Origin of the sequence: Microbacterium sp. SMR1 (assembly GCF_003289625.1) — a bacterium.
In the GTDB taxonomy this organism is placed as follows: Bacteria; Actinomycetota; Actinomycetes; order Actinomycetales; family Microbacteriaceae; genus Microbacterium; species Microbacterium plantarum.
The window spans coordinates 12,126-69,796 of sequence record NZ_QMBN01000005.1; the positions used below are offsets into that span (position 1 = coordinate 12,126).

41 protein-coding genes (1 of these 41 only partly in view) are annotated in these 57,671 nt (G+C 71.0%); 20 read left to right on the top strand and 21 right to left on the bottom strand.

The window, feature by feature from the left end; translation table 11 throughout:
• The 4 genes from DO944_RS15995 to mmsB all read left to right on the top strand — a co-directional run.
• Positions 1-250, top strand: a 250-nt coding sequence (locus DO944_RS15995) for a class II aldolase/adducin family protein (protein ID WP_258524771.1), incomplete at its 5' end; no start/stop codon positions are given.
• A gap of 63 nt (positions 251-313) precedes the next feature.
• Positions 314-1,441 carry a multiple monosaccharide ABC transporter substrate-binding protein gene (gene chvE, locus DO944_RS14940; protein ID WP_181574275.1) on the top strand — a complete coding sequence of 376 codons (1,128 nt, stop codon included), beginning with the start codon at positions 314-316 and terminating at the stop codon, positions 1,439-1,441.
• Between the two features lie 97 nt (positions 1,442-1,538).
• Positions 1,539-3,068: a multiple monosaccharide ABC transporter ATP-binding protein gene (mmsA, locus tag DO944_RS14945; RefSeq protein WP_112617952.1), complete on the top strand. Its 1,530-nt coding sequence runs from the start codon at positions 1,539-1,541 to the stop codon at positions 3,066-3,068.
• Between the two features lie 23 nt (positions 3,069-3,091).
• Positions 3,092-4,324 (top strand): multiple monosaccharide ABC transporter permease, encoded by a 1,233-nt coding sequence (gene mmsB / locus DO944_RS14950; RefSeq protein ID WP_094261340.1) that lies wholly within the window; start codon positions 3,092-3,094, stop codon positions 4,322-4,324.
• Between the two features lie 94 nt (positions 4,325-4,418).
• Here mmsB and DO944_RS14955 read toward each other — a convergent pair whose 3' ends face one another.
• The 13 genes from DO944_RS14955 to DO944_RS15015 all read right to left on the bottom strand — a co-directional run bounded on the left by DO944_RS14955 (position 4,419) and on the right by DO944_RS15015 (position 28,565).
• Entirely contained in the window at positions 4,419-5,360 is a 942-nt protein-coding gene (locus DO944_RS14955) for an NADP-dependent oxidoreductase (RefSeq protein ID WP_112617953.1), read from the bottom strand.
• Between the two features lie 20 nt (positions 5,361-5,380).
• The gene (hrpA, locus tag DO944_RS14960) at positions 5,381-9,334 is read right to left on the bottom strand and encodes an ATP-dependent RNA helicase HrpA (RefSeq protein WP_112617954.1); all 3,954 of its coding nucleotides are present in this window, start codon (positions 9,332-9,334) and stop codon (positions 5,381-5,383) included.
• 31 nt (positions 9,335-9,365) lie between these two features.
• Entirely contained in the window at positions 9,366-10,148 is a 783-nt protein-coding gene (locus tag DO944_RS14965) for a hypothetical protein (protein ID WP_258524794.1), read from the bottom strand.
• On the bottom strand, positions 10,145-11,626 hold the full coding sequence (locus DO944_RS14970) for a protein kinase (protein ID WP_112617955.1): 1,482 nt from the start codon (positions 11,624-11,626) through the stop codon (positions 10,145-10,147). The genes DO944_RS14965 and DO944_RS14970 overlap by 4 nt, the downstream gene beginning before the upstream one ends.
• Complete coding sequence (locus tag DO944_RS14975; RefSeq protein ID WP_112617956.1) at positions 11,619-12,473, bottom strand: PP2C family serine/threonine-protein phosphatase; 855 nt, start codon at positions 12,471-12,473, stop codon at positions 11,619-11,621. The genes DO944_RS14970 and DO944_RS14975 overlap by 8 nt, the downstream gene beginning before the upstream one ends.
• Entirely contained in the window at positions 12,473-13,783 is a 1,311-nt protein-coding gene (locus DO944_RS14980; protein WP_112617957.1) for an FHA domain-containing protein, read from the bottom strand. The genes DO944_RS14975 and DO944_RS14980 overlap by 1 nt, the downstream gene beginning before the upstream one ends.
• A gap of 51 nt (positions 13,784-13,834) precedes the next feature.
• Complete coding sequence (locus DO944_RS14985) at positions 13,835-16,339, bottom strand: transglutaminase domain-containing protein (protein WP_112617958.1); 2,505 nt, start codon at positions 16,337-16,339, stop codon at positions 13,835-13,837.
• On the bottom strand, positions 16,336-17,691 hold the full coding sequence (locus DO944_RS14990; RefSeq protein WP_112617959.1) for a DUF58 domain-containing protein: 1,356 nt from the start codon (positions 17,689-17,691) through the stop codon (positions 16,336-16,338). Before DO944_RS14990 ends, DO944_RS14985 begins: the two co-directional genes overlap by 4 nt.
• Positions 17,688-18,653 carry a MoxR family ATPase gene (locus DO944_RS14995; RefSeq protein WP_112617960.1) on the bottom strand — a complete coding sequence of 322 codons (966 nt, stop codon included), beginning with the start codon at positions 18,651-18,653 and terminating at the stop codon, positions 17,688-17,690. The genes DO944_RS14990 and DO944_RS14995 overlap by 4 nt, the downstream gene beginning before the upstream one ends.
• A gap of 31 nt (positions 18,654-18,684) precedes the next feature.
• On the bottom strand, positions 18,685-24,618 hold the full coding sequence (locus DO944_RS15000; protein ID WP_112617961.1) for an Ig-like domain-containing protein: 5,934 nt from the start codon (positions 24,616-24,618) through the stop codon (positions 18,685-18,687).
• Position 24,619: 1 nt separating this feature from the next.
• The gene (locus DO944_RS15005; RefSeq protein ID WP_112617962.1) at positions 24,620-25,771 is read right to left on the bottom strand and encodes a serine/threonine-protein kinase; all 1,152 of its coding nucleotides are present in this window, start codon (positions 25,769-25,771) and stop codon (positions 24,620-24,622) included.
• Positions 25,772-25,877: 106 nt separating this feature from the next.
• A complete protein-coding gene (locus DO944_RS15010; protein ID WP_112617963.1) occupies positions 25,878-26,936 on the bottom strand; it encodes an FHA domain-containing protein in 1,059 nt (352 codons plus the stop codon).
• A gap of 33 nt (positions 26,937-26,969) precedes the next feature.
• Positions 26,970-28,565: a dolichyl-phosphate-mannose--protein mannosyltransferase gene (locus tag DO944_RS15015; protein WP_112617964.1), complete on the bottom strand. Its 1,596-nt coding sequence runs from the start codon at positions 28,563-28,565 to the stop codon at positions 26,970-26,972.
• Between the two features lie 22 nt (positions 28,566-28,587).
• On the opposite strand from DO944_RS15015, the gene rsmI reads away from it, so the two are divergent.
• Positions 28,588-29,412, top strand: a complete 825-nt coding sequence (gene rsmI, locus DO944_RS15020; protein WP_112617965.1) for a 16S rRNA (cytidine(1402)-2'-O)-methyltransferase — start codon at positions 28,588-28,590, stop codon at positions 29,410-29,412.
• A 106-nt stretch (positions 29,413-29,518) separates the two neighbouring features.
• Here rsmI and DO944_RS15025 read toward each other — a convergent pair whose 3' ends face one another.
• The 5 genes from DO944_RS15025 to DO944_RS15045 all read right to left on the bottom strand — a co-directional run bounded on the left by DO944_RS15025 (position 29,519) and on the right by DO944_RS15045 (position 37,942).
• Positions 29,519-31,849, bottom strand: coding sequence for a glycosyl hydrolase 53 family protein (locus tag DO944_RS15025; RefSeq protein WP_112617966.1), 2,331 nt, complete (start codon positions 31,847-31,849; stop codon positions 29,519-29,521).
• Between the two features lie 107 nt (positions 31,850-31,956).
• Positions 31,957-32,850: a sugar ABC transporter permease gene (locus tag DO944_RS15030; RefSeq protein WP_112617967.1), complete on the bottom strand. Its 894-nt coding sequence runs from the start codon at positions 32,848-32,850 to the stop codon at positions 31,957-31,959.
• Positions 32,850-34,478 carry an ABC transporter permease subunit gene (locus DO944_RS15035; protein ID WP_112617968.1) on the bottom strand — a complete coding sequence of 543 codons (1,629 nt, stop codon included), beginning with the start codon at positions 34,476-34,478 and terminating at the stop codon, positions 32,850-32,852. Before DO944_RS15035 ends, DO944_RS15030 begins: the two co-directional genes overlap by 1 nt.
• A 61-nt stretch (positions 34,479-34,539) precedes the next feature.
• On the bottom strand, positions 34,540-35,775 hold the full coding sequence (locus DO944_RS15040) for an extracellular solute-binding protein (protein ID WP_112617969.1): 1,236 nt from the start codon (positions 35,773-35,775) through the stop codon (positions 34,540-34,542).
• A gap of 145 nt (positions 35,776-35,920) precedes the next feature.
• The gene (locus DO944_RS15045) at positions 35,921-37,942 is read right to left on the bottom strand and encodes a beta-galactosidase (protein WP_112617970.1); all 2,022 of its coding nucleotides are present in this window, start codon (positions 37,940-37,942) and stop codon (positions 35,921-35,923) included.
• Positions 37,943-38,142: 200 nt separating this feature from the next.
• Between DO944_RS15045 and DO944_RS15050 the strand changes: the two genes are divergently transcribed.
• From DO944_RS15050 to DO944_RS15060, 3 genes are read left to right on the top strand one after another with little or no spacing between them, the layout of a single operon-like run.
• Positions 38,143-39,159, top strand: a complete 1,017-nt coding sequence (locus DO944_RS15050; protein ID WP_112617971.1) for a LacI family DNA-binding transcriptional regulator — start codon at positions 38,143-38,145, stop codon at positions 39,157-39,159.
• A gap of 59 nt (positions 39,160-39,218) precedes the next feature.
• A complete protein-coding gene (gene metG / locus DO944_RS15055) occupies positions 39,219-40,787 on the top strand; it encodes a methionine--tRNA ligase (RefSeq protein WP_112617972.1) in 1,569 nt (522 codons plus the stop codon).
• Positions 40,788-40,789: 2 nt separating this feature from the next.
• Positions 40,790-41,728 carry a TatD family hydrolase gene (locus DO944_RS15060; RefSeq protein ID WP_112617973.1) on the top strand — a complete coding sequence of 313 codons (939 nt, stop codon included), beginning with the start codon at positions 40,790-40,792 and terminating at the stop codon, positions 41,726-41,728.
• A gap of 4 nt (positions 41,729-41,732) precedes the next feature.
• Here DO944_RS15060 and DO944_RS15065 read toward each other — a convergent pair whose 3' ends face one another.
• Positions 41,733-42,710, bottom strand: coding sequence for a LacI family DNA-binding transcriptional regulator (locus DO944_RS15065; protein WP_112617974.1), 978 nt, complete (start codon positions 42,708-42,710; stop codon positions 41,733-41,735).
• Positions 42,707-44,023 (bottom strand): glutamyl-tRNA reductase, encoded by a 1,317-nt coding sequence (locus DO944_RS15070; RefSeq protein ID WP_112617975.1) that lies wholly within the window; start codon positions 44,021-44,023, stop codon positions 42,707-42,709. The genes DO944_RS15065 and DO944_RS15070 overlap by 4 nt, the downstream gene beginning before the upstream one ends.
• A 164-nt stretch (positions 44,024-44,187) precedes the next feature.
• Between DO944_RS15070 and hemE the strand changes: the two genes are divergently transcribed.
• The 10 genes from hemE (at position 44,188) to DO944_RS15120 (ending at position 54,493) form a co-directional block, all read left to right on the top strand.
• A complete protein-coding gene (gene hemE, locus DO944_RS15075; protein WP_282502583.1) occupies positions 44,188-45,210 on the top strand; it encodes a uroporphyrinogen decarboxylase in 1,023 nt (340 codons plus the stop codon).
• Positions 45,207-46,613: an NAD(P)/FAD-dependent oxidoreductase gene (locus DO944_RS15080; RefSeq protein ID WP_112617976.1), complete on the top strand. Its 1,407-nt coding sequence runs from the start codon at positions 45,207-45,209 to the stop codon at positions 46,611-46,613. Before hemE ends, DO944_RS15080 begins: the two co-directional genes overlap by 4 nt.
• Complete coding sequence (gene hemQ / locus DO944_RS15085; protein ID WP_112617977.1) at positions 46,610-47,302, top strand: hydrogen peroxide-dependent heme synthase; 693 nt, start codon at positions 46,610-46,612, stop codon at positions 47,300-47,302. Before DO944_RS15080 ends, hemQ begins: the two co-directional genes overlap by 4 nt.
• Complete coding sequence (locus DO944_RS15090) at positions 47,302-48,516, top strand: ferrochelatase (RefSeq protein ID WP_112617978.1); 1,215 nt, start codon at positions 47,302-47,304, stop codon at positions 48,514-48,516. The genes hemQ and DO944_RS15090 overlap by 1 nt, the downstream gene beginning before the upstream one ends.
• Positions 48,513-49,493, top strand: coding sequence for a hydroxymethylbilane synthase (hemC, locus tag DO944_RS15095; RefSeq protein WP_258524797.1), 981 nt, complete (start codon positions 48,513-48,515; stop codon positions 49,491-49,493). Before DO944_RS15090 ends, hemC begins: the two co-directional genes overlap by 4 nt.
• A complete protein-coding gene (locus tag DO944_RS15100; protein ID WP_112617980.1) occupies positions 49,490-50,260 on the top strand; it encodes a uroporphyrinogen-III synthase in 771 nt (256 codons plus the stop codon). The genes hemC and DO944_RS15100 overlap by 4 nt, the downstream gene beginning before the upstream one ends.
• Positions 50,257-51,252, top strand: coding sequence for a porphobilinogen synthase (hemB, locus tag DO944_RS15105; RefSeq protein WP_112617981.1), 996 nt, complete (start codon positions 50,257-50,259; stop codon positions 51,250-51,252). Before DO944_RS15100 ends, hemB begins: the two co-directional genes overlap by 4 nt.
• Positions 51,249-52,568, top strand: a complete 1,320-nt coding sequence (hemL, locus tag DO944_RS15110; RefSeq protein ID WP_112617982.1) for a glutamate-1-semialdehyde 2,1-aminomutase — start codon at positions 51,249-51,251, stop codon at positions 52,566-52,568. The genes hemB and hemL overlap by 4 nt, the downstream gene beginning before the upstream one ends.
• Positions 52,569-52,626: 58 nt before the next feature.
• The gene (gene rsmA, locus DO944_RS15115) at positions 52,627-53,472 is read left to right on the top strand and encodes a 16S rRNA (adenine(1518)-N(6)/adenine(1519)-N(6))-dimethyltransferase RsmA (protein ID WP_112617983.1); all 846 of its coding nucleotides are present in this window, start codon (positions 52,627-52,629) and stop codon (positions 53,470-53,472) included.
• 100 nt (positions 53,473-53,572) lie between these two features.
• Positions 53,573-54,493 carry a phosphodiesterase gene (locus tag DO944_RS15120; RefSeq protein WP_112617984.1) on the top strand — a complete coding sequence of 307 codons (921 nt, stop codon included), beginning with the start codon at positions 53,573-53,575 and terminating at the stop codon, positions 54,491-54,493.
• Here the strand turns inward: DO944_RS15120 and DO944_RS15125 are convergent.
• Positions 54,438-55,961, bottom strand: coding sequence for a stealth family protein (locus DO944_RS15125; protein ID WP_258524798.1), 1,524 nt, complete (start codon positions 55,959-55,961; stop codon positions 54,438-54,440). The two genes, DO944_RS15120 and DO944_RS15125, sit on opposite strands and share 56 nt — an antisense overlap.
• A gap of 198 nt (positions 55,962-56,159) precedes the next feature.
• Here DO944_RS15125 and DO944_RS15130 point away from each other — a divergent pair, with 198 nt between their 5' ends.
• Positions 56,160-57,230, top strand: a complete 1,071-nt coding sequence (locus DO944_RS15130) for an aldo/keto reductase (protein WP_112617985.1) — start codon at positions 56,160-56,162, stop codon at positions 57,228-57,230.
• Positions 57,227-57,671 carry the start of a 4-(cytidine 5'-diphospho)-2-C-methyl-D-erythritol kinase gene (locus DO944_RS15135; RefSeq protein WP_112617986.1) on the top strand. It continues 497 nt past the right edge of the window, so the window shows 445 of its 942 coding nt (coding positions 1-445); its start codon is at positions 57,227-57,229; its stop codon lies beyond the right edge, outside the window. The genes DO944_RS15130 and DO944_RS15135 overlap by 4 nt, the downstream gene beginning before the upstream one ends.

Sequence of the window (57,671 nt, forward strand, 5' to 3'; positions counted from 1 at the left end):
TCGGGGGATCGTGGACACGCTTCGGGGGCATCGTTCCCGGGCGGTGTTGATGCAGAACCATGGGCCGTTCACGATCGGGTCGAGCGCGAAGGATGCGGTCAAGGCTGCGGTGATGGTGGAGGACGTGGCTCGCACGGTCCACATCGCCCGGCAGGCGGGGGAGTTGCTCCCGATTCCGCAGGACGCGATCGATGCGCTGTACGACCGGTATCAGAACGTTTACGGACAGACCACCGACGACCGCCGGTAGCCCCGCACCGGGGCGCGGTCACCATTTCCCGCAAGACAGTGAAGTCACTGGAAAGGACACACAGTGAACAAGAAGTTCCTGTACGCAGCAGCGACGCTCGCCGTCGGCGCCCTGGCGCTCTCGGCTTGCTCCAGCACCGGCGGCGGCGCCGGCGGCGGTGAGGGCGGCGGAGACGGCGGCCTCATCGGCGTCGCGATGCCCACCAAGAGCTCGGAGCGCTGGATCCAGGACGGCAACGCCGTCAAGAAGGCCCTGGAGGACCAGGGATACCAGGTCGACCTCCAGTACGCCGAGGACGACATCCCGACCCAGGTCTCGCAGATCGAGAACATGATCACCAAGGGTGCCGAGGCGCTCATCGTGGCCTCGATCGACGGCACGACGCTGACCGAGGCGCTGCAGAACGCCGCCGACGCCGAGATCCCCGTCATCGCCTACGACCGACTGATCAAGGGCACCGAGAACGTCGACTACTACGCGACGTTCGACAACGCGCTCGTCGGCCGTCAGCAGGCCTGGACGGTCCTGAACGGCCTCGGGCTGACCGACCTCGAGGGCAAGCCGCTCGACGGCGCGCCGGCCGGTCCCTTCAACATCGAGCTGTTCGCCGGCTCGCTCGACGACAACAACGCGTTCTTCTTCTGGGACGGCGCGATGGAGGTCCTCGAGCCGCTGATCGACGACGGCACCCTCGTGGTCAAGTCGGGTCAGACCGACATCGAGCAGGCCGCAACGCTGCGCTGGGACGGCGAGACCGCCCAGAGCCGCATGGAGGACATCCTGACGGCCAACTACTCCGACGGCACGCAGGTCGACGCCGTCCTCTCGCCCTACGACGGCATCTCGCGAGGCATCATCTCCGCGCTCGAGGGTGCGGGATACTCCACCGGCGCCGAGTGGCCGATCATCTCGGGCCAGGACGCCGAGGTCGACTCGGTCAAGGCGATCCTCGCCGGTGAGCAGTACGCCACGATCTTCAAGGACACCCGCGAGCTCGCCAAGGTCGCGGCCGACATGGCCGCCGCCGCCCTGAAGGGCGAGGAGCCCGAGGTCAACGACACCGAGACGTACGACAACGACGTCAAGGTCGTGCCCTCCTTCCTGCTGGCACCGGTTCCCGTCGTGAAGGACAACGTGGAGTCGTCGCTCGTCGACACCGGTTACTGGACCGCCGAAGAGCTCGGTCTCTGAGCCGCGGCATCCGCCCATCCTCGGAACGGCGGCGGGAGCGAACCGCTCCCGCCGCCGCACCCGAGAAATCATCCACCCCCACAAGGAAGTCGGAGACGTGAGCGAAACCATCCTCGAGATGCGCGGGATCACCAAGACCTTCCCCGGCGTCAAGGCGCTCTCGAATGTCAATCTCGCCGTCCAGCGCGGCGAAATCCATGCGATCTGCGGTGAGAACGGCGCGGGGAAGTCGACCCTCATGAAGGTGCTGTCCGGGGTCTACCCGCACGGCACCTACGACGGCGAGATCGTCTACGCGGGCGACACCGTCGAGTTCAAGAATCTGCGCGACAGCGAGGCGCGCGGGATCGTCATCATCCACCAGGAGCTGGCGCTCAGCCCGTACCTGTCGATCGCCGAGAACATCTTCCTGAACAACGAGCGGAAGGGCGCCGGCGGCCTCATCGACTGGAACAAGACCAATTTCGCCGCGGCCGAGCTGCTGCGTCGCGTCGGGCTCAAGGAGAACCCGACCACGAAGGTCAACCAGATCGGCGTCGGCAAGCAGCAGCTCGTCGAGATCGCCAAGGCCTTGTCGAAGGAGGTCAAGCTGCTGATCCTCGACGAGCCGACCGCCGCGCTCAACGACGAGGACTCCGACCACCTGCTCGACCTGATCCTGAGCCTGCGCGAGCAGGGCATCACGTCGATCATCATCAGCCACAAGCTGAACGAGATCAAGAAGGTCGCCGACACCGTCACGGTCATCCGCGACGGCAAGACGATCGAGACGATCTCGAAGAACGACGTCACTGAGGACCGCATCATCAAGGACATGGTGGGCCGCGACCTCGAGCACCGCTATCCCGATCACGAGCCGCAGATCGGCGATGAGCTGCTGCGGGTCGAGAACTGGACCGCGCACCACCCGCAGGACCCCACCCGCGTCGTCGTCGACGACGTTTCGGTGACGGTCCGTGCGGGCGAGATCGTCGGCATCGCCGGGCTCATGGGCGCCGGACGTACCGAGTTCGCGATGAGCCTGTTCGGCCACAGCTACGGCACCCGCATCTCGGGCAAGGTGTTCATGCGCGGCAAGGAGATCCGCACGCGCACCGTCTCGGAGGCCATCGCCAACGGGCTCGCGTACGCCACCGAGGATCGCAAGACCTACGGGCTGAACCTCATCGAGGACATCAAGCGCAACATCTCGATGGCGTCGCTGAAGAAGCTCGAGAAGGCGGGTCTGGTCGACGACAACGAGGAGTTCTCCGTCGCGAACCAGTACCGCAAGAGCATGAACATCAAGGCGCCGACCGTCCTCGCCAAGACCGGGAAGCTCTCGGGCGGCAACCAGCAGAAGGTCGTGCTGTCGAAGTGGATCTACTCCGACCCTGAGGTGCTCATCCTCGACGAGCCCACGCGCGGCATCGACGTGGGGGCGAAGTACGAGATCTACACGATCATCAACAAGCTCGCCGCAGCGGGGAAGGGGATCATCGTGATCTCGTCCGAGCTGCCCGAACTGCTCGGCATCTCCGACCGTGTGTACGCCCTCTCCGAGGGGCGCATCACCGGTGAGCTGCCCATCGCCGACGCGACTCCCGAGTCGGTCCTCAAACTCATGACCATGGAGAAGCCCCGCTGAGCGGGGCCGCAGGAGATCCTCGAATGTCTCAGAACACGATCGCTCCCGAAACCGCCGCCGGCGGCGGGATCAACCCGAACGAGAACCGCTTCACGCGGTGGCTCGGACACATCCTCGCCGACCTCGGCAAGAACGGCATCTTCATCGCGCTGATCGCGGTGGTCGCCCTGTTCGCCATCCTCACCAACGGCATCCTGCTGCGCCCGCAGAACCTGTCGAACCTGGTCGTCCAGAACGGCTACATCCTGGTGCTGGCGATCGGCATGGTGATGATCATCATCGCCGGCCACATCGACCTCTCCGTCGGCTCGGTCGCAGCCTTCATCGGCGCCGTGTCCGGTGTGTTCGCGGTCAAGATGGGGATGCCGTGGTGGCTCGCCATCGTCCTGTCGCTCCTGATCGGCGCCCTCGTGGGAGCCTGGCAGGGCTTCTGGGTGGCCTACGTCGGCATACCCGCGTTCATCGTGACGTTGGCGGGCATGCTCATCTTCCGCGGCCTCGCGCTCGTGGTGCTGGGCAACGCGAACATCGGCTCGTTCCCCACCGAGTACCGAGCGCTCGGCAACGGCTTCCTGGCGGGCATCTTCGGTGAATCCGATCCCGACCTGTTCACCCTCGTCATCGGTGCGCTCGGTATCGTCGCGCTGATCGTGCAGCAGTGGCGGACTCGCGCCGGACGCCAGAAGTACTCGCAGGACGTCGAGCCGCTCGTCTGGTTCGTCGCGAAGCTCGCGCTCATCGCGGTCGTCATCGGGTGGTTCACGTGGGCCCTCGCCTCGTACAAGGGCATCCCCGTCACCCTGATCGTGCTCGCGGTGCTGGTGCTGGTGTACGGCATCGTCATGAACCGCACCGTGTTCGGCCGTCATATCTACGCGATCGGCGGCAACCGCCACGCGGCCGAGCTCTCGGGCATCAAGACGCGCCGCGCGGACTTCTGGCTGTTCGTCAACATGGGCGTGCTCGCCGCTCTCGCCGGTCTCATCTTCACCGCCCGACTGAACCTCGCCGGGCCCAAGGCCGGTGACGGATTCGAGCTCGAGGCGATCTCCGCGGCCTTCATCGGCGGTGCGGCGGTGCAGGGTGGTGTCGGCACCATCGGCGGCGCGATCATCGGTGGTCTGATCATCGGTGTGCTGAACAACGGCATGTCGATCATGGGCATCGGCATCGAGTGGCAGCAGGCCGTGAAGGGTCTCGTGCTGCTGCTGGCCGTCGCCTTCGACGTCTACAACAAGCGGCGCTCGGGCAACTGACGACCCGCGCCTGAGCGAAGCGGCGCCCGCGCCGGCATCCTTCCGAGGATCGCCGGTGCGGGCGCCGCTTCGCTGTGGTCGGGGGAGCTGCCGGTCAGGGCAGGAGCGTGATCTTGCCCGGAGTGTGTGCGGCGACGAGACGGTGCGCCTCTGCGGCCTCGGCGAGGGGCAGTTCGGGTCCGAGCTCGACGCGGAAGGCGCCGGCGGCGAGCAGCGCCGCGGCCACCGGGATCGCCTCGGCCCGCCAGGCCACCTGCTGCTCGGTGAGCGGCTCGGGGCTTCCCCCGGAGAATGCGCGGATGCCGAGCCCCGCGGCATCTGCTCCGCGCACGATCGTCGCGATGCGGGAGCGGTCGGCGACCAGCTCGAGCGAGACGTCGAGCGCCTCGTCGGTGCCGGCGCAGTCGAGGGCCACGGTCACCCCCTGCGGGGCGGCCGCGCGGACACGGTCGGCGAGGCCGTCGCCGTACCCGACGGGCGTCGCGCCCAGATCGCGGACACGGTCTGAGCGGGCCTCGCTCGCCGTGGCGACGACAGCAGCTCCCCTCAGCCGGGCGAACTGGATCGCCGCCTGACCGACCGAGCCGCTGCCGCCGTGCAGCAGCAGGGTGTCGGCGGGTCCGACGTCGAGCGAGCGCAGCGACTGATACGCCGTCGCCACCGGGATGCCGAGAGCGGCGCCGACCGCGGGGGAGACCCCGGCGGGGAGCGGCGTCAGCTTGTCGGGCGTGACGACGATGTCGGTCGCATAGACACCGCTCGCCCCGAAGACCACGACCTCGTCCCCGACACGGAAGCCGTCGACATCCGCGCCGACCGCCGTGACAACGCCGGCGCCGTCATTACCGACGCGCCGCGGCTTCGAGATCGTGGCCGACGGCCGCAGGCCCGCCCGCAGCTTGTGGTCGATCGGGTTCACACCGGCCGCTGTCACGCGTACACCCACCTGACCCGGGCCCGGAGCGGGCACCTCGATGTCGCTGAGGGAGAGGACCTCGGGTCCGCCGAACTCGGAATACGTCACTGCGTGAGCCATGGGGCCACGCTACCGACTGATCAGCCCTTGCCGGCCAGCGTCTTCGTGATCCGCTGGAGAGACACGGGCTCGGCGGTGCCGAGACGCTGTGCGAAGAGGCTGACGCGGTACTCCTCCAGCAGCCAGCGTGCGTGTCGCAGGTTCGGCGGAGCGTCGTCCGATGGTGGGATCGTCCCGCCTGCTTCGGTGAACAGCGTCGCGGCGCGCTCGTACTCGGTGAGGCGCTGCCGGTCGCGTCCGGGGTTGTCGCTCAGGGACGACACCCGTTCGAGAGCGCCCTGGAGGTACCGCGGCAGGTGCGCGAGCCGGGACGTGCCGGTCCGTGACAGGAAGCCGGGGAACACCAGGCCGGCCAGTTGCTGCTTCACGTCGCCGAGAGCGGCGAGCAGGACCATCGAGTTCTCCTTGCGGATCGCCCGCTCGACGTCGCGCTGCAGGGTGAGGATCCGCGCGCTCAGCGAGACGGTCTGGAACAGCTCCTCGACCACGGCCGCCGAGAACGCGGCGCGGACCGCCTGGAACTGCGCCGGCGTGCGGACGGATGCCGCGGTGCGGTCGATGACAGCATCCGCGACGGCGACACGCGCATCCTCGATGAGAGCCTTCGCCGACGCGTACGGGGATGCCGCGAGCGCGAGCTTCTCGGGCGCAGTGAGGTGGTCGAGGACGTACGTGGCCGGAGAGGGGACGGAGAGCAGGACGAGTCGCCTGACGCCCGCGCGGGTCAGGCGATGGGCCCGCTCCGGGGTCGCCTCGATGCGCAGGGCGACGGATGCTCCCTCGTCGACGAGGGCGGGATACCCCCGCACGACGCCGCCGGCGACCCTGGTGTCGACGAGCTCGGGAAGATCGCCGAAGGTCCAGTCGGTCAGGCCGGTCTGCTCGACGATCCCGGTCCGCTGGTCGCCTTCCGGTCCGGCACCCGTCGGCGCGGCCGGTGACGCTGCGGCGGGCTGCGCGCCGGGACGCGGGGCGGCCTTCGCGAGGGAGCGGGCGACGGAGGCCCGGCTGCGGTTCGCGAGTCGCTGCTGCAGCTCGGCGAGGTCGCGCGACGAGCCGAGCGGGCGCCCGCGCTCGTCGACGGCGCGGAAAGACATCGACAGGTGCGCCGGCACGCGTTCGAGGTCGAAGTCCGATGACGTGACCGGCTGATTCGCGACCCGCTGGATGCGCGCAGCGAGCGCGTCGCGCAGCGTCAGGGCGGGCAGGCCGTTCCGCGACTCGGGCCCATCGCCGGCGAGTTCCTCGGCGAACCGGGAAGCCCAGTCCGCGGCGGGCACGACGTGCCGGCGGATCGCCTTGGGGAGAGCACGCAGGAGGCCCGCGATCAACTCGTCGCGCAGCCCCGGCACCTGCCAGTCGAACCCGTCCGGGCGGAGCGAGGCGAGCAGCGCGAGGGGGACGACCACGCTGACGCCGTCGTCGGGCGCGCCGGGTTCGAAACGGTACGCGAGCGACAGCACCTGATCGCCCTGGCGCCAGCGGGCGGGGAAGGCGCGCTCGTCGCTTCCCGCGGCATCTCCGGCGAGGTCGCTCTCGGTCATGTCGAGCAGACGCGGCGTGCGAGCGGCGGCGTCACGCCACCATGCTTCGAACGATCGGACATCGAATACGTCGCGCGGGATGCGGGCGTCGTAGAACGCGAACACCGCTTCGTCGCCCACGAGGATGTCGCGACGCCGTTCGCGTTCCTCGATCTTCTCCAGGCGTCGCCGCAGCTCGAGGTTGCGGCGCTCGAACGCCGTCAGGCGCTTGTCGAGGTGCGCGGAGTTCCAGTCGCCCTCGACGAGCGCGTGCCGGAGGAACAGCTCGCGGGCGAGCTCACGGTCGCGCCCGGCCAGCTGCACTCGCCGGCGCGGCACGATCTCGACCCCGAAGAGGGTGACCTTCTCGGCGGCGACGGCGGCTCCGGCATCCTTCGACCAGTGCGGATCGCTCATCGAGCGGTGCGCCAGATCTCCGGCGAGTTCTTCGGCCCAGGCGGGGTCGATCGCCGCCACAGTACGGGCGTACAGGCGCGAGGTCTCGACGAGCTCAGCGGCCATCACGGCGTCCGGTGACGCCTTGCGCAGACCCGAGCCGGGGAAGATCGCGAACTTCGCGCCGCGGGCGCCGCGGTACTCGGCACGGGGGCGCTGAGGCTTGCCGCCGCCGCTTCGACCGGCCGCGGTCCGCGTGGCCGAGGTGCTCCGGGTGTCGAGGATGCCGATCTGCGAGAGGAGACCGGCCAGGATCGCACGGTGCACATGGTCGGGCTGCGCGGCGCCCGTCGTCGCGATGGGCTCGTCGCGTCCGCGCTTCCCGCGGTCGCGGTCTCCGCGGGCGAGCGCGCTCAGCTGGCGGTGGACGTCGAACCATTCCCGCACGCGGACGTAGTTCAGGTGTTCTGCACGGCAGGTGCGGCGGAACGCGCTGGAACCGAGCTCGCGCTGCTGGTCCTGCAGGTGGTTCCACAGGTTGAGCAGCGTCAGGAAGTCGCTCGTCGGATCGGTGAACCGGGCATGCAGCCGGTCGGCTTCCTCGCGCCGCTCTTCGGGGCGCTCCCGCACGTCCTGAATCGACATGCCCGCCACGATCGCGAGGACGTCGCGCGTCACGCCGAGGGCGCGTGCCTCGACGAGCATGCGCGCGAAACGCGGATCGATCGGAAGACGCGAGATCTCGCGGCCGGTGTCCGTCAGGCGCCAGGCGCCCTTCTCGTCGCGGCGCACCGCCCGCAGCTCCACGAGCAGATCGAAGGCCGCCTTCACACCGCGGGAGTCGGGCGGGGTCAGGAACGGGAAGTCGGCGATGTCGCCGAACCCGAGCGCGAGCATCTGCAGCACCACCGACGCGAGCGATGTCCGCAGGATCTCCGGCTCGGTGAACTCGGGCCGCGAGATGAAATCGTCCTCGGCGTAGAGGCGGATCGCGATACCCGCCGAGGTTCGGCCGGCACGCCCGGCGCGCTGCTGCGCGGAGGCCTGCGACACGGCCTCGATCGGCAGCCGCTGGATCTTCGACCGGTTGCTGTAGCGCGAGATGCGCGCCGTTCCGGCGTCGACGACGTAGCGGATGCCGGGGACGGTGAGGCTCGTCTCGGCGACATTGGTCGCGAGGATGACCCGGCGCCGGACTCCGGCGACCCGCGAGGGCTCGAAGACGCGGTGCTGTTCCGCGGCGGAGAGCCGCCCGTACAGGGGGAGCACCTCGGTGGGGCGTGCGTCTTTCGCGTACGCGGAGCGCACGGCGTCCATCGCGTCGCGGATCTCCGCCTCGCCGGGGAGGAAGACCAGCACATCGCCGTCGGGCTCGCGGTCGAGTTCCCGCAGGGCCGCGATGAGCCCGTCGACATCGTCTGCGGTCGTCTCGTCCTCGCCGTTGTCGTCGTGCGGCCGGTACCGCACTTCGACGGGGTAGGTGCGACCCGAGACCTCGATGATCGGCGCGGGGGCGCCCTGGGCGTCGGCGAAATGCGCGGCGAAGCTCTCCGGATCGATCGTCGCCGAGGTGACGATGACCTTCAGGTCGGGGCGTCGGGGGAGGATGCGGCGCAGATAGCCGAGGAGGAAGTCGATGTTGAGCGAACGCTCGTGCGCTTCGTCGATGATGATCGTGTCGTACCGGCGCAGCATCCGGTCGCGGTGGATCTCGTTGAGCAGGATGCCGTCGGTGACCAGTGCCACCTGCGTGTCGGCGGAGACCTGGTCGGTGAACCGGACCTTGTAGCCGACGGCGCCGCCGAGGGGCACCTCCATCTCGGCGGCGATGCGCTCGGCCACCGTCCGCGCGGCGATCCGACGCGGCTGAGTGTGGGCGATGCTCGTGCGTCCGAGCTCGAGACAGATCTTCGGCAGCTGAGTGGTCTTGCCCGACCCGGTGGCACCCGCGACGATCACGACCTGGTGGTCTCGGATGGCGCGCGCGATCTCTTCCCGTGCCCCGCTGACGGGCAGCTCAGGCGGGAAGGAGATCACAGGGGCGGGCGAGGACACAGCCCTCCATCGTACGGCGCTGCGGCGCGGTTCAGGCCTGTTCGCTGCGGATCTCGTCGAGCAGTGGCAGATCTGCGGCGGTCACGAGGCGTGAGAGCACCGCGTGCTCGACGAGTCGCGCCCGCCGATTGGTGGCCAGCTTGCCCACGCCGCCGCGGAGGCCGCGCACGCCCTCACGGTCGAGCTTGTCGCAGACGTTGTCGAGCTTGCGGTTGAAGGTCGTCAGCGGCCAGCCGAGACGCTCCGCCGCCGCAGCCGACGTCGGCACCTGGCTCGAGCCGACCATGCCTCCCCGGAGGATCGGCTCGCACATGGCCAGCAGCAGCAGACGCTGGCTGGAGGTCAGCGCGACGGCGCCCACGGTCGTCGTGCCGACGTGGTCGTCCGTCGTGCGAGGGAAGCTGTCACGGACGGTGAATCGAGACCCGTCGGTGTGGACCGTCAGCTCGTAGGTGTACGCGCCGGCCGTGAACATGACCACGAGAGCGGGGAACACGAGGGGAACCCGCGCTCCCGGGCCGAGTACGGCCTGATAGGCGCCGTCGGGAGTGGCGAGACTGACGGAGATCGACTGTCCGATGTTCGACAGCCACCACAGGCCGTGCTCGGCATCGATGGCGAGCAGCCGACGGTGCAGGTACGGGTTCGTGTCGATGACGAGGTCGGCGTCGCGGCCGATCGCGTAGGTGGTCCCCGCGACCGGACGGAACCACTCGCCGCAGAACTCGATCGCGACGCTCTCGGCGGTCTCGCCGGCAGCGGCGCCCACCTCCTCGCGGTCGTGCTCGTCGGTGTCGTGCTCGATGGCTGTCATGCTCCTCCTCCGATGATCATCACGATGGCCGTCGCGGCGGCGCCGAGGAGGATGACCCCGGCCCCGACGACCGCGATGACCGTGCCGTTCCCGCGGCGCTTCGCGGCGGTCGCCGCGGGCTGGCGGACGGGCGCCTCCACGCGGACGCGCGCGACCTCGGGGACCTCGCGCGGCGCGCGGGCCCGGTAGCGCTCGCCGTCGGCATCCGGCCCGACCGCGAGACGCTCGGTGTCGACTCGGCCGCGCACCACCTCATCGCGCAGCGCTCGCCGCACGAGGGTCGTCGGCTCGCTGTCGGGACCAGCCAGGGGGAGGTCCTGCGGCGGCCGGGATCCCTGCACGCCGGGGAGGGACCGCGACACCAGGCGCGTGTGATCGTCGTCGGGGTCGCTGCTCCGGGCCGACAGGACGGTGCGGTCGTCAGCCTCGGCGGCGCGACGGACGGCCAGAGCGGTGCGGTCGTCGTCGGGGCCGGTGCGCCGCGCCGCCAGCACGGTGCGCTCGTCGGAATCGTCGACCGGGGCGCGGCGGCGTTCGGCGAGCACGGTGCGGTCGGCGAGCACGGTGCGGTCGGCGAGCACGGTGTGGTCGTCGTCGTCGTCGTCGCCTTCGGGTCGGCGCCGACTCGCCAGCACGGTCCGGTCGTCCTCGTCGGGCGGAGCGTCCGCCGTAGCCGCAGCATCCTCTTCGACCGGCTCACGGACGTCGAGGTGCGTGACCGGCAGGTGACAGTCCGACTCGATGCGCTGCAGCTCGAGACCGAACTCGGCGGCAGACGGACCTCGCCCCGCCTCCGTCGACTCGAGGGTCGCGAGGACGAGCGTCTCCAGTTCGGCAGGAACCGAGTCGATCCCCTCGAGCGGCGATGCCGTGTCGGCGACGGGGCGCCCCGTCAAGAGCTCGGTGGCCGCCGCGGCGAGGTCGTGCACATCGGTGGCTCGGGCACGGGGTGACAGGTCATGCCCGTCGCGAAGAAGCAGATCGTCACTGTCGAAGCCGATGATGGCGGGCCAGCCGTAATCGGTCGTCAGAACGTTCTCGATACGGATGCGGCCGTGGGCGATTCCGCTCCTGTGGGCGGTCTCGACAGCGCCGCAGAGGCGGACGAGCAGCCGGAGGGTCTCGGGCACGCTCATCGGACGCCGCGAGGCGGTCTCGGCGAGGGCAGCGCGCGAGCAGTACTCCATCACGAGGTACGGTCTGCCGTCGTCGGTCGTGTCAGCGGAGTGCACCGTCGCCGCGCTCGGATGCGTCGTCAGGGCGATCAAGCGCGCGGCGGCCGCGGCGAACGCCGTGCGCTCGCGCTCCCCGAGCGGATGGCGGAAGACCTTGACCGCTACCGGCTTCCTGCCGGCGGCATCCCGGTACAGGTGAACGTCCGCGCGGTCGCTCGACGACAGCACTCGGTCGGGGTTCCGGCCGTCGATGGCCGCAGGGACCGAGACCGGCGGGCGGGACCGACGACGCAGCTCAGCCATGGTCCGCTCGGCGGCGTCGAGAGCGCGCCGTGGCGACCTCGACCGTCGCGGTGACGGACTCGCTGTTCATGAAGCCGCCGGTCGTGTCCTCGAGCCGAGGACTGATGCCGCCGGCGACGACGTCCAGGACGATCGTGCTGATGTTGTCGCGGCCGCCGTGAGCCAAGGCCTGCGTGACGAGGGACTCCGCGGTCTGCGCGGGGGAGCCGCCCATCATGAGCCCCGCGCGAAGAGCCTCGTCGGAGAGCTCTCCGGTGAGCCCGTCGGAGCAGACGACGATGCGCTCACCGGTGACGATCGGGATGAGCCAGAAATCGGCGCGGCTGCGCTCGCCGCCGATCGCTCGGGTGATGACGTTCCGGCCTTCGTACGTCGACATCTGATCACGGGTCAGCTGCCCGGCATCCACGAGCTCCTGCGCGACCGAATGGTCGATCGTCAACTGCTCGAGGCGCTCGGCGAGCAGACGGTAGACGCGCGAGTCGCCGACGTTGACGATGAGCCAGCGCCGCACCCCGCCCTGCTGCACGGCGACGACGCCGGACAGGGTCGAGCCCGCACCGCGGGAGGTTCCGGCGGCGACGACGGACACCGCGGAATGGGCCCGTTCGACAGCGTCGGCGACCTCCTCGGGGCGCAGGTCGTCGCGGCCCACGAGCGGCCGGAACACCTCGACGACCGCAGCAGATGCGCGATCGCCGGCATCATGTCCGCCCATGCCGTCGGCCACGACGAACACGGGGTACTCGGCCAGCAGAGCGTCCTCGTTCACCGACCGGCGGCGCCCCGTGTCGGTGCGGCTGCCGCTGGTCACATGGACGTCGATCGGAGGAGTGGCGGTGGTCATCAGGCCTCGGTGAGCTGGAGCTCGGCGTCGCCCAAGTGGAAGACGCCCGATACCGGCGTAGGCCCGGAAGCCTCGACGTCGTCGGGACCGACGAAGACGCCGTTGGTGGACGCCAGGTCGGTGATCGTCCAGACCGTACCGGTGTGCTGCAACAGCGCGTGCGTCTTCGACACCGTGCGGGTGACATCGTCGATCGCGATGATCTGCGCGTCGGGCGCTGCGTCGGGGGCGACCGGGTTCCGGCCGAGGACGACGGCCGCAGCGGAGAGCGCGACGGACGACCCGTTCGGCAGACGCAGCGTGGCCTGCGGTCCGCGGCGGGCCGCGAGCACGGTGCGCTCATCGACATCCGCCTCATCGTCGACGGGCGCGGCCACCGGCGCGGCCACCGGCGCGGCCACCGGGGCGGCCTGCGCGACCGGTGCCGCAACCGGCTGCGGTGCCGGCGAAGGCGAAGCCGTCGGAGCGGACCACGACTGGGGGGCCGGATCCGCAACGCCGGGCCCGGCGGGCGGAGGCGGCGGAGCCCAGGGGCTCGCGCTGATCGGCTCGGCTGCGGGGGCGGGGGGCGTCGGCACGCCGGGCGCGGCGTTCGACGGCGCGGCGCTCGCGGGAGCGAAGAGCGGCGGTGCCGGTGGCGCGGCCGGTGCGGGCGACGCGAGAGCGGCCGTGACCGGGGCGGACGGGACACCGGCATCCGTCGGGGGACTGCGGAAGGGCGCCGGCTCGGCGGGCGCCTCGCGGCCGAGCCACCGGGCGGAACCCCACCCGACGACGCTCGCCCACACCGGGAAGAGCAGGGCGCCCAGCACGACGAACCCCGTGCCCAGGCCGAACCCGCGGCACAGGGAGCGCAGCATCCGGATCTGGATCACCAGCGCGAAGGCGAGGAAGCCCAGCCAGATGAGAGCGGGCACGACCGCCGCGGCAGCCAGGGCGCCGGCGGCGCTTCCGGCGTCGCCGCCGAAGCCGGCGTTGAGGGCGATCCCGGCGAAAACCCCGGCGACGACCCCCGAGATGATCGTGACCAGCACGGCACCGCCTGCCAGCACCGCCGCCCACCAGCCGCGCATTCCGGCGAGGACGTAGAGCTCCCAGAAGTTGAGCACCGGGACCCACGCCCGCCAGGGATCGACACCGGTCTTGCGGAACACCGCCGTCAGCGCGAGCGCGGTCCACACATAAATGCCGATGCCGAGCACCACCTGGACGACTCCGAGCGCCGCGAACGCGCCCGAGGGCCCGCCGTTCCCACCGCCGAGCGCCATGACGGTCGTCGCAGCGTCGATCGTGAAGCCGTGTGCCTTCACCTGTTCTCCTGCCCTCGAGCGCGGTGCATCCCGCGCGTGCCGCGTGCCACCTTATCGATCCCGTCGGCTGCGCGGCAGTCGTTGCGCACGGCTGATGCGACGTTCCCGTCGCATCAGCGAACGCAGCGACACCCGCGCGCGCAGCCGAGCCCAGAAGCTCAGCCCCTCGTCGAGCCGCGAGCGCTCCGACTCGACGATCCGCCAGAAGCGATCGGCGTCGTCCTCATCGGGCGGTGCGACATCGAACACGGAACGGTCCGCGAGCGTCGCCAGCTCGGCTGCTCCGGCCGAACCGCCGTACGCCGTGACGAGCTCGTGCCGCGTCCGTGAGCCGGGGCCGGGGAGACCGTGGTCGACCGCGGAATCGACGAACTCCTGCCAGCCGCCGGTGAATCGCGCGACCGGGTCGGTGCTCGTGCGGCGACCGCGGCGCCGCGCAAGCTTGACCAGCACGATGAGCGCGAACGGTCCGAAGAGCAGCAGCAGGACGAGCAGCGAGACCCCGCCGACGCGAAGCGCCGTCCACAGGGCGGTGAGGTCCTGCGAGGTTGCGGAATCGTCGTTCGGACTCCGCCCGCCGTCGCTCGGATTGGCGTCGGCGGGCTGCACCGTCTCGGCCTGCTCCTGTCGCACGTCGGTCGGGATCTTCGGGTCCTGCCGCTGCTGCGTATCGGGAGAGGGGAACACCGCGTGCTGGGGAGTGACGTCGACGGCAACCCACTCGGGGCCGACGCCGCGTACCTCCAGCCAGGCCGAGACGTCGCCTGCCGCGCAGACCCCCTCGTCACAGGTCGTGAGCGTGTCGTCGGTCGAATCCAGCCGCGCGCCCACGACGATCCGGGCGTCGAAGCCGAGCCGATCGGCGATCATCATCGCCGCCACGGCGAACTGCTCGTCGTCGCCGACCGCGGCGACCAGCGCCGCGTCGTCGTCACCGCCCACCTCGTCCTCGCGCGCGAGGAGATCCGCGAAGAGCTGGTCGATGCGATCGGTGGAGTGCCCGGCCCGGCTCGGCTGGAACGCGTAGTCGCCCAGCTCGGCAGTCCACGCCGGCGGTGCCGCCGGATCGATCGTGAGCGCATGGCTGAGGAAGCCCCGCGCGCGCAGCAGCTCCACGAGCTGTTCGAGGCCGGCGCCTCCGGACCCGCTCGCGTGCTCGTCCACCCACCGCACGAGAGTCTCGGGCACGACATCCTCGCTGAGCGTCGGACCCGATCGTGCCGGCTCGAGCGAGCCGAGAGCCGGCGGATCCTCGCGATACGCGGTGCCCTGTCGGTACTCCGCCCCGGGCGCGAGCCCCGGCGGGGCCAGCTGGACGCCCGCGGCCGTCTCGGCGTTGTAGTAGAACCCGTCGGCGAGGGTTGCGGCATCCGATCCGTCGAATTCGACCGAGGTGACGGCGCCGAGCGTCGGCATCCAGACCTCGTTCCACCCCTCGATGACGATGCGCCCGGCACCGGCCGCGGAACCGGGGTCGGCAGGCAGCGCCGACGGGACCCGGGTGAAGGAGGAGCGCGCGTCACCCGGCGCCGCGGCGGGGTCGACGACCCGGGCCGACCGGCCGTCGTAGTACGGCAGCGTGGCCAGGCGCACGCGGTCGACACCCGCCGGCGCGGCCACACGGAACATCGTCTGGTCGAACCGGTCGTCGCCGAACCAGGTGCGGTACTGCCCGAGGGGGCTCAGCTCGGCGGCGATCTCGAGTCGCGGGTCGACCTCGGCTCGCAGAACGTCGCGCGAGGTGCCGGCGAGCGCCCACGGCGCGACGACGGTCGCCGCGACCAGCCCGACGGCGACCATTCCCGCCGCGGTCGCGGCGCGGCCGGCGAGCCCTCGGATGGGGCGGTTTCCGCTCCGTACCCCCGTCGCGGCCGTCGCGGCCGCTATCGCGCGTCGGCGATCCGCCGTGGTGCGCCACACGATCGCGACGAGAGCCATCACGAGCGCGGCCATTCCGACCAGCGCCTCCCGGCTCAGCGACACCGGCCCGACGCTCAGGCCCGGCATCGGTGCGGTGGCGCCGAAGGCGATTCCGAAGACGGTCGGGAGGAGTGTCGTGACGACGGCCAGCGGCCACCATCGTCCGCCCCGCCACGCGATCGAGAGGGCGAGCACCGTCGCAGCGAGGAAGACCAGAAAGGCCGGTGCGAGTGTCGCCTGGTAGCTGCCGAGCGGCAGCTCGAGCGTCAGCAGGTCCTTCCATCCGGTGACCGGGGCCGTCACGACTCCCCGCAGTCCCTGAAAGGCCTGAGACACCGAGCCGAGCGAGCCGGGGGCCGCGAGCGGGAGGCCGAGGACGACGTACGTCGCGATCGTCGCGAGCGCGAGCCACCAGCCGTTCAGGCGCCAGCGCAGGCCGGCTGCTGCGAGGGCCGTCCCCGCGAGCATCGCGGCGACGACGACGATGACGAACGCGGCGCTGCGATAGATCGGCCAGGCCGCGAGAGCGCCCACGGAGATCACGAGCAGGAGGACCGCGGCTTGCGCGATGAGGAATCGCCACGCGGTTCGGGGGGTGCGTCGAGCCCGCAGGTCGCGCCGTGCCGGGGCGCTCACGACTGCGCCGCCCGCGACAGCAGGTGACGGAGGTCATCGAGAAGCCCGATGGAGAGCACCGACATCGCTCCGAGGGTTCGGAAGCCGGGTTCGGCCTCGAGCGCGCAGGTCACCGCGATGACGCCCACGTCGGCGGGAAACGCCAGCGCGGCGGACTGCAGCTGCGCGGCGGTCAGGGTCGAGCCGCAGACGAGGAACGCGATCGACACGTCGGGGTGACTCTCCGCAGCGAGCGACGCGGCATCGCGCAGGGGGCTGACATGCTCGATGCGGTCGAGCCCGGCGAGGTCGTCGAGCAGCGTGCGGGTCGTGATGGTGGTGAGCTCGCGGATGGTGCGGATGCGCCGACGTGCGAACTCGGGCACCTCGCCACCGACGACGACGTCTACGTCGCGGCCGTCGCGGATGCCGCGGATGCCGAGTGAGGCGGCGGCGCTGACGGCGAGCTCGAACTCGTCGTCGGAGGCGTACTCGTCGTCACCGACCGCAAGGGCGATGACCATACGACTGCGCCGGGTCTCCTCGTACTGGCGCACCATGAGGGTGCCGGTCTTCGCCGTCGACTTCCAGTGGATCTGGCGCTGCGAGTCACCGGCGACATACGGCCGGATGGCATGGAAGGAGAAGTCCGCGTCGACGACGGTGCGCGACGCGCTGCCCTCGAGGTCGCGGATGTAGCCGGTCGTGGTGCTGCGCAGCGTGGTGGTGACGGGGTGGATGTAGAGCGTGTGCACGTCGTCCCACGTCCCCTCCCGCTTGAGGATGCCGAGGGGGTCGCCCCGCACGGTGCGAGCGGGGCCGACCGTGATGATGCCGCGCCGGTGCGTCGGCACCACGACCTGTTCGGTGTGGGTGTGTCCGTGGCGCAGCAGGGGAACGTGCACATCGACGATGCCGTCGCCCACCGGGACGTCGATGCGACCGGGCAGGGCGGGCGCTGTGCCGACGTTGGTCACGACGAGCGTCCCCTCGACCTGCGTTCCGGCGACGACCCGGTCGTGCTCGAGCTGCAGGTCGACCTGGTAGGCGCGTGCGCTGAAGAGGAAGGGCACCGACAGTGCGAGGAGCACGAGGGCGGCCACACCGGCGGCGGCGAGCTCCATGAGACCGAGCGGCAGTCCGACACCGAGCCCGACGATAGCGGTGATGACCATGAGCCACCCGGCCACCGTGACCGTCTCGGAGATCCATCGCGCCGTGGCCGTCGCTGCGCGTCGCAGACGCCGCCACGATTGCACGCCGCGCACCGCGAGCACGGTGGTGCGGCCGGTCGTGCCGAACCGCGTGCGCGCGAAACCCGTGCCCTCCGAGAAGGAGGTGCGGGTGAGGCGGGACTCGGTGTCGAAGCTCACACGGTCTCTCTCTGGCTGGGCGGCACCGTGTCGAGGAGCACCTGCCCGATGACGGCGCCCGCCGTCACGCCGTCGAACTCGGCCTCGGGGTCGAGGATCAGCCGGTGCGCGAGCACCGGCTCGGCGAGGGCCTTCACGTCGTCGGGCGTGACGTAGCTGCGACCCTGGGCGATCGCCCAGGTCTTCGCCGCCTTCGTCAGCGCGATCGCGCCGCGGACGCTCACCCCGAGGCGCACTTCGGTGGCGAGGCGGGTGGCCTCGATCAGACGGGCGATGTAGTCGAGGACGAGCGCGTCGAGGTAGACCCCGCGCGCGATGTCGGCCATGCTCACGACGCCCTGGGGGGTGATGACGGGGGAGACCTCGCGGCGGGTCTCGGCAGCGCCCTCGAGGATGCGCACCGTTGCCGCGTGGTCGGGATACCCGAGCGTCGTCTTCATCAGGAAGCGGTCGAGCTGTGCCTCCGGCAGCCGGTAGGTGCCCGCCTGCTCGACGGGGTTCTGCGTCGCGACGACGAGGAAGGGCACACCCACCCGGCGGCTGACGCCGTCGACGGTGACCTGGCCCTCTTCCATGACCTCCAGCAGTGCGGACTGCGTCTTGGGCGAGGCGCGGTTGATCTCGTCGGCGAGCACGACGTTGGCGAAGATCGGGCCCTGGTGGAACTCGAACTCGCCGCGGCTCTGGTCGTAGACCGTGATGCCGGTGACATCGCCGGGCAGCAGATCGGGGGTGAACTGGATGCGGCTGCTCGTGCCCTGCACGGTCTGCCCCATCGCACGGGCGAGCGAGGTCTTGCCGGTGCCGGGGTAGTCCTCCAGCAGCAGGTGTCCCTCGGAGACCATCGCGGTGAACGCGAGCTCGATGACGTGCCGCTTGCCGAGGACGACCTTCTCGACGTTGTCGACGAGCGTCGCGAACGTCTCCTGGAACCAGGCGGTCTGCTCCGGTGTGATGCTCATGGGGTCCTCTCGCTTCGCCGTGCGGCGGGGGTCAGGGGGTGTCGCCGGCGCCGACGGGTGGGTCGGTCGGAGTCGGCTCGGGCGCGGGAATTTGCTCGCAGGACCGCTCGAGCGTGATTTTTTGCAGGCTGGATAGCGGCCCGGTCCACGTGATCGTGTAACGGTTGCTACGCACCGCCCCCGTGCCGCCGACAGCCTCGGAAGCCACCGAATTCGTGCCCGACGGGAGACCGGGCGGGCTCCACGCAGGGACGGAATTCTGATCCGAACGGCACGACGGCAGCGAGTTGGCGGAGACCTGAACCGGGTAAGAAGCAGTGGACGACGCGGGAGCGATGGGTGAGGCATCCGAGCAGTTGGTCGGGTAGCCGAGGAATGTATCGCACCACTGTCCCGACCATCCGGTAACCGGGCCGTTGTAACCCGGAGCGAAGTCGCGCGCCGGATTGCCGTTTTGCAGCAAGCGGAACTGCGCGTCGTCGAACGGGGGGTTGGTCGGCTGGTTGAGCTGCGCGCCGTAGGTGTAGGTCGTCCCATCGCTGTTCGGCTGCGTGTTCACGGAGAACGTGATCCCGTCCGGCGCCTCGACGTTGCCGACGGGACGCGCCGAGATCTCGGCGCCGGTGACCCCGAAGCCCCGCTTGCCGTTGAACGTGTGCTCCGCGCACGCCCACACCGTCTTGCGTTTGAACGCCTGCGCCTCGAACTGCTGGCTCGTGGCCGAACCGGTGGGAACGCACGCGTCGGCCGAGACGTCGCTGAACCCGATGAGGGTTTGCGTCCCGTCGCCGTTGGTCGATACCGATGCGGTCACGCGCATCGAGTTCGACGTGTTGGTCTCCGACAGGGTCAGGCCCGGAGCGCCGACGCCGTGGGCGGTCACCGCGCGCGACTGCCCTTCGCTCGAGCCCGCCGCGATCGGCGGCAGATCGAAGGTCGTCAGCGGCGTCGCGGTGAGGGTGGTCGCCGAGTTCGACCCGACGTCGTAGTTGGTGAAGGTCGCGGTGCCGCCGACGACGGGACGCGTGTCCGATCCGGCGCGCCCGCCCGTCAGACGGACGCTGCCGGTCGTGGCATCCAGTCCCGTCACGGTGATGGTCGCGCGTCCGCCGTCGCGGCCGTTGGGCACCGGCTCGAACGACGATCCCGCGGGCTGTGCCGGCGGGCGGTAGGCCCAGGCCTGGGCGCGGACGGTCGATCGCGATTCGCCGACCGAACTGTACGCGCGGGCCTCGTAGGTGATCTTCTCGCCGACGGGCGCGGAGATCGGCGAGCACGACCCGGAGGCCGGGCAGGTGGCGACCTCGCGCCCGTCTGCCGTGATGCGGTAGCCCTGGACCGCGGGGTAGGAGCCGCCATCTGAGGTCACACGCAGGGTCACCGAGTCGCCGGTGTACGCGGTCCACTCCATGCGGGCGGGGTTCGCCGGAAGGCCCTGCAGGTCGAGGATGACCTGTCCGTTGCGCGCACCGCTGGACTGCCGCCCCTGCGCGTCCTCGACGGTGAAACTCCCCGTGCACTCGGCCGCGCCCGGCGCATCCGAGCTCCACGTCGCGCGCACCGCGGTGTCGCTCGCCCGGGAGAAGGACACCCCGGTGCAGTTGCCGGGGCCGCTGGCTCCGACGAGCCGCAGGGGCGTGCCGGGCAGCGGGTTGACCTCGCCGGCGCCGCCGATCACTTCGATCGTGCACGAAGTCGCGCCGCCGGACTGCGAGCAGGTCTGCACCGCCGACCCGCCCTTGGGGAGCGTCGAGGGTGCCGGACCGACGGTCAGGAGGAGGTTCGCCGGTGCGGCGTCGGAGTGACTCGGGAGCGAGATCGCGACGGGTTCCTGGCGACCGGGGCGCGCGGCATCCGCTGCCGTCACCGTCGCCGTGTTTCCGTCGACCGTGACGGTGAACTGGTCTCCGCCGTACGAACCGGCGTAGCGGACCGACTCCCAGTCGGCGCGACCCGCCCATTGGACCATCTGCGCGAGGTCGTACGTCTGGGTCGAGCCCGGGCTGACGGTGAGCGACGCGCTCCGCAGGCTGGGCTGCGGGATCTCCGCCTCGATGATCACCCGGAGCGTCAGGAAGGTCGCGACATCCTGCGTGCTCAGTCGCGCCGGCACGATGCAGCTGTCGGTCCAGGGCGCGCCGGCACCGGCGGTATAGCGGATCGTGGTGCCCGACACGACGCTGCAGACGGCTTCGCCCCGCGCCCCTCCCGCGCGGATGCCGTCGTCGACGACGAGGGTCGCGCCGCGGGGGATGCGCACAGCGTCGGCGAGGTCGATCTCGACGCTCTCCTTTTCCCGCACCTGCAGGGGCGGGAACCCCTCCCGCAGCGCGAGGCGGACATCGGCCTCGCCGGGAACGCGGAGGAACCCGTACGAGGTCACCTCGGTCCCGTCGAACGCGGTGCCGGTGACTTCGAACGGGATCAGGCGCGACCGCTCGGGCAGCTCGCCCGAGATCTTCCAGCCGTCGACGTCGAGGTCGGTCGGCTCGCCCCACAACGACAGACGGAGGCCGGAAACGTCGCCGGTGTTCCACGACACCTGGCCGTCGAGCACGTCGATGCCCCGGGGGAAGTCCTCGCGGTTCTCGAGGGTCAGCACGGTGTCACGCACGACGGGGTAGTCGGGCACCGGCTCGCGGACGGTCTTGACCACGATCAACCCGATCGCGGTGTCGCCCCGCTCGTTGCGGACGGTGTAGGTGTACGAGAACGTGCCGAGCACCTCGCCCGCGCTCAGCGTCACGGCGCCGTTCTCGACGGGGCCGATGAGGGCCAGCAGCGCGTCGTACTCGCTCGACCCCTCCTGGGCGTTGGGCGCGACGTCGATTAGCTCGAGATCGCTTCCCGACGGGTCGATGTCGTTGTCGGTCGGGCGCACCACCGCCGTGCTCTCGGCGCCGACCTGCACCTGGAGGTAGTCGCTGTACGTGACCGGGCTGGGGTCGGTCTGCGTGTCGATCACGCCGACGCGGACGTCGGCGGTGCCGGTCGCTCCGCTGGGGTCGCGGACGGCGTAGCGGAACCTGACCTGTCCGCTGAACCCGTCGGGACTCGTGTAGACGATCGCCGAGCCGTCCGCCGAGATCGTCGCCGACCCCTGCTCGGGCTGCGCGACGATGCGGTCGAGCACCACCGGGTCGCCATCCGGGTCGACGGCATAGCTGTCGAGCGGGATGCTGACCGACTGGCCGCTCAGGACGCGGCCGACGAGGGTCCGGGGGAGCGGGGCCTGATTCGACTCGTCGCCCACGACGGTGACGGTCACGCGCGCGGTGTCGGTGACCTCGGGGAAGCCGAGGCGGAAGATCGTGTACGTCAACGCGTACGTGCCGGCCTGTTCGGGCGCGAGGTAGCGGAGCACCCGGCTGGTGGCGAACGCGAGGCCGCCCCCGGTCTCGTTCACGATCGACGACGGGTCGATCGCGATGAGCGCGCCGGAGGGCGCGGTGTCGTTGTCGAGGACCGGGATGTCGATCTGAGTTCCCGCTCGTACCGTGACGGCGTCGTCGACGGCGATGGGTGGTTCCGCGCTGGCCGACGGCAGTAGGACCACCGTCAACTCGCCCTGCGCCGTCGCGGCCGCGCTGCCGGTGCCGTCCGAGACCGTGTACCGCACGACGCCGAGCCGGCCGGGCTCGCCCGAATCCGTCGTGCCGCTCACGCGGAGGAGGCTCTGCCCCACCAGGTCGACGGCGAGCGACGCGAAGGGGTCGCTCTCGGGACGGATGTCGCTGAGCAGCAGCACCGAGCCAGCCGGATTCGACACCGCCGACGCGACGTCGATCGTCGCGTCCTCGTTCGGGCGGACGAAGGCGGTGAGGGGCGGGGTCGTGATGCCGGCCGATTCCGGTGCCAGCATCGTCACGCGCACGGTCGCCGTCGCCTCGGTCAGCGAGTCGCGGACGTTGTACTGCACCAGATACGAGCCGGGTGCGGAGGCGCTCACCACCATGCTGAGCGCGGCGGGGTTCGCCGCCGCCGTGGACTGCGCCTCGTCGAGCGGCACGACGCCGGTGAGGGAGACCGGCCCCGCGGCGCCCGTCACGTACGGCGCGACCGAGACGTCGAGGGGTTCGCCGACGACGCCGGTGACTGCGAACGACTCCGCGGTGAGCTCCGGGGTCGGGGTCACGGTGATGGTGAGCGGCTGCGTGACCGTCGCTCCGCGCGCGTCGGAGACTGTCACCGTGATCGTCACGGCGAGGCCTTCGGTCGCGTTGGGATCGGGATGCTGGTAGGTCAGCGCGCCCTCGGGTGACGTCGTCACGGTTCCGACGCCGGTGTCGTTCGTCGCGCCGGCCAGGAACACCGGGTCGCCCTCGGGGTCGACCCAGCCCTCGAGTAGCTCGGCCGACACGGTCGCCCCGGGAGCCACCGTGAGCGAGGGCCACGATGCGAGGCATCCCTCGACGCCGCACCACACCGGCGGATTGTTCTGGTCGTCGGGGACGACGGTGAGCGTGACCGTCGCGAAGTCCGACAGCAGTCCGTCGGCCGCGGTGCCGTCGGTCACGCGATAGCGCAGCGTCGCGGTCCCCGAGGCATCGGGAGACACCGCCACCGTCAGCTGCTGTTGCGCGCCCGTGATCGACGCGGTCCCGAACGCGGGATCGAGGTTCTCCAGCGAGGCCGGGTCGATGCTCAGCACGTCCTCGTTGGGGTCGTGATCGTTGAGCAGCACGGGCAGGAGCGTCACCGAGCCGGCGCGGACGCCGAACGCGTCGTCGACGGCCACCGGCGGCTTGGGGTCGACCACGCGCTCCGAGGTGGCATCCTCCTGCTGCTCGACCTCGACTTGGCGATCGAGGTCCCACTGCTGCGACGATGCGATGAGGGCCCCGTCCGGGACGTTCCACACCCAGCCGGAGCGGCGATCGTTGAGTGCGAGCCTGGTGCCGTTGCCGACGAATGCCGGGTCCACGTTGTCGCCGATGTCGGCGCCCCGGTAATCCAGGTCGGTCACGGCGCCGGGATCGGCGCTCGACCAGAGCGAGCCGGCGGATTCACCGTCGCCGAGCCAGGCGGCGTACACCGTCGTGTCGAGCACGGCCGGCTTGGCCGGGGTGCCGGCGCCGGGGCGGTCGAGCACCCGCGATGCGGTGCCGCCGGAGATCTCGACGGCCACGACGCCCTCGGCATCGGCGACGTAAGCCCGATCTCCGTCGGGAGCGGCATCCTGCAGCCGCGCGCCGGTGGCGAGGTCGGTCGTGATGGGCTCGTCGCGGCCGCGCAGCCAGACGTCGCCGGTCGCTTCGTCGAGGAGCACCCAGCGGGTTCCGACGACACTGAGCTGCGCCGTCTCGAGCTCCGCCGGTCCGGTGTCTTCGCCGAGGATGCTGCCCGTGCGTGAGTCGGCGCGGACCACACGACCCTCGTCGGCCGAATAGGCGTACACCACGCCTGCCGCGTCGACGGCGACGGCGGTGGCGACGAAGCGGGGCCGCTCCTCGCCCTCGGGCACCTCGGCGTCGGCGTACGGATCGATCGGGATGCCTTCGCCGCCGCCGGACAGGCTCGACCCGAACACGGCGCCGGCCTCCGTCCGGTACGCGATCGCGTCGCCGGTCACGGCGATGTCGGCGGTTCCCGGAGGCGTCGGGGTGAAGGCGTCCTCCGCGTCGTCCGTAAGGTCGGCGGGGCGTCCCATGTCGACATCGGAGAACTGGGAGGCGCCGTCGCTGTATACGAATAGACGGTCCGTCGTCTGCGCGACCGCGCTGCCGTTGTCGACCTGCTTCACGGTGTCGATCTCGCCGAGCTCGAGGTTGACACGGGCGTATCCGCTGCCGGCGCCGTTCTGCAGCGCCCATACGGTCGGATCGTCGGGCGGCGTCTGCTGCGCGTCGTATCCGGGCCACACGACCGCCAGGGTCGCCGTGACCGCGAGGGCCGCCGTCACCGCGCCCGCGGCGATCCAGGTGGTCCGGCGCACGCGGGGTCGCGTGCTCTCGCGCCGTGCCATCTCAGAACCCTCCGCCGACGATGAGGAGCGTCGTCGCCGCTCCGGCTCCGGCCACCAGCAGAGCGCCGCCGGCGATCAGCGCGACCCGCGCGGCGGTGCCGAGACGGCGGGTCGGCTCGGCCCCGGCGAGGATCGTTCCCTCATCGGGGCGACGGTCGACGGCCTTTGCTGCCCGCGCCGGGCGACGCGACTCGTATGCCACCGACGGCCGGACGGGTCCGCGCGCACGGTCGTCGGCGAAGTCGACGCTGGCGCCAGCCGCGGCCCACTCGTCGACGGCGACCTCCATCGGAGTGTGCGGGAGTCCGAGTTCGTGCTGGACGAGCTGCAGGTCGTGGGCGAGGTCGGCTGCCGTGGCGTGCCGCGCACCCGGATCGCGACTCATCGCGCGTGCGAGGACCTGTTCCAGGCGCTCGGGCACGTCGCCGCGGCCGATCGGCGTGTACGACGCTTTCCGGATGCGCGACTTCAGCTGCTCGCGGCTGTTCTGGCCGCTGCCGGCACGCTCGAACGGGCTGCGGCCGGCGAGGAGTGAGTACAGAGTCGCCCCGAGCCCCCAGACCTCGGCCGTCACCGAGCCCGAGATGCGCTCGTCGATGATCTCGGGAGCACTCCAGGGCACCGACATCGCGAACACCTCGTCGCCGTCGGAACGGCCCGAGATGGCGGCGGCGATGCCGAAATCCGACAGCACCGGAGTGCCGAAGGTCGTGATGAGGATGTTGGACGGCTTGATGTCGCGGTGGAGCAGTCCGGAACGGTGCGCGGTCTCGAGCGCCGAGCCGATCTTCACGCCGAGCTGCAGCACCTCCGCGACCGGGATCACCTCGCGGCGGTAGCGATTGGTGAGGGAGGTGGGGCAGTACTCCATCACGATGTAGGGCCGACCATCGGAGGAGATCGAGGCCTCGTAGATGGTCAGGATCGAGGGATGCGAGCTCAGACGCGCCATCACGTCGGCTTCGGCATTGAACATGCGTAGCAGGCTCTCGTCGACGATGTCCTCGAGGAGCACCTTCACGGCGACAGGACGGCGCGGGAGGTTCTGCTCGAAGAGGAAGACATCGGCGAACCCACCGGTTCCGAGGGGGCGGACGTAGGTGAATCCCGCAAGACCGGGCGGCGCGGAGGGCAGTCTCGACGCCACAGTCATGCACCCCCTGTCAACGGGGGCGCGATGTCATCGTCCCCCGGAATCCGAATCCGGTGAGATTTTTCTAACACACCGAGGTCGGGCCGGGAAATCGCTTGTCGTCGCCTCACGAGAGCGACTCGAAAGTCGCGCGGATCCCGTCGCCGAGATCGAGCACGGCCCCGGGGGAGACGCGCGAGGCAGCGCCGCTCCGCAGCAGGCCGGCTTCGCCCGAAGCGTCGCGCACGATGGTGCCGTTGGTCGAGCCGAGGTCGCGCACGACGAGCGCGCCATCGTCGAGCCGGACCTCCACGTGAGTTCCCGACACCTCCTTGCGGGGCGAGGGCACGGCAACGATCCGGGCGCCGGGATGCTGCGCCGCACGGGGCGCCCTCCCCAGCACGATGGGGCGGTCGAGCGGGTAGTCGCCGCCGGGCTCGAGACGCAGGACGTACCGGTGGGATGCGGGTGCGTCGGCTACGGGGGCGGGGGCGCGACGGGACCCCAGGACCGTGCTGTCGTCGACCTCCGCCTCCCGAGGCGATTCCGGTTCCGATACCAGTTCGGGTTCGGGCTCGGGCTCGGGTTCGGGCTGCGGGCGCCGTCGCGGCCCGAAGGGCGGGGTCAGCGCGCGTCGGTCGACGGCGACGGTCTCGAGCGGGTCGGCGTCTTCGAGCGCGGCAACGGGGTCCGCGGAGGATGCGGCGGAAGCCGGGATCGCCGCGACGGCGGCGCGTGCGGTCGCGCCCCATTCGAGGGCGTCGGTGCGGACGACGCCCCGACCGATCGGGAGCAGCGAGCGACCGGGCTCGGTGCCGAGCCCGAGCGAGATGCCGGCCACGTGCTGAGCCGATCCCTCGACCCACGTCCCGACGCCGGTTCCGGCATAGCTGCTGCGCTGCGGACCGTGCAGGTCGATCGTGGCCGCGCCGCGGACGGCGACCGAGACCGCGCTCGATCCGGCGTCGACGACCTCGACGAGGGCGAAATCGGGCAGGGCTCCGATGCCGACGGCCGCGATCGCCGAGAGGACGTCCTCGAACGCGGCATCCCTTCCCGTCATCGCCTCCCACACCGCAGCGGCGAGCGCCTCGCCGGCACCCGGACCGAGCAGCAGGGCGAAGTGATCGGTGACCATCGCGAACCCCGCGCCGCGGGTGTCGTCGGGCGTCGGGTAGCGGAACACGCGCCTAGCCTACGGTGCCGCGGGCGGCGGGCGTCAGACCCAGCCGGGCAGCCAGTTGTGCAGCCGGTAGAACTCGTAGGGCACCGAGATCGCCGACCACAGCGGGAACCAGAATGCGGCGAGGACCAGGACGAGGCCGAGGAACACGACGACGACGCGTTCGACGCCGCGGGTGGTTCCTCGATCGCGACGCGCGGACCGGACCGCCGATCGGATGACGAAGACCAGAGCGAGCAGGAGGAACGGCTGGATCAGGACCGTGTAGAACTGGAAGATCGTGCGCTCGGGGAAGAGCAGCCACGGCGAGTACGTCGCGACGACACCGGTCAGGACGATGCCGTACGCGCCGTCACGGGTGCGGAACAACAGGTAGACGAGGTACAGCACGCTCGCGACGCCCGCCCACCAGACGATGGGGTTCGGCATGCTGTACAGGATCTCCCAGCAGCCGTTGGGGTCGGTGCACGAACCGGTTCCGCCGGGCGTGCTGCCCGCGTACATCGAGGTCGGGCGCAGAAGGAGCGGCCATTGCGCCGCGGGGCTCGCGTAGGCGTGGGGAGTCGACATCCCGGCCGTCGACCCGTACATCGACTCGTGATATCGCCACAGGCTCTGCAGCGACAGGGGTACCCATGACCAGAATCCGGTCGCGGGGTTCGCGTCCGCAGCGTGCCGGTCGTACCCGCCGTCGGTCACGAACCAGCCGGTCCACGACGCGAGGTACACCACGAGCGCCACCGGCACGAGCAGCATGAACGACACCGCCCCTTGCCGGACCGTCGCGTCGGCGGGCCAGAACAGGACGCCGGCGCTGCGGCGGGCGAGGGCATCGCTGACGACGAGATAGATGCCGATCGCTGCCAGCACCCAGACGCCCGACCACTTCACCGCGGTCGCCGCGCCGGCCGCCGCACCCGCGGCGATCACCCACGGGCGGTTCCACAGCACCGGTCCCCAGGCGGGGGCGCCGACGTCGTCCCATCGCGCCGCGATGCGCTCGGCGAGAACGACCCGGGTGCGTTCGCGGTCCAGCACGACGAACCAGAACGCCAGCAGGGTGAACAACGTCAGGAAGATGTCGAGCAGCGCCACCCGGCTCATCACGATCCCGAGGCCGTCGATCGCGAGCAGGCCGGATGCCAGCGACGCGAAGACGATCGAACCGGTGAGGCTGCGTGCGAGGAGGTAGAGCACGAGCACGCACGCCGTGCCGGCCAGGGCCGTGCCCAGCCGCCAGGCGAAGGTCGAGTCGGCGCCGAACAGGGCCATCGGCAGACCGATGAGGTACTTGCCGAGCGGGGGGTGCACGACGAAGCTGCCCGTCGTCGTGAAGATGTCGGTCTCGCCCGCGAGGAAGCGTTCGTCGGCGCCGTCCGGCCAGGTTGCGGCGTACCCGAGCACCCATTGGCTCCAGGCGTCCTTGACGTAATAGGTCTCGTCGAAGACCACGGCGTGGGGATGAGCCAGGTTCCACATCCGCAGGACGGCGGCGATCAGCGTGATCACCAGCGGTGCGATCCAGGCCACCCGTCGGGCGAAGGCCGGGTCGCCGCTGAAGCGGGCGTGCCACCGGTCGAGAAGGGTCGGCCGACGCCTCTCGGGGAGCAGCGGCTCAGCGGTCGTCGTCACGCCGCCAGCCTATGCTGGGGCGGTGATCATCCTCGCCGCGACGCCCATCGGCAACCTCGGCGACGCCACGACGCGGCTCGTGACCGCGCTCGAACAGGCGACGACCATCGCCGCCGAGGACACACGCACCACCCAGCGCCTGCTCCAGGCCCTCGGGGTGACCAACCGTCCCCGTCTGATCGCCCTTCACGACCACAACGAGAAGCAGCGAGCCGTCGAGCTCGTCGAGCGCGCCCGTACCGAGGACGTCCTCGTCCTCAGCGATGCCGGGATGCCCACGGTCAGCGACCCCGGGTTCGGGCTCGTCGCCGCGGCGGCGGCAGCGGGGGTCACCGTGACCGTCCTGCCCGGTCCGAGCGCCGTGCTCGCCGCGCTCGCCGTCTCCGGGCTTCCGACGGACCGGTTCGCCTTCGAGGGCTTCCCGCCCCGCAAGCCGGGGGACCGGCGCCGGCTCTTCGACCAGCTGGCCGGCGAGCAGCGCACGCTCGTCTTCTTCGAGGCGCCGTCGCGCATCGCCGAGGTGCTGCGGGCGATGGCCGAGGCGTTCGGAGGCGACCGCCGAGCGGCCGTCTGCCGCGAGCTGACGAAGCTGCACGAGGAGGTGGCGCGCGGCACGCTCGATGAGCTCGCCGCGTGGGCTGCCGACGGCGTCCGCGGCGAGATCGTCATCGTGGTGGAGGGCGCCGGGGTGCGCGAGATCGACCCCGCGGATGCGCTCGCGCAGGTGCAGCGGCTCGTGGCCGACGGCATCCGGCTCAAGGACGCCGCCGCCGAGGTCGCGGCCGCGACCGGCCTGTCGTCCCGCGACCTGTATCAGGCCGCTCTCGCCGCCCGCGCCGGGTCCTGACGCGGCCCGCCCCTGACGCGGCCCGCCCCTGACGCGAGAAAGCACCATCCCCGCGAGAACGCACCGTCTTGGGCACGTTTTCGCGGGGACGGTGCGTTCTCGGGGGTCAGCCGCGTCGCGCGACGAGGGGGAGCCCGGCGAGAACCAGCAGCGCGGCGACGGCCAGCGCGGCGAGGGGGAGGATGCCGCCGGAAGCGGCTAGCGAGCCGGTCGCTGTGGCCGTGGTGGCACCGGGGTCCGTGCCGGGCTGCCCGGGTGCGGGTGCGGATGCGGCGGGGGAGGGCGCTTGGGCGACGAGCGCATCGACGGCGGTGGTGAGGGCCGAGGTCGCGGCATCCACCTCCGCCTGCGGCGTCGCCGGAGCGGACAGCACCGAGTGAGCTGAGGCCAGCGCATCATCGAGCGAGGCCAGGGATGCCGCGGTGTAGGACATTCGGTCGATCGCTTCGGCTCGGACCACAGCGGCCGTCAGCGCCGAGAAGTCCGCGGCAGGCGCGGCGCGGACCAGAGCGACATCGTCGATCGTCCCCCAGGCGCCGGCGGGCAGGTCGCCTGCGATCCGGACGGTGAGCGTATCGCCCGCTGACGCGAACACGGCGTCGGTGACCGGCGTCGACCAGACCCGCCACCCGTCGAGAGCGAAGGCGACCTCTGCCGGGACCGCGCGAGCGGTGTCGCTACCGGCGGTCAGGCTGAGCTGCAGGCGTCCGTCGGTCCCGGCGGCCCCACCCTGAGCGGCCGCGGAGGCGGTGTACCAGCCCGCCTCCGGCACGACGACCTCCTGCGCGAGGGAGAAGCCGTACGCGGCGTCGGCCCAGAAGTGCGCCGAGTACGTGCCGGAACGAGGATCGTCCTCCGCCCGCACGGTCAGGCCGCCTCCCTCCGAGCGCCACATCGAGACGTCCGCGTCTTCGAAGCCGCCGTTGCGGAGCAGGTTCCGCGCGATGACGGTGACCGTCGCCGACGTGGCATGGCCTGCCGAGGTGGTGCCCGAGAAGGTGTGCACGCCCACGCCGTCGACGGCATCCGGTCCCGGGGTCCAGCCGACGCTCTGCTCCTCGGTCGTCCCATCGGTGTACGACACGGTGACGGTGTCGGGCAGCGCGATCGGGTCGCCGTCCGTGACGGTGAGCGCGACACGCTCGACATCGCTGACGGTCCGCGGAGCGATCGCGCCGGTGCGCACGTACGAGAACACGTTCAGCGACGCGAGGGGGTAGCCGTCGTGGTCGAACAGGGCCTGGTTGTCCCACGCGGAACCGCCGAACCACTGTCCCGCGTCATGGGGCTCGTAGCCGCCGGCGTAGCTCGACGCCCAGCCGGATCCGTCGCGCTCCCAGAGCACGCGGTTGGACTCGAGCTGCTCGGGCGGACCGACCGGCAGCCAAGCTGGCTCCCAGTAGAAGACGCCGAGCCCGGCCTCGCCCACGTTCGCCACTGCTTGCACGACGTCGCGTACGGCGGTGGCCTGGCCCTGCACGCTCACGGGGTAGCGCGTCGCGTCTTCCGGGGTCTTCACGACGTTCGAGTGTCCGTCGCCGTCGTCGAGCGTGTACGCCCACGACGTCTCGGCCACGAGCACCTTCTTGTCGTACGTCGAGGCGATCTGCGACAGCACCGCCGTGAGGTTCTCGGGCGTGCCGTGCCAGAACGGGTAGTACGACGACGCGAACACGTCGTAGTCGACATCCCGCGCCTCGAGCTCCCGGGCGACGCCCGCGTAGAACCCGGGGCGCTCGGGGTTGGTGAAGTGCAGCACGACGCGGGCGTCGGGCATGATGTCGCGGATCGCGGCCGACCCGGCGCTGAAGATCCGCGCCATGTCATCCCACCCGGTCACCCCGGCGATGCCGCCATTGGTCTCGTTTCCGACCTGCACCATTCGCACGTCGACCCCGGCGTCGCGGAATCGTGTGAGCGCGTCGCGCGTGAACGCCCCGGTCGCCGCGACCTTCTCGTCGACGGTCATGCCCGCCCAGGCCTTCGGAGCCTGCTGCTTGGCGGGGTCTGCCCAGAAGTCCGAGTAATGGAAGTCGACCAGGACGCCCAGGCCCGCCGCCGTCGCGCGACGGCCGATCTCGATCGCCCGGGTGACGTCGACGTCGCCACCGCCGTACCCGTTGCCGTCGGCGTCGAAGGGGTCGTTCCAGACGCGGATCCGGATGTCGCTGACCCCAGCATCCCGAAGGATCCTGAACAGGTCGCCCGGGTTGCCGTCGGCGTCACGGAACACGACGTCCGACTCTTCGAGCGACAGCACCGACGACACGTCGACGCCGCCGATGAAGTCGGCCGGCAGGTTCTCGACCCGCGGCACGGTGATCGTGCTCGGGACTGGCGCCGGGTCGTCGGCTGCCAACGCCGGCAGCGCGAGCGCCCCCAACGACAGGACCGCCGCAGTGACGGCCGCGGTCAGCCGCGGGATGATTCGTGGCATGTGCCTCTCCTTCGAGGTCGGCGCGCGCGGGCGCGCGAGAGCGTACGGTCCCGGCGAGTACGTACCGGGGAGGGTGTTGTTTCGGCGAGAGGGTGCGTTCTCGGGCGTCAGCCCTTGACGGAGCCGGCGGTCAGCCCGCCGATGATGTAGCGCTGCAGGCCGAGGAACAGGGCCAGCACGGGGATCGCGGCGAGCACCGCGCCGGCCGCGAAGAGGCCCCAGTTGCTCGCGAGCTGGTTCGACACCCACTGGTACATGCCCACGGCGAGGGTCCAGTTGTCCTGCGACACCAGCACGATCTTCGAGATGATGTAGTCGCCGAACGATGCGATGAACGCCAGTAGGGCCACGACCGCGAGGATCGGGGTGACGAGCGGCATGATGATCCGCCAGAACACCTGTGCGTGCGTTGCGCCGTCGATCTTGGCCGACTCGTCGAGCTCCATCGGGATCGTGTTGAAGAACCCGTACATGAGGAAGGTGTTCACACCCAGGGCCCCGCCGAGGTAGACGCAGATGAGCGCGATCTTCGAGTTCAGGCCGAGGGCGGGGAACACCTCGCCGAGGGCGAGGAGCATCAGGAAGATCGCCACGAAGGCGAGCGCCTGCGGGAACATCTGGATGATGAGCAGGGCGGTGAGGCCCGGACGGCGACCGCGGAACCGGAACCGCGAGAAAGCGTACGCTGCCGCGGCCCCCATCAGGACGGCGCCGACCGCCGACGCCCCGCTCACGATCAGCGTGTTGCCGTACCAGGTCCAGTACGACGTGCCGCTGAGGGAGGCGAAGTTCGCGAGGTCGAAGACGCCGAACAGCTGGTTGCTCGCGGCGAGGCTGCCGCGCGGGTTGAGCGCGGCCGAGACGACGTAGAGCAGCGGGAACATCGCGTAGAAGAGGATGACGAGCGCGACGAGGTACTTCCAGCCGACCTCGAGCAGCCACCGGCGGCGGCGAGCGCCGACGCGGCTGGGCGGGGTGGCGACGGTGGTGGTTGCGGACATCACTGGTACTCCTCCAGCTTGCGGGTCTGGCGGAACGCCAGGGCGGAGATCGCGCCGACCACGATGAACACGAGGATCGACAGGGCGCTGGCCAGGCCGTAGTCGGCAGCGCCGCCCGAGACTCCCGAGATGTCCCAGATCGCGGAGATCAGGATGTCGGTGGATCCGAGCGCATAGGGCGCGCCGGGGATCGCCGGCCCGCCGCTGTTGAACATGTAGATGACGGTGAAGTTGTTGAAGCTGAAGGCGAACGACGAGATCAGCAGCGGGGCGGTCGCGACGAGCACGAGGGGGAGGACGATCGCACGGAACTGCCGGAACCGGCCCGCGCCGTCGATCGACGCGGCCTCGAGCGTGTCGGACGGCAGTGCCTGCAGCGCGCCCGTGCACACGAGGAAGTAGTACGGATAGGTCAGCCACACGTTGACGAAGAGCACCGCGATGCGAGCCAGCCACGGGTCGCCGAGCCAGTCGATGTTCGCGCCGCCGAAGAAGAACTCATTGATGACACCGAACTCGGCGTTGAACATGCCGCGGAACAGCAGGGCCGACATGAACGCCGGGAAGGCGTACGGGAGGATGAACAGCGTCCGAAGGATCTTGCGGCCCTTCACCCGCGGGTCGTTGAAGATGAGCGCCACCACGAGCCCCATCGCGAACGGAATGAGCACCGACAGCGCCGCCCAGACGAACGTCCAGAGCGTGACGAGCGCGAGCGGCTCGAGCAGGCCCGGGTCTGTGACGAGGCGCAGGAAGTTGTCGAACCCGACGTTCACGACCCAGCCGGTGGGCAGGGCCGCTCCGTCCGCGGCGACGAATCGGCCGTCGTCTGTTGCCGTGTAGACGGCACCGGATGCCGTATCGGTGATGGTCTGCGCGTCGGCATCCCACGTCAGCGTCGAGAGGTACACGGCGCCGGTCGAGCCGTCGCGCGTGCGGATCGAGCCGTCGTTGGGGTCGTCCGAGACCGGTACGCGCAGCTCGACGATCTGCTCCTGCAGCGCGGGGTCGCCGAGGAAGGTGCCGCGGGGAACGACGTTCCAGCCGGGAACGTCGGTGGGGGCGCCCGAGCCCGACGCGTCACCGACGACCTCGAGCGGCCGGTCGGTGGCCCCGGCCTTGATCTCGCCGTCGTCGACGATCGCGAAGCCGTACTCGCCGCCCTGTTCGACGACCGAGAGCGGGTACGAGGGCGAGGTGTCGATGCGTCGCTCGCCCTGGGCCAGGGCAGCGGCCACCGCCTGGTCCTGCGAACCGACGTGGCCGGCGCCGTAGTTCGTGAAGGCGATGTACGCCGTGTAGCCGAAGATGAAGACCTGGAACACCAGCAGGAAGGCGAGTCCCGGGAGCAGGTACTTCAGCGGCAGTGCGCGCTTGGTGAAGTACACGATGTCGGCGGCGACGAGCAGGACGGCCGCCGCGGTCGCGATGAGCCACGACTCGGCTTGGACGGCGGCGAACACCCCCATCAGGCCGAAGGCATTGACGATCGCCATCAGCGCGAGCTTCACGACGAAGCCCCAGCCGATGCCCGACCAGCGTCGGCCATGCGGTTCTGACTGCTGCGAGCGGTCGGTGGAGCGAGGCGGCGGTGCGCTCTCGCTCACGGTTCCCTGGGGGACCGACATGTGCATCTCCTTCACGAGAGAGGTCCGGGGGCGGAGCGGTGTGCTCCGCCCCCGGAGGGGATCAGCCGATCGCGGCCTGGACGTCGGTCACCATGGTGTTCCAGGTGCTGACGGGGTCGCCGCCCTTGATGATCTGCACCTGTGCGGCGTTCCACAGGTCCCAGACCGAACCCATCTCGGGGATCGAGGGCTGCGGCACGCCGTTCGCGGCGGAGGCGAGGAAGCCGGCGACGACGGGGTCGGACGAGACCTCGGCGGCGAGGGTCTTCCACGCGGGCAGGCGCGGGTCGGCCTCGTAGAGGGCGCGCTGCGCGTCATCCGTTGCGAGGTAGGTGGTCAGGAACTCCTGGGCCAGCAGCTTGTTCGCGCTCTCCGAGCTGATGTAGAAGCCCTGGACGCCCACGAACGGCGCGGCGGTCTCGCCGCCGGCCGACGGGATCGGGTTGACCTTGACGTTCACACCGTTGGCGGTGAGGGCCTCGATCGCCCACGGGCCCTGAACCGTGTACGCGGCGGTACCGGCGGCGAAGAGCTCGTTGTTGGTGTCGTAGTCGATCGTGGTCGAGATCTCGCCGGAGCCGGCCTCGCCGTGCGCGCCGAGCCAGGTGGCGAAAGCCTCGCCGCCCGCGCCGCCCATGCCCACCTCGGTCGTGTAGGAGCCGGTGGCGTCCTGCACGAACACCGGGGCGCCGAACGACGTCTGGAACCCGTACATCGTGTACGCGTCGCCCTTCTGACCCGCCGTGTTGATGACGAACGGACGCTCGGCGCCCGCGGTCTGGGCGCGGGCGATCATGTCGTCGAAGGACGACGGCGCCTCTTCGCCGACGAGGTCGGTGTTCTGCACGAGCGCGATCGTCTCGAGCGCGTAGGGGAAGCCGTAGAGCTGCCCGTCGTAGGTGAACGCGTCGACGGCGACCTTCTCGATCTGGTCGGCCTTGTCGCCGAGGTCGATCGTGTCGACGACGCCGGCCGAGACGAAGGAGCCGAGGAAGTCGTGGGCGCCCACCGTGATGTCCGGACCCTCGCCGGTCGGCACCTGGTTGATGAAGTCGTTGCGGATGTCCTCGAAGTTCTTCTGGACCAGCTCGATCTTGGTGCCGGTCTCGTCTTCGAAGGCCTTCGCCGCCGCCTCGATGGCCGGCGCACGGTTGGCGTCGGTCCAGACGACGAGCGAGCCGCCGCCCGAGCCGCCTTCGGCGTTGCCGCTGTCGCTGGGGGTGCTGCCGCCGGAGCAACCGGCGAGCAGGACGGTGGTCGCCGCGATGGCGACGATTCCGGTCCCGATCTTGCGCATGGATCTTCCTTCCGAAGTGGTCGATCGGAAGGGCCTCGTGCGAGGTCGCTCCGTCACGACCGATGTGGATGCCGCTGCCGGGTGGCGGCGGCGCTTTCTCAGTGCATGCCGTGAGACGTCGGCTGTCTCCCGGCGTCGGGGTGGGTCAGTGACCACCCCCGGGTGCTGTGCGCGGTGCGCGGATGACGGCGACGTCGCCCGCACTCACCTCCAGCGTGCCCCGGACGGCGCGCCCTGAGAACAGGTCGACACCTTCCAGGGCGAGCTCAGCGTCCGTCGCCGCATGGTTGATCGCGATGACGTAGTCATCGGCGTCGCCCGCGCGGCGGACGATCTCGAGGCCGGCCGGCGCGTCGACCGGGGCGATGCCCGCGTCGGCGTAGACCTCCGCCATGATGGCGGCGAGGCCGGCGGCATCCGGTCGAGTACTGACGTACCAGCCGGTGCCCGCTCCGTGCCGCTTGCGCGTCACCGCGGGCATCCCGGCGCCCGGTCCGTCGACGTAGGTCGCGCGGGTCTCCGCGTCCGACACCACCAGGTGCTCGTGCCAGACGTCGGCGGTATGGGACGCGCCGCCGAACTCGATCGTCGTGGTCGCGCCCGCGCGCAGCGGCAGGTGCTCCTCGACGCGGATTCCGAGGGACGGCTCGAGGGGAGCGGCGAAGCCGCCCGGGTGCACGGCGTCGTTCTCGTCGACGACGGCCGAGAAGAACGAGACGACCAGCGTGCCGCCGGCTTCGACGTACCGGTTGAGGTTGTCGGCATCAGCCTGACGCAGGAGGTACTGCGCGGGGGCGATGACGAGCTTGTAGCCGGAGAGATCGTGGCCCGGCAGGGCGAAGTCGACGGTGATGTTGTCGCGCCACAGGCGCTCGTAGAACGCCCGGATGCGCTCGTCGTGCGAGACGTCCTCCGAGGGGCGCCACTCGAGGTCCTGCGCCCAGAACGACTCGAAGTCCCACAGGATCGCGACGTCGGCGTGGACGCGCGAGCCGCGCACCTCGGCGAGGCGGTTCAGCTTCGCGCCGAGATCGACGACCTCGCGGAAAACGCGTGACTCGGTGCCGGCGTGCGGCAGCATCGCCGAGTGGAACTTCTCGGCGCCCGAGCGCCCGGCACGCCACTGGAAGAAGAGGATGCCGTCGGCCCCGCGGCCCAGGTGCGACAGCGAGTTGCGCGCCATCTCGCCCGGTCGCTTGGCGACGTTGCGCGGCTGCCAGTTGACCGCCGAGGTCGAGTGCTCCATGAGGATCCAGGGCTTGCCGCCCCCGACCGAGCGCGAGAGGTCGGCGGCGATGGCCAGGCCGATCTCGCCCTCGACGTCTGCGGCCCACAGGTAGTGGTCGTCCGAGACGATGTCGACCTCACGCGCCCAGGCCCACAGGTCGCAGCCGTGGTGCTGGTTCGCCATGAAGTTCGTCGTCACCGGAAGCGACGAGAACCGCCGGATGGCGTCGCGCTCCGCGACGAAGCAGGCGCGCAGCTGGGCGTCGGTGAACCGCGCGAAGTCGAGCCGCTGCGCGGGGTTGACGACCGAGGGAGCGGCAGCGGGGACGCCGACGTGCTCCCAGACGCCGTAGTGCTGCCCCCAGAAGGCGGTGCCCCACGCCGCGTTGAGGGCGTCGAGCGAGCCGTACTTCTCCTGCAGCCAGCCGCGCCAGGCGCGCTGGGCGTGCTCGGAGTAGTCCTCGCCGACGGGAACGCCGTACTCGTTGTGCACGTGCCACATGACGACAGCCGGGTGGTCGGCGTAGCGTTCGGCCAGCGTCGAGGCGATCCGCACGGCTGCCTCGCGGTAGGCGGGGGCGGAGTGCGACGCCATGCCGCGCGACCCGAAGCCCATCACCACGCCATCGCGGTTGACGGCGCGGGCATCGGGGTGCTCGGCGAAGAACCAGGCCGGCGGGGATGCCGTCGGGGTGCCGAGGTCGACGGCGATGCCGTTCTCATGGAGGAGGCCGATGATCTCGTCGAGCCAGTCGAAGTCGAAGACGCCCGCGCTGGTCTCGATGAGCGCCCACGAGAAGATGCCGACGCTGACGAGGTTCACTCCGGCTTCTCGCATGAGGCGGACGTCCTCGCGCCAGACCTCACGGGGCCACTGCTCCGGGTTGTAGTCGCCGCCGTAGGCGATCCCGTCGATGGCCGGCCAAACGCTCGCAGGCATGAAACGCGTCCTCGTGTCTCTCAGATGCACCGGTCGTACTGTGACCGGTCACAGGGTGTGTGTGACCACTGTAAACGCGCGACCGATCCGCGACCCGACCCGTTATCGAACTGTGACCGGTCCCAGAGCGGCTGCCAGCCTCGGCGCGTCCTCCGGGGCGCGCGACGGTCGACGGTCTCGTCCGGAGTAGGCTCGCCGACGTGAACGGCTCCACCGGCGCGTCGCGCAAACCGACCATCCGCGACGTCGCGGCCGCGGCCGGCGTCTCGCACGGCACCGTGTCGCGGGTCATCAACGGCGGGCACTGGGTGTCGCCCGAGGCCCGGGACGCCGTCGACCGCGCCATCCGCGAGACCGGCTACACCGCGAACCACGCGGCCCGGAGTCTCGCGACGGGGCGGTCGAACTCGCTGGCCTTCCTGCTGACCGAGCCCCAGCACCTGCTTTTCGCCGACCCGACCTTCGCCCTGCTGCTGCGGGGAGCGACCGAGGCACTGGCCCAGCGTTCGATGACCCTCGTGCTCATGATCGCCGACACCGCGGCCGAGCGGGCGAACGTCGAGCGGTACGTCCGCGCGGGTCACGTCGATGGCGTCCTGCTCATCTCGTCGCACGAGTCGAACCCGCTGCTCGCCTCGCTGATCTCCGCGGGCGTGCCCACCGTGTGCACCGGTGTCCCGCTCGGCGATCGCGCGCACGTGCCCACCGTCTCGGTCGACGAGCAGGAGTCCGCGCGCATCATGACGCGTCATCTCCTCTCGCGTGGCCACCGCCGCATCGCTGTGATCACCGGGCCCGACGACACCCCGGGCGGTCGGTACCGCCTGCAGGGGTTCCGCGAGGAGATGGGCGATCTGTTCGACCCCGAGCTCGTCGAGCAGGACGTCTATTCGAGCGACGCCGGCGCGGGGGCCATGATCCGTCTGCTGGAGCGCGCCCCCGACATCGACGCCGTCTTCGCGGCATCCGATGTCATGGCGGTGGGCGCGATCGCCGCCATCCGCCGCAGCGGACGGCGCGTTCCGGACGACATCGCCGTCGCCGGCTTCGATGATTCGGGCCTCGCGGCGACGCACGATCCGCCCCTGACGACGATGCGTCAGCCGTGGAACGAGATCAGCTCGGCGATGGTCGACATGGTGCTGCAGGTGATCGCGGGGGGCGACCCGGAGCCGCTCGTGCTGCCGACATCCCTCATCGTGCGCGAGACCGCGTGACGCGTCGCCGTGTCGACACACGGCCGCGGCGGTCCGCGCACTCGAACTAGAATCTCGGGGTGAGCAACGGCCGCAGCTTCTACATCACCACACCGATCTACTACCCGAGCGACCTGCCCCACATCGGGCACGGCTACACGACGGTGGCGGTGGACACGCTCGCGCGCTGGCACCGCCAGGCGGGCGACGACACGTGGATGCTGACGGGCACCGACGAGCACGGTCAGAAGATGCTCCGCGCCGCGGCGGCGAACAACGTCACCGCTCAGGAGTGGGTCGACAAGCTCGTCGAGGAGTCCTGGTTCCCGCTGCTGCGCACCCTCGACGTCGCGAACGACGACTTCATCCGCACGACGCAGGAGCGCCACGAGGAGCGCGTGAAGGTCTTCGTGCAGACGCTGTTCGACCGCGGATACATCTACGCGGGCGAGTACGCGGCGCTGTACTGCGTCGGGTGCGAGGAGTTCAAGCCCGAGGCCGAGATCGTGAACGGCACCGGCGCCTTCGAAGGGCTCAAGGTCTGCGCCATCCACTCCAAGCCCCTCGAACTGCTCCAGGAGAAGAACTACTTCTTCAAGCTCAGCGAGTTCCAGGACCGCCTCCTGGAGCTGTACAAGACCGTCCCCGACTTCGTACGCCCCGAATCGGCGCGCAACGAGGTCGTGTCGTTCGTGAAGTCGGGTCTCAAGGACCTGTCGATCTCGCGGTCGGCGTTCGACTGGGGCATCACGGTGCCCTGGGACCCCTCGCACGTCATCTACGTGTGGGTCGACGCGCTGCTCAACTACGCCACCGCGATCGGCTACGGCACCGACCCCGATGAGTTCGCGCGGCGCTGGCCCGCGTATCACGTCGTGGGCAAGGACATCCTGCGGTTCCACGCCGTGATCTGGCCCGCGATGCTGATGGCCGCCGGGCTCGACGTCCCACGCGGCGTCTTCGCGCACGGCTGGCTGCTCGTCGGCGGCGAGAAGATGTCGAAGTCCAAGCTCACCGGCATCGCGCCGACCGAGATCACCGACGTGTTCGGCTCGGACGCCTACCGCTTCTACTTCCTCTCGGCGATCGCGTTCGGCCAGGACGGCTCGTTCTCGTGGGAAGACCTGTCGGCGCGTTACCAGGCCGAGCTCGCCAACGGGTTCGGCAACCTCGCATCGCGGACGGTCGCGATGATCGAGCGCTATTTCGAGGCGATCGTGCCGGCGCCCGCCGAGTACACCGAGAGCGATCTCGCGATCCAGCGCGTCGTCGCCGACGCCGCCGGCGCCGCGGATGCCGCCATGGAGCGGTTCCGGCCCGACGAGGCGATCGCTGCGATCTGGACGATCGTCGACGCGCTCAACGGCTACATCACCGAGAACGAGCCGTGGGCTCTCGCGAAGGACGACGCCCAGCGGGCGCGTCTGGGCACCGTCCTGTACACCGCCGCCGAGGGGCTGCGCGCCCTCGCGGTGCTCCTGTCTCCGGTCATGCCCGAGTCGACCCGCAAGCTGTGGGTGGCGCTCGGCATCGACGCCCGGCTCGAGGACCAGCCGCTGCGCGACGCCGGCACCTGGGGTGTGCTCCCCGCCGGTACGACGGTCAACGGCCTCGCGCCGCTGTTCCCGCGCGTCGAGCAGCCCGCCTGAGCATGGTCGACTCGCCAGAAAGCGCCGATCCGGCAGGCCCGACATCGTCACGTGGCGGCGAGTCGACGGATGACGTGTCGCAGTACGTGCGCCAGCGCTCCCAGGCTGCGCGGGATGTGCGCTGGCCGGAGGCGCCGGAACCGCTCACGGTGCCGGTCTACGACAACCACACCCATCTCGAGATCGAGGACGGTGACGAGCCCCGCTCTCTGGAGGAGCAGCTCGAGCTCGCGGCATCCGTCGGTGTGATCGGCGTCGTCCAGGCCGGCGGCGACATCGACTCGTCGCGCTGGTCGGCGTGGGCGGCGGCATCCCATCCGCGCGTCCTCGCCGCCGTCGCCATCCACCCGAACGAGGCGCCGCTCTACGCTGCGGCGGGACGGCTCGGCGAGGCCATCGCCGTCATCGACGAGCTGGCCGCGCAGCCGCGCGTGCGTGCGATCGGCGAGACGGGGCTCGACTTCTTCCGCACCGAGGAGGACGGGCTGCCTGCCCAGTTCGAGAGCTTCGAGGCGCACATCGAGCTCGCGAAGAAGCACGGTGTCGCGATGCAGATCCATGACCGCGACGCGCATGACGCGGTCCTCCAGACGCTCGAGCGGGTCGGTGCCCCCGAGCGCACGGTCTTCCACTGCTTCTCGGGCGACGCCGACATGGCGCGGATCGCCGCCGACCGCGGTTACTGGCTGAGCTTCGCCGGCAACGTGACCTTCAAGAACGCGCAGAACCTGCGCGACGCCCTCGCGGTCACGCCCCGCGAGCGCATTCTCGTCGAGACCGACGCCCCGTTCCTCACGCCGACTCCGCACCGGGGGCGGCCCAACGCGCCGTACCTGATCCCGGTGACGCTGCGCTTCATCGCCGCCGAACTGGGGGTCGACGTCGACGAGCTGTCGGCTCAGATCGCCGCGAACACGCTCGAGGTCTACGGCGAGTTCTGACGCGTCAGCGTGTCGACGAGCCGCGGACGATCTCCCACGGAAGGTCGAAGACGTCGGGCGACGCGGCATCGCGGATGCTGCTGAGCGCCTGGAACATCGCGGCAGGGGCGAGCTCCGGGTGCACGCAGACGTGCGTGACGCCCAGGCGCGTGTTGACGGCGCAGTCGCTCGTGCACAGCGCGACGAACTGCATGTCGCGTGGGATGACGAAGTCCATTTCTTCGAGCTGCAGGTAGATGGCCGGCCCCTCTTCGGCGAAGGAGAAGATCGCATCCGCGCCGGCATCTCGGAGCTCGCCGACCCGGCGGGGGAGGGCGCCGTGCTCCGCGTCGAGATAGGCGACGAGGGGTTCGCGGCCGCGCACGGTGCTCCACGCGCGGTACGCGGTCTCGCCGATCTCGTCGCGGGGCGAGCCCGCATCGTCGATGAGGAACCCGATTCGCCGGGCCCCACCGGCTTCGAGCAGGGCGAGCGCCGCGCGCACCGCCTCGTCGTAGCCGGTGCGGACGGTGATGGACAGCTCGGTGTCGACGTAGAGGTCATTGGTCGCGACGGGGATGCCGCGGGCGATGGCCTCGCGCAGCAGCAGGTCGTCGGCGGCCACCTCGGCGAAGTAGACGACGTCGATCTGCGCACCACGGAGCAGATCGGGTCGTGCCGCCGGCAGCATCGTGACCGTGAAGCCCTGATCGGCGGCAGCGCTGACGAGCGCGCCGATGTGCCGGCTGCGGTGGAGGGCGCCCCGCTTGGACAGGTCGAGCTCGGCATCCTGGGGAACGACGAAGCCGACCGACATCGTGCGGCCGCTCCGCAGCGCCGCGGCGTACTTGTTCGGCTGATAGCCGAGCTCGGCGGCGATCGCCTTGATGCGCTCGCGGGTCTCGGGGCGCAGGCTTCCGCGATCGTTGAGGGCCTGGCTGATGGCGGCCGTCGAGACACCCGCGCGCAGCGCGATGTCCTTCAGGGTCACCGGCCGGCTCATGACCGACCGGCTCCCGCTTCGGTGTCGCCCGGGGCGCGCTCGGTCGGCACGGTGCCGCCCGGCGAGGTCGCTCCGGTCGCGGCGGGGAAGACGGTGGCCACCGCATCGGCCCAGGCGGCACCCGAACCGGAGGAGGCGAGCGTGTGCCCCTGCGCGATCAGGCGATGCAGCAGGACGCCGGAGAAGTGGCGCAGCGCAGCCTCGACCTGAGGCGACTCGCCCCGCAGGCGAGCCCGCTCGAGCTCGTCGTCGAGGATGCCGGTGATGTAGCCGCGCATCGCCACGACCGACGGGGCGACCTCGTGCACGCGACGCGCGGCGGCGTGCCGTGCCGCGGCTCCCGCGACGATCTCGCGCGCCTCGTCGAGCGTGGCGAATTCGTCGATCGGCGCGTGGATGCGGATCGTCTCGAGGTCGAGCAGCTCGATGTCGGGAACATTGCGCAGCGCCGGGTCGACGTTGCGGGGCAGACCGAGGTCGATGATCAGCTGCGTGCGGTCGGCGCCGCTGCGCCGCGCCGCGTGCTCGGCAGCGGTCAGAGCGTAGGTGTCGGTCGTCGTCGTGCAGGTGATGATGACATCGGCGGCGGCCGCCTCTTCGGCATAGTGCTCGGCGTCGACGGCGACGAGGTGCTCGCGCTGAGCGAAGCGGCTGCGGCCCGAGCGCGAGTGCACGCGGACGTCGACGGCGCCTTTGTCGCGCAGAGCGGCGAGGGATGCCGCGGCGTAGCGGCCGGTGCCCACGAGCAGAACCCGTGCAGTGGACCAGTCCGCCACCCGCGAGGACGCGAGCTCGAGGGCCAGCCGCACGAGCGAGCGGCCCGACTCGCCGATGCGCGTGCTGTTCTTCACGGCGCGCGAGGTCTCGGTGGCCCGCTGGAAGAGGTGCTCGAGGGGCGCCGTGGTCAGTCCGCCGCGCCGCGCGTCGTCGAGGGCGCGGCGCACCTGCCCGGCGATCTCGTCCTCGCCGACGGCGACGGAGTCGAGTCCGGATGCGACGGAGAAGAGGTGGTGGGCGACCTTGTTGCCGTGGGCGAAGTCGACGGTCTCGCGAACGGTCCGGTAGGGGAGATCGCTCAGCTTGGCGATCTCTTCCATCGCCGCATCCATCGCCGGGATCGTCGACGGGAAGTCGGCGTCGTCGCGCAGGTCGAAGTACGCCTCGAAGCGGTTGCAGGTCGCGAGGACGACGGCACCCTGGATGGCGTCATGAGCCTCTGTCAACCGGGTGCCGACTTCGTCTCCGATGACGGAGAGTCGCTCGAGTGAAGCGAGCGGCGTGGAGCGCTGATGCGCGGTGAGAGCGACGAGCACGTGCGGAAGAACCCCCTGGAATCGTGACTAGTATATCGATTAACTCATTCGAGGAGATCATCATTCCGGCATCCGCCCACCCTCTCGTCACGCACGCCACCGGCTCGAGCCGGCTCGTGCGCACCCTGCTCGGCGAACGCGTCGAGAAGACCCCCGTCTGGTTCATGCGCCAGGCCGGCCGGTCACTGCCCGAATACCGTGCGCTGCGCTCGCAGGGCACGATGCTCGACGCCTGCCTGACGCCCGAGCTCGCCAGCGAGATCACGCTCCAGCCGGTGCGCCGGCACGGCGTCGACGCGGCGATCTTCTTCAGCGACATCATCGTGCCGTTGGCGATCCTCGGCATCGAGGTGGAGATCGCGGCGGGTCGCGGACCCGTCTTCGCCCAGCCGCTGCGGACGGCGGCCGACATCGCGCGCGCGGTCGAGATCGATCCCGCTCTCGTACGCGAACGCGGCGAGGCCATCGCCCGCGCCGTCGAGCTGACGACCGGGATGCTGGCCGAGGAGTCCGAGTCTCGCGGCGAGCCGCTGCCGCTCATCGGCTTCGCCGGAGCCCCGTTCACCCTCGCCGCCTACCTCGTCGAGGGCGGACCGTCCAAGGACCACCTCGCCGCCCGCCGTCTGATCCACGAGGACCCGGCTGCCTGGCGAGCGCTGACGGAGTGGCTCGCCCGCGTGACGGGGGAGTTCCTCGCGCTGCAGGTCGAGTCCGGCGCCAGCGCCGCGCAGCTGTTCGACTCGTGGGCGGGCGGTCTCCCTCCCGAGGACTACCGCGCGGCGGCTCTGCCGGCATCCGCGGCGTCGTTCGACGCCGTGCGAGCTCTCCCGGTCCCCGTCGGCTCGGGCATCGACCACATCCCGCTCGTGCACTTCGGTGTCGGGACGGGCGAGATCCTGCGTGACATGGCCTCGATCGGCATCGACGCCCTCGGAGTCGACTACCGCGTGCCCCTCGACGAGGCCGCTCGTCGGGTCGGCGGCGACCTGACGCTGCAGGGCAACCTCGATCCCGCGTTGCTCTTCGCTCCGACCGAGGTCCGCGACGCGGCGATCGCGCGCATCCTCGAGGCCGGGCGTGCGGCCCGCGCACACGTGTTCAACCTCGGGCACGGGGTGCCCATGGAAGCCGATCCCGACGCCATCAGCTCGGTGGTGCGGACAGTTCACGCCTGGCGGTCGGCATGACCGTCGAGACCGACGTCGTCGTCGTCGGGGCCGGTATCGCCGGGCTGGTCGTCGCGCTCGAAGCCGTGACAGCGGGGAAGCGCGTCACCGTCCTCGAGTCCGATGACCAGATCGGCGGGATGCTGCGCCGTGGGCGCATCGCCGGAGTCGACGTCGACCTCGGGGCGGAGTCCTTCGCCAAGCGGACCGATGCGGTGCCGCGACTCATCGCCGACTTCGCCCTGCCGCTTGAGGTCGTCGCACCGCGGTCGGGTCCCGCGCACCTGGTCTCGCAGCACGGCGTCGGCCTGCCCGGCACCCGGTGGAGCCGTCTGCCGCTGCCGCGACGCACGGTCATCGGCATCCCGGCCGACCCGCTCGCTTCGGATGTCGTCGCGATCATCGGCGACCGCGCGGCCGAGCGGGCCGCCGCCGAGGTGCTCGACGCCCCGATCGACCCGACCGCCTCGCTCGCCGACGTCGTCGAAGAACGCCTCGGCGATGGCCTCCTCCGTGCCCTCGTGGATCCGCTCTGCCGCAGCATCTACTCGCAGCCGGCCGCGGCCGTTCCGCTCCCGCGTCTTCACCCGAAGATGTGGGCGGCGTTCGAGCGAACCGGATCGTTGCTGGCCGCGGCCGCGGAGGTCGCCCCGAACGCGCCCGGCGGAACCGCTGTGGGCGGGATCTCCGGGGGCATGTGGCGGCTCGCCGACGGCGTTGCGAGCCTCGCCGCCGAGCGAGGCGCGGTGATCCGCACCGGCGCGGCGGTCGGCCGGGTCGATCCGGCACCGGGCTCCGGCGTCACGGTGACGCTCGCCGACGGCGGGACGATCCGTGCCGAGCACGTCGTCATCGCGACCGGCCCGCGGGGCGCCGCCGCCCTGCTCGGGCAGGACAGCGGCGCCATCGACGCAGCCGCCACGGCGCCGATCCAGCCCGCGGTTCGCCTGCTCACCGCGGCGGTCACCTCCGACGACCTGTCTGCGGAGCCGGTCGGCTCCGGCGTCATCGTCGCTCCTGACGCGCGCACCGCGGCCAAGGCTCTCACCCACATCGACGCGAAGTGGGCCTGGGCCCGGGAAGCGCTGCCCGAGGGAACGCATGTCGTGCGCCTCTCAGCGCGTGCCGACGACACCGCCGGCCTCGACTCCGCCGCAGCCGTTGCCCGCGAGATCTCGCATCTCACCGGTGCGCGCGTCGACCGAAGCGACGTCGGTGAGATCATCACCACCCGCTGGCGCGATGCCGTCGTCCCGGCCGAGTCCGAGGCGTGGACGGCGACGGTGATGGATGCCGCCGCCCGCGGCATCCACGTCACCGGCGCCGTCGCCGCCGGGACCGGACTCGCCTCGGTCATCCCGCACGCCCGCGCGCTGGCCCATGAGCTCTTCGCCGTTCCCTCCGTTCGAAAGGACTCCCGATGACCGAAGAACAGATCCCGCTCGGTTACACCCTCTTCGCGATCCTCGCGGGCCCGCGCCCGCGGCCGCAGGCGCCCACCGACGCCGACCTCGCCGAACTCGAGCGCGTCGTCGCCGGACTGCCCGACGCAGGAGTGACGGTGCGTGGCCTGTACGACGTCACCGGCATGCGTGCCGGCGCCGATCTGATGGTCTGGCTGCACACAGCCCCCGGCTCCGACGACGACCCGGCGGCGCTGCAGCGCGCCCTGCGCGAACTCCGGCGGACGGCCGCGCTGGCCGCCTTCGACCTCGAGTGGAGCGCCATGGGCGTGCACCGCGAGGCGGAGTTCAACAAGCGGCACGTTCCCGGTTACCTTCGCGGCGAGCACGCCCGCGACTGGCTCTGCCTCTACCCGTTCGTGCGCAGCTACGAGTGGTACCTGCTGCCCGAGGAGGAGCGCTCGGCGATGCTCGCCCAGCACGGCCGCCGCGGCGCGAAGTTCTCGGACGTCATCGCCAACACCGTCTCGACCTTCGCCCTGAGCGACTACGAGTGGCTCCTGCCCCTCGAGAGCGACGAGCTGATCAGTCTCGTCGACCTCATGCGCGACCTGCGCGCCACCGATGCGCGGCGGCACGTCCGTGAAGAGGTGCCCTTCTACACCGGCCGACGCGTCGAGGTGTCCGAGCTGGCGGAGGTGCTGTCCTGATGAGCGCGAACGAGTTCCGCCCCAAGCCCCCGCGTGCCCAGAGCGCGCCGCCGTGCGCCCCCGGCTGCGCGGTTCCCGCGGCCGGACCGGCCTCGTGCGGGGGAGCGCCCCACGTGAGCGAGCCCACGTCGTACGACGCCCTGCTCCTCCTCGGCTTCGGTGGCCCCGAGGGCCAGGACGACGTTCTGCCGTTCCTCCGCAACGTCACCGCCGGGCGCGGCATCCCCGACGAGCGCCTCGAAGAGGTGGCGCACCACTACCGCCACTTCGGCGGTGTGTCGCCGATCAATCAGCACAACCGCGAGCTCAAGGCCGCCCTCGAGGCCGAGATCGCCGCGCGCGGCCTCGGACTGCCGGTGTACTGGGGCAACCGCAACTGGATGCCGTACGTCGACGATGCCCTGCGCGACCTGCACGCCGACGGGCATCGTCGCGTCATCGCGATCGCGACGAGCGCCTACAGCTCCTACTCGTCGTGCCGCCAGTACCGCGAAGACCTGGCCGACGCGATGGAGGCCACCGGACTGGCGGGCGAGGTCGAGATCGACAAGGTCCGGCAGTTCTTCGACCACCCCGGGTTCGTCGCCCCGTTCGTCGACGGCATCCGCGACGGCCTGGCGAAGGTGCGCGAGCGCGGCATCGCCGAGGAGGACATCGAGATCCTCTTCTCGACGCACTCGATCCCGAACTCCGACGCCGACCGTTCCGGCCCGCCCGAGCGCGGCTTCGGCCCCGGTGGCGCGTACGTCGCACAGCACACCGCTGTCGCGGAGGCGATCGTGGCCGAGCTCGGCACCACGAGCCCGTGGCAGCTGGTGTTCCAGAGCCGGTCGGGCCCGCCGTCCGTGCCGTGGCTCGAGCCCGACATCAACGACGCGATCGCCGAGCTGCCCGCCGCGGGACGCAAGGCCGTGCTGATCGTGCCGCTCGGGTTCGTCAGCGACCACATGGAGGTGCTCTGGGACCTCGACACCGAGGCGATGGAGACGGCCGAGGAGCACGGGCTGTTCGCGGTGCGCACCGCGTCGCCCAGCACGCACCCGGCCTACGTCGCGGGTCTGGTCGATCTCGTCGAGGAGCGGCTCAATGGGACGCCCGCGGACGAGCGTCCCGCGGTGACCCCACTGGGGCCCTGGTACGACGTGTGCCGACCGGGATGCTGCGAGAACAAGCGCCTGGGCTTTCAGCCGGCGCTCGCGGGGGTGGCGCCGTGACAGCCGGCGCACCCGACGTCGACAGGTCCGCGGCGCCCGTGCTCCGTCTCGGGACACGGGCGAGCCTGCTCGCGACGACCCAGTCGCGCCACGTCGCCGACGCGATCACGGATGCGACCGGGATCACCGTCGAGCTCGTCGAGATCACGACGGACGGCGACGTCCTGACCGGGTCGCTCGCGCAGATGGGCGGCACCGGTGTGTTCGCCACCGCCTTGCGCGAGGCGCTGCTGCGGGGCGACTGCGACCTCGTCGTGCACTCGATGAAGGACCTCCCCACCGCGCCCTATCCGGGACTGACCATCGGTGCCGTGCCGCCGCGGGCTCCGCAGCGCGACGTGCTGTGCGGTCCGACCGCGGAGACGACGCTCGACGGTCTGCCCGAGGGGGCCGTCATCGGCACCGGGTCGCCGCGCCGGGTCGCGCAGGTGCTGCGGCGTCGGCCCGATCTGCGCGTGCGCGACATCCGCGGGAACATCGACACGCGCCTGCGCAAGATGCGCGACGGCGAGTACGACGCGATCGTCCTCGCCGAGGCGGGGCTCCGGCGCATCGAGCGCGACGCGGCGATCGGCGAGGTCTTCGGGCTCGACCAGTGGCCGACATCGGCCGGTCAGGGAGCCCTGGCAGTCGAGATCCGCACGGTCGACGTCGACGGACCGATCGGTCGGGCCGTCGCCCTCATCGACGACGCCGAGTCGTCGTCGCGCGCGCTCCTCGAGCGTGCGGTCCTCCGTCGGCTCGAGGCCGGATGCGCTGCACCGGTGGGGATCTCGGTCACCGGGCTGGCCGCGGAGTCCGTCTTCGTCGCCGAGGTGTACGCCCCCGACGGTGAGCGCACGGTGCGCGCCCAGCGTGCCCTGCGCGCCGACCTGACCTCCGTGGGCGAGCGTGAGTCGGTCGCCGCCGATGTCGTCGCCGAGCTGTTGGACGGCGGTGCCGCGGACATCGCCGATCTGCCGGGGACGAGCCGATGACGGGCGGCCTGAAGGGACGCCGCATCCTGATCCCCCGCGGGGGGTCCTGGGGCGAGCGCGTGCGCGATGAACTCGAGCGACGCGGCGCGACCGGCGTGATCGCGCCCCTCATCCAGTCGCGGCCCCCGCGCGATCTCGCCGCCCGCGACGCCGCCTTCACCGCTCTGGCTGCGGGGGAGTACGCCTGGGTCTTCATCACGAGCGCCGCGACCGTTGAGCAGCTCGTCGCGCAGCGGGTGAGCATCCCGATCGGAACGCGCATCGCCGCGGTCGGCCGCCCGACTGCGCGCGCCGTGGCCGACGCCGGGTTCGAGGTCGAGTTCGTGCCGGTCGGCACCTCGTCGGCGACCAACATGATCGCGCAGTGGTGCGCCGGACGCTCGCCGCGATCGACGGGGCGCTGTCTCGTGCTCCGCTCCGACCTGGCGATGGCCGTCATCAGCGACGAGCTCGAGCTCCAGGGCTACGAGGTCGACGTCTGCATCGCGTACCGGACGGTCGGGGTCGACCTGACCCCCGAGATCGCCGAGGAGGTGCGCACCGGGAAGATCGACACCGTGCTCCTCACGTCGCTCAGCGTCGGGCGCGAGCTCCGCCGTCAGGTCGGCATCCCCGGGCCCGAGGTGTTCATCGCCTCGATCGGTCCCGGCACCACGCGCGACGCCGAGAAGCTCGGCTACACCGTGCACCACACCGCACACTCGCAGAGCGTCGACGCCCTCATCGCAGAGCTCGACGCGCGACCCGCACCAGAGGATTCCCCATGAGCACCTTTCCCGAGCGCCGCCTGCGCCGCACGCGCCGCACCCCCGCGATGCGCCGCCTCTCGACCGAGCACCACCTCGTCGCCGCGCAGCTCGTGCTGCCGGTCTTCGTGAAGGAGGGCATCGACGAGGCCCTGCCGATCGCCAGCATGCCGGGCGTCATGCAGCATCCGATCGAGGCCATCGCGAGCGTCGTGACGGATGCCGCGGACGCGGGCGTCGGCGGCATCATGCTGTTCGGCGTGCCCGCTGTCCGTGACGCGGAGGGCTCGGGGGCGGTCGCCGATGACGGCATCCTCAATCGCGCGATCCGCGCGGCGCGCGATGCGGCGCAGGGACGCATCACGGTGCAGGCCGACCTGTGCCTCGACGAGTTCACCGACCACGGGCACTGCGGGCTGCTCGCGGCCGACGGGTCGGTCGACAACGACGCCACCCTCGAGGTCTACGCCCGGATGGCGCTCGCCCAGGCCCGGGCCGGTGCCGAGGTGCTGGGGCTGTCGGGGATGATGGACGGCCAGGTCGCCGTCATCCGTGCCGCGCTCGACGGCGCGGGTCATACCGATGTCGCGCTCCTGGCGTATTCGGCGAAGTACGCCTCGGCCTACTACGGGCCGTTCCGTGACGCCGTCGAATCGACCCTCCAGGGCGACCGTCGCACGTACCAGCTCGATCCCGCCAACGGACGGGAGGGCGTGGCCGAGGCGATGCAGGACATCGCGGAGGGCGCCGACTACGTCATGGTCAAGCCCGCGGGCCCGTACCTCGACGTGCTCGTACGCGTCGCGGACGCCGCGACGGTGCCCGTGTGGGCGTACCAGGTGTCGGGAGAGTACGCGATGATCGAGCTCGCCGCCCGGGCTGGCGCGATCGACCGCGAGCGCACGATCGCCGAGTCGCTCGTCGGCATCCGACGCGCGGGTGCCGATGTGATCCTCACGTACTGGGCTCGCGAGGTGGCGGAATGGATCCGCGCCGGAAAGGACTTCGCATGACCCGCAACGACGAACTGTTCGACCGTGCCCGCGCCGTCATCCCCGGGGGTGTGAACTCCCCGGTCCGCGCCTTCGGCTCGGTGGGGGGCACGCCTCGCTTCTACGTCTCGGCGACCGGTCCCTACGTCACCGACGCGGAGGGGCGCGACTACGTCGACCTCGTCGCGAGCTGGGGGCCGGCGCTGGTCGGTCACGCGCATCCCGAGGTCATCGACGCCGTCGTCGACGCTGCTCGACGCGGTCTGTCGTTCGGCGCGTCGACCCCCGCCGAGACCGAGCTGGCGGAGGAGATCCGCCGCCGCGTGCCGATCGCGGAGAAGATCCGCCTCGTCTCGACGGGAACGGAGGCGACCATGACCGCCATCCGGCTCGCGCGGGGTGCGACCGGACGTGACCTGCTGGTGAAGTTCTCGGGCCACTACCACGGCCACTCCGACGGCCTGCTGGCGCAGGCCGGCTCCGGGCTCGCGACTCTCGCGCTGCCCGGCTCGGCGGGCGTCCCCGCTTCGATCGCGGCGCAGACCCTCGTGGTGCCCTACAACGACCGGGCCGCACTCGAGGCCGTCTTCGCCGAGCACGGCGCGAACATCGCCGCGGTGATCACCGAGGCCGCCGGCGCGAACATGGGGGTCGTCCCGCCCGCGCCCGGCTTCACGACGTTCCTCCGCGAGCTCACGACCCGCCACGGGGCGCTGCTCATCAGCGACGAGGTCCTGACCGGATTCCGATCGGGCCCATCGGGCTACTGGGGCGTCCTGCGCGAGGCGGGCGAAGACGTCGCTCCCGACCTGCTCACCTTCGGCAAGGTCGTCGGCGGCGGTCTTCCGGTCGCGGCGCTGGCGGGACGCGCTGAGATCATGGATCTGCTCGCACCCCTCGGCCCCGTCTACCAGGCGGGCACGCTCTCGGGGAATCCCGTCGCGGTCGCGGCCGGTCTCGCCACCCTCCGGCTCGCCGACGCCGACGTCTACGCGCGCATCTCGCGAGCGGCCGACACGGTCTCCGTCGCCGCCTCGGCGGCTCTCGATGCGGCCGGTGTGCCGCACGTCGTGCAGCGCGCCGGAACGCTCTTCAGCGTCTTCTTCGGCTCGGCGGTCGTCGCGGGCGTCCCCGACTACGAGACGGCGACGCGTCAGGATGCCGGCGCCTACGCCGCCTTCTTCCACGCGATGCTCGACGCGGGGGTGTCACTTCCGCCCTCGGCGTTCGAGGCGTGGTTCCTCACCGCGGCGCACGACGACGTCGCCCTCGGCCGCATCCTCGAGGCGCTGCCGGGCGCCGCTCGGGCTGCCGCTGCGGCCTCGACGGACGTATGACCTGCGGCGCCGCGTCGTCCGCCGGGTGACGTGGCGCCGCGCAACTAGGCTGGTCCTCATGCCTGTGACCCTGCTCGGTGCCGCCGAGATCCGCGCCCTCGCGGCCGAACTCGACGTGACGCCGACCAAGAAGCTCGGGCAGAACTTCGTCGTCGACGCCAACACCGTCCGCAAGATCGTGCACGCCGCCCGCGTCCAGCCCGGCGAGCGGGTCGTCGAGATCGGACCCGGTCTGGGGTCGCTGACGCTCGCGATCCTCGAGGCCGGAGCGAGCGTCACAGCGGTGGAGATCGACCACCGCCTCGCCGCGCACCTTCCGGTCACCGCGGCCCGGCACGGTGTCGCCGACGGTGCCCTGACGGTCGTCGACGCCGACGCGCTGCGCGTCACCGAGCTCCCGGGCGAGCCGACCGTGCTCGTCGCGAACCTGCCGTACAACGTCAGCGTTCCCGTGCTGCTGCATTTCCTCGAGACCTTCCCGTATCTGCAGCGCGGCGTCGTGATGGTTCAGGCCGAGGTGGCCGAACGCCTCGCCGCTGCGCCCGGGTCGAAGATCTACGGCTCGCCCAGCGCGAAGGCCGCGTGGTACGGATCGTGGCTTCTGGCCGGCACGGTGTCGCGGCAGGTGTTCTGGCCCGTCCCGAACGTCGACAGTCTGCTGGTCGCCTTCGAACGGGATGCCGAGGCGCGCGGCGACGACGCCCTCCGTCGCCGCACGTTCCAGATCATCGACGCGGCCTTCGGCCAGCGGCGCAAGATGCTCCGCCAGGCGGTCTCGCCGCTGTTCGGCGGGACCGCGGCGACGGCGTCGGCGGCTCTCGAGGCCGTCGGCATCGACCCGACCCTGCGCGGCGAGCAGCTCACGATCGACGATTTCGTGCGGCTCGGGGCATCTGTTCACTGAACGCTCATCAGCGCGTCATCGGGTTCTCCCGAAACATGCCGGTAACATTCGGGGCGAGCCGCGAGCGTCGCGGCGAGCATCACCCGACCCGGAAGAGACGATGCGAACCGCCGAGTACCCGGCACCCGAGAGGGTGCTGCTGCACCTGAGCGACACCCACCTGCGAGCCGCCGGCTCCCAGCTCTTCGACCGCGTCGACGCGGCCGCGCACCTGCGCCGTGCCCTCGACGCGATCGAGACGGCCGCCCTTCGCCCCGACGGGATCGTCTTCACCGGCGACCTCGTCGATCTCGGCGAGCGCGGCGCGTACGCCGAGCTGCGCGACCTGGTCGAGCCGTTCGCCGAGCGTCTGGGGACCCGCGTCTTCTGGGTCATGGGCAACCACGACGACCGGGCAGGATTCCGCGAGACGCTGTGGCGCGAGCCCGGCACCGCTGAGGCCGCCGATCGCTTCGACGAGATCGACGGGCTTCGGCTCATCACGCTCGACACCAGCGTCCCCGGCGCGCATCACGGCGAAGTGCGCCCCGCGCAGCTGGCGTGGCTGCGCGAGGTGCTGTCGACCCCCGCCCCGCTGGGGTCGATCCTCGCGATGCACCACCCGCCGGTCCCGAGCGTCCTGCCGCTGGCGGCCAGCGTCGAGCTCCGCGACCAGCGCTCGCTCGCGGCTGTGCTTGCGGGTTCGGACGTGCGGGCCATCATCGCGGGCCACCTGCACTACTCGACCTTCGCGACGTTCGCCGGCATCCCGGTCTCCGTGGCGTCCTCGACCTGTTATGCGCAGGACCTCACGGTTCCGGTGGGTGGCACGCGGCCGCAGGATGGCGCGCAGTCGTTCAACTTCGTCCACGTGTACGACGACACGGTCGTGCATTCGGTCGTGCCGGTCGATGCGCCCGTCACGCTCGAGTACACCGACGCGGGCGAGGCTCAGCGGCGGCTGGCCGAGGCCGGGATCGCGCCCGTCAGCGCTTCACGCCGGAGCGCGCCGCCGACGCGTCCCGTGCCCGTCCTTCGCTGACCGCCGGGATCTCCCAGGGCGCCCGGATCGGGAACATCCGCTCCAGCACGTCTCGCAGGGACGCGACCCGGATCTCTTCCGGAACCTCGGTCTCGCCGCCGTCGTTCAGGCAGAACATGTCGATGTCGCGACGTTTCGCCAGCCGCTCCATTCCGGCGAGCGAGCGCGCGAGCGTCGTCTGCACGTACCGGGTGCGCGGCACCGACGTCGGCAGCGCGCGCCCCGTGAACATCGCGTAGTAGTGGTAGAGCGAGTTGGTCACGGAGATGTCGGTCGCAGCGCGGAAGCGGGATGCCGCGGTGCGGCGGAAGTCCTCGGGGAACGTCTCCTCGAGCTCCTGCATGACGCTGCGGCGCAGGGGAGCGGCGCAGTGCTCGAGGTCGCGGACGATGACGCGCCCGAAGCGCTCCTGCAACAGGGCTCGGTTGACGCGCAGGCCGTTGTCGTGGCCCGAGCGCTCCAGGCGCGGGTCGCCCGCGCCGATGCGCACGTCGCACTCGACGAACGATGAGATGCCGCCGGGCGAGAAGAAGAGCTCGGGATGCACGGGGCGACCGAAGAACATGTCGTCGTTCGAGTACAGGAAGTGCTCGGCCAGCCCGTCGATGCGGTGCAGCTGGGCCTCGACCGCGTGCGAGTTGTGCGTGGGCAGAGTGGAGGGGTCGGCGAAGAACTCCTCGCTGCGCACGATCGTCACCTTCGGGTGGTCGGCGAGCCATGCGGGCGCGGGGGAGTCCGTCGCGATGAAGATCCGCCGCACCCACGGCGCGTACATGTGCACGCTCCGCAGGGCGTAGCGGAGCTCGTCGACGTGCCGATAGCGGGCCGGACCGTCATCTCCCTCGCCGACGACGTACTCGGAGAGCTGGGCGGCGCGCTGCCGCTGGAACTCGCTCGCCGAGCCGTCGACCCACGAGAACACCATGTCGATGTCGTGGGTGACCTCGCGGGGGTGCGGGTCGAGCATTCCGACCACCGTCTGCCATTCGCGTCCGTACCGCGACCCGCTCACGATGTGCACGTCCTGCGCCGGCGTGATGCGCCGCATGAGCGCATTCGCCTGCGGAGCCTCGACGGCCGTCTCGCCGAACCGCCAGAACTCCACGCGCACGCCGTACTCGTGGTCGTACCGCCGGCCTCCGCCAGCGCTGACGCGGGGGCGGTAGGCCCGGAGCGCGTGGGGTGCGGAATCGGGGATGTCCGCATCGGCCGCGAAAACAGGGGCCGTGCCTTTCGCCTTGAGATACAGCGGCTCGCGCTGACCGAGACTGCGCAGGGTCGCCGCCGTCCTGTGCGCGTCCGCGAGGTCGATCGCGAGCGCGGGCGTGTGGAGATCGTGCCGGATGAGCAGCGTGCGGATGCCGGCGGACTCGAGCGCGTCGGCGATCAGCAGCAGGTCGGCGGTGCGGGCGCCGTCCGGCGTCGTGGTCTCGTGGACGAGGCGCAGGACGCCTTCGTCGAGGATCACATCGTCGCGGCTCGCGGGCAGATCGATCCAGGGGTTCTCGCGGCGGGGCAGAGCGGAAAGGGCCAGGGTTTCCTCCTCGGGGGATGATTGTCTCGGTAGGCAGACTAGACATTCTCCGTTACATCGGTGTTTCCGCGCACCTTGGAGACTCTGCGCGAATGAGGACGCAGGCGGGTGCGCGCTCGATAGGCTCGGACGGTGACCGCCTCGCCCCGCTTCCCCGCCTCGCGCGGCGGAGACCTGCACCGTCCCTATACCGCAGCCCCCGATCGCTACGAGAGCAGCGGGTACCGCCAGGTCGGGGCCTCCGGGCTGTTCCTGCCGCCGATCTCGCTCGGGCTGTGGTGGAACTTCGGCGACAACATCCCCTTCGACCGTCAGCGCGAGGTGCTGCGCCACGCCTTCGACCGCGGCATCACGCACTTCGATCTCGCCAACAACTACGGGCCGCCCTATGGTTCGGCCGAGACGAACTTCGGACGCATGATGCGCGAGGATTTCGCGCCCTACCGTGACGAGCTGATCATCTCGTCGAAGGCGGGGTACGACATGTGGGACGGCCCCTACGGCAACCACGGTTCACGGAAGTACCTGATCGCGAGCGCCGAGCAGTCGCTGAAGCGGATGAGCGTCGACTACGTCGACATCTTCTACTCGCACCGCGAGGACGACACGACCCCGATCGAGGAGACGGTGGGAGCGCTCGACGCGCTCGTGCGTCAGGGCAAGGCGCTCTACGTCGGGATCTCGTCGTACTCGGCCGAGAACTCCGCTCGAGCCGCCGCGGTGGCCCGCGACCTCGGCACGCCGCTGGTGATCCACCAGCCTTCGTACTCCATCCTCAACCGCTGGATCGAGGACGGCCTGACCGACCAGCTGCGCCGAGACGGGATGGGCGCCATCGGCTTCATGCCGCTGCAGCAGGGTCTGCTGACGGGGCGGTATCTCGACGACGGCACGTCCGAGCGGTCGATGCAGCGCTTCTCGCTGCCCGACGACGGGCGGCTGTCGGCGTCGGCACTGGCGGGCCTGCGCGAGCTCGGCGACCTCGCGCGCGATCGTGGGCAGACCCTCGCGCAGCTCGCCATCCGGTGGACGCTGCGTGACCCGGTGGTCGCTTCGGCTCTCATCGGCGCATCGCGCACCGCTCAGCTGGACGAGAACCTGGCGGCGCTCGACGGGCCCGACCTCACCGAGGACGAGCTCGAGCGGATCGACGACATCGCCTCCCGCATCGGCTCGATCTGGGACGGGCCGGACGGCGCATGAGCCTCAGCGCCGTCCCCGACCGCGTGCGTGTGCGGGCTCCCGGCAAGATCAACCTGTTCCTCGACGTCGGGTCCGTCCAGGACGACGGCTACCACGACGTCGCCTCGGTCTATCAAGCCGTCTCGCTGTACGAGGACCTGGTCGCCACACCGGCGGACGACTTCAGCGTGAGCGTCGTCGATGAGGCGGGTGCGCCCGTGCCCGGCGTTCCGCTCGATGATCGCAACCTCGCTCTGCGCGCCGCACGGATGGTGGCGCGCGAGGTGGGGTATCTCGGCGGCGTGCACCTGGAGATCTGCAAGGCGGTCCCGGTGGCCGGCGGCATGGGCGGAGGCTCGGCGGATGCCGCCGCCGCCCTCGTGGCCTGCGACGCGTTGTGGGGCGCCGGGCTCACCTCCCCGGCACTGCAGGAGCTGGCAGCGCGACTGGGCGCCGATGTCC

Bases quoted from the DNA above. Each gene is read 5' to 3' on its own strand.
- DO944_RS14995 (WP_112617960.1), bottom strand. From the start codon at position 18,653: ATGAGCATCACACCGGAGCAGACCGCCTGGTTCCAGGAGACGTTCGCG.
- hemQ (WP_112617977.1), top strand. From the start codon at position 46,610: ATGACCGAAGAACAGATCCCGCTCGGTTACACCCTCTTCGCGATCCTC.
- mmsB (WP_094261340.1), top strand. From the start codon at position 3,092: ATGTCTCAGAACACGATCGCTCCCGAAACCGCCGCCGGCGGCGGGATC.
- hemB (WP_112617981.1), top strand. From the start codon at position 50,257: ATGAGCACCTTTCCCGAGCGCCGCCTGCGCCGCACGCGCCGCACCCCC.
- DO944_RS15000 (WP_112617961.1), bottom strand. From the start codon at position 24,618: ATGGCACGGCGCGAGAGCACGCGACCCCGCGTGCGCCGGACCACCTGG.
- DO944_RS14970 (WP_112617955.1), bottom strand. From the start codon at position 11,626: ATGGCTGAGCTGCGTCGTCGGTCCCGCCCGCCGGTCTCGGTCCCTGCG.
- DO944_RS15005 (WP_112617962.1), bottom strand. From the start codon at position 25,771: ATGACTGTGGCGTCGAGACTGCCCTCCGCGCCGCCCGGTCTTGCGGGA.
- DO944_RS15045 (WP_112617970.1), bottom strand. From the start codon at position 37,942: ATGCCTGCGAGCGTTTGGCCGGCCATCGACGGGATCGCCTACGGCGGC.
- DO944_RS15035 (WP_112617968.1), bottom strand. From the start codon at position 34,478: ATGTCGGTCCCCCAGGGAACCGTGAGCGAGAGCGCACCGCCGCCTCGC.
- DO944_RS15040 (WP_112617969.1), bottom strand. From the start codon at position 35,775: ATGCGCAAGATCGGGACCGGAATCGTCGCCATCGCGGCGACCACCGTC.
- DO944_RS15090 (WP_112617978.1), top strand. From the start codon at position 47,302: ATGAGCGCGAACGAGTTCCGCCCCAAGCCCCCGCGTGCCCAGAGCGCG.
- DO944_RS14975 (WP_112617956.1), bottom strand. From the start codon at position 12,473: ATGACCACCGCCACTCCTCCGATCGACGTCCATGTGACCAGCGGCAGC.
- DO944_RS14955 (WP_112617953.1), bottom strand. From the start codon at position 5,360: ATGGCTCACGCAGTGACGTATTCCGAGTTCGGCGGACCCGAGGTCCTC.
- DO944_RS15080 (WP_112617976.1), top strand. From the start codon at position 45,207: ATGACCGTCGAGACCGACGTCGTCGTCGTCGGGGCCGGTATCGCCGGG.
- DO944_RS15025 (WP_112617966.1), bottom strand. From the start codon at position 31,849: ATGCCACGAATCATCCCGCGGCTGACCGCGGCCGTCACTGCGGCGGTC.
- rsmA (WP_112617983.1), top strand. From the start codon at position 52,627: ATGCCTGTGACCCTGCTCGGTGCCGCCGAGATCCGCGCCCTCGCGGCC.
- DO944_RS15065 (WP_112617974.1), bottom strand. From the start codon at position 42,710: ATGAGCCGGCCGGTGACCCTGAAGGACATCGCGCTGCGCGCGGGTGTC.
- DO944_RS15060 (WP_112617973.1), top strand. From the start codon at position 40,790: ATGGTCGACTCGCCAGAAAGCGCCGATCCGGCAGGCCCGACATCGTCA.
- DO944_RS15100 (WP_112617980.1), top strand. From the start codon at position 49,490: ATGACGGGCGGCCTGAAGGGACGCCGCATCCTGATCCCCCGCGGGGGG.
- DO944_RS14965 (WP_258524794.1), bottom strand. From the start codon at position 10,148: ATGACAGCCATCGAGCACGACACCGACGAGCACGACCGCGAGGAGGTG.
- hemL (WP_112617982.1), top strand. From the start codon at position 51,249: ATGACCCGCAACGACGAACTGTTCGACCGTGCCCGCGCCGTCATCCCC.
- DO944_RS15030 (WP_112617967.1), bottom strand. From the start codon at position 32,850: ATGTCCGCAACCACCACCGTCGCCACCCCGCCCAGCCGCGTCGGCGCT.
- DO944_RS15120 (WP_112617984.1), top strand. From the start codon at position 53,573: ATGCGAACCGCCGAGTACCCGGCACCCGAGAGGGTGCTGCTGCACCTG.
- hemE (WP_282502583.1), top strand. From the start codon at position 44,188: ATGCGCCAGGCCGGCCGGTCACTGCCCGAATACCGTGCGCTGCGCTCG.